51 protein-coding genes are annotated in these 52470 nt (G+C 62.8%); 31 read left to right on the top strand and 20 right to left on the bottom strand.

Annotation, left to right across the window (positions count from 1 at the left end; all coding sequences use genetic code 11):
- The 4 genes from J0M27_RS14385 to J0M27_RS14400 form a co-directional block, all read right to left on the bottom strand.
- Positions 1–641: hypothetical protein (locus J0M27_RS14385; RefSeq protein WP_294992999.1), on the bottom strand; the 641-nt coding region annotated here is incomplete at its 3' end.
- 33 nt (positions 642–674) lie between these two features.
- Positions 675–1355, bottom strand: a complete 681-nt coding sequence (locus tag J0M27_RS14390; protein ID WP_294993002.1) for a Bax inhibitor-1/YccA family protein — start codon at positions 1353–1355, stop codon at positions 675–677.
- A gap of 40 nt (positions 1356–1395) precedes the next feature.
- Positions 1396–2364, bottom strand: a complete 969-nt coding sequence (locus J0M27_RS14395; protein WP_294993005.1) for a DUF533 domain-containing protein — start codon at positions 2362–2364, stop codon at positions 1396–1398.
- A gap of 44 nt (positions 2365–2408) precedes the next feature.
- Positions 2409–2795, bottom strand: coding sequence for an HPF/RaiA family ribosome-associated protein (locus tag J0M27_RS14400; RefSeq protein ID WP_294993008.1), 387 nt, complete (start codon positions 2793–2795; stop codon positions 2409–2411).
- Positions 2796–2935: 140 nt separating this feature from the next.
- Between J0M27_RS14400 and nhaR the strand changes: the two genes are divergently transcribed.
- Positions 2936–3862: a transcriptional activator NhaR gene (gene nhaR / locus J0M27_RS14405; RefSeq protein WP_294993010.1), complete on the top strand. Its 927-nt coding sequence runs from the start codon at positions 2936–2938 to the stop codon at positions 3860–3862.
- A gap of 285 nt (positions 3863–4147) precedes the next feature.
- Here nhaR and J0M27_RS14410 read toward each other — a convergent pair whose 3' ends face one another.
- The 7 genes from J0M27_RS14410 to dnaA form a co-directional block, all read right to left on the bottom strand.
- Positions 4148–4729: a histidine phosphatase family protein gene (locus J0M27_RS14410; RefSeq protein WP_294993013.1), complete on the bottom strand. Its 582-nt coding sequence runs from the start codon at positions 4727–4729 to the stop codon at positions 4148–4150.
- A 130-nt stretch (positions 4730–4859) separates the two neighbouring features.
- Positions 4860–5345 carry a hypothetical protein gene (locus J0M27_RS14415; protein WP_294993015.1) on the bottom strand — a complete coding sequence of 162 codons (486 nt, stop codon included), beginning with the start codon at positions 5343–5345 and terminating at the stop codon, positions 4860–4862.
- Between the two features lie 82 nt (positions 5346–5427).
- Positions 5428–6132 carry a transglycosylase SLT domain-containing protein gene (locus tag J0M27_RS14420; RefSeq protein ID WP_294993018.1) on the bottom strand — a complete coding sequence of 235 codons (705 nt, stop codon included), beginning with the start codon at positions 6130–6132 and terminating at the stop codon, positions 5428–5430.
- Between the two features lie 222 nt (positions 6133–6354).
- On the bottom strand, positions 6355–6900 hold the full coding sequence (locus tag J0M27_RS14425) for a phasin family protein (RefSeq protein ID WP_294993021.1): 546 nt from the start codon (positions 6898–6900) through the stop codon (positions 6355–6357).
- A gap of 346 nt (positions 6901–7246) precedes the next feature.
- Positions 7247–9703, bottom strand: a complete 2457-nt coding sequence (gyrB, locus tag J0M27_RS14430; RefSeq protein WP_294993024.1) for a DNA topoisomerase (ATP-hydrolyzing) subunit B — start codon at positions 9701–9703, stop codon at positions 7247–7249.
- Between the two features lie 22 nt (positions 9704–9725).
- On the bottom strand, positions 9726–10829 hold the full coding sequence (gene dnaN, locus J0M27_RS14435; protein ID WP_294993027.1) for a DNA polymerase III subunit beta: 1104 nt from the start codon (positions 10827–10829) through the stop codon (positions 9726–9728).
- 207 nt (positions 10830–11036) lie between these two features.
- Positions 11037–12401, bottom strand: a complete 1365-nt coding sequence (gene dnaA / locus J0M27_RS14440) for a chromosomal replication initiator protein DnaA (RefSeq protein ID WP_294993029.1) — start codon at positions 12399–12401, stop codon at positions 11037–11039.
- Between the two features lie 207 nt (positions 12402–12608).
- On the opposite strand from dnaA, the gene rpmH reads away from it, so the two are divergent.
- The 26 genes from rpmH to J0M27_RS14565 all read left to right on the top strand — a co-directional run bounded on the left by rpmH (position 12609) and on the right by J0M27_RS14565 (position 39102).
- Complete coding sequence (gene rpmH, locus J0M27_RS14445) at positions 12609–12743, top strand: 50S ribosomal protein L34 (protein ID WP_294993032.1); 135 nt, start codon at positions 12609–12611, stop codon at positions 12741–12743.
- On the top strand, positions 12712–13122 hold the full coding sequence (locus J0M27_RS21395) for a ribonuclease P protein component (RefSeq protein ID WP_365962848.1): 411 nt from the start codon (positions 12712–12714) through the stop codon (positions 13120–13122). The genes rpmH and J0M27_RS21395 overlap by 32 nt, the downstream gene beginning before the upstream one ends.
- Positions 13119–13343, top strand: coding sequence for a membrane protein insertion efficiency factor YidD (gene yidD / locus J0M27_RS14450; RefSeq protein WP_294993035.1), 225 nt, complete (start codon positions 13119–13121; stop codon positions 13341–13343). Before J0M27_RS21395 ends, yidD begins: the two co-directional genes overlap by 4 nt.
- 40 nt (positions 13344–13383) lie before the next feature.
- The gene (gene yidC / locus J0M27_RS14455; protein WP_294993038.1) at positions 13384–15006 is read left to right on the top strand and encodes a membrane protein insertase YidC; all 1623 of its coding nucleotides are present in this window, start codon (positions 13384–13386) and stop codon (positions 15004–15006) included.
- A gap of 65 nt (positions 15007–15071) precedes the next feature.
- A complete protein-coding gene (mnmE, locus tag J0M27_RS14460) occupies positions 15072–16418 on the top strand; it encodes a tRNA uridine-5-carboxymethylaminomethyl(34) synthesis GTPase MnmE (protein ID WP_294993041.1) in 1347 nt (448 codons plus the stop codon).
- Positions 16419–16427: 9 nt separating this feature from the next.
- A complete protein-coding gene (locus J0M27_RS14465; protein ID WP_294993044.1) occupies positions 16428–17192 on the top strand; it encodes a TSUP family transporter in 765 nt (254 codons plus the stop codon).
- Positions 17193–17457: 265 nt separating this feature from the next.
- Positions 17458–18495 carry a branched-chain amino acid ABC transporter permease gene (locus J0M27_RS14470; RefSeq protein WP_294993047.1) on the top strand — a complete coding sequence of 346 codons (1038 nt, stop codon included), beginning with the start codon at positions 17458–17460 and terminating at the stop codon, positions 18493–18495.
- A complete protein-coding gene (locus tag J0M27_RS14475) occupies positions 18495–20282 on the top strand; it encodes a branched-chain amino acid ABC transporter ATP-binding protein/permease (RefSeq protein ID WP_294993050.1) in 1788 nt (595 codons plus the stop codon). Before J0M27_RS14470 ends, J0M27_RS14475 begins: the two co-directional genes overlap by 1 nt.
- A gap of 8 nt (positions 20283–20290) precedes the next feature.
- A complete protein-coding gene (locus J0M27_RS14480; RefSeq protein WP_365962863.1) occupies positions 20291–21022 on the top strand; it encodes an ABC transporter ATP-binding protein in 732 nt (243 codons plus the stop codon).
- A 221-nt stretch (positions 21023–21243) separates the two neighbouring features.
- Positions 21244–23121, top strand: coding sequence for a tRNA uridine-5-carboxymethylaminomethyl(34) synthesis enzyme MnmG (gene mnmG / locus J0M27_RS14485; RefSeq protein WP_294993056.1), 1878 nt, complete (start codon positions 21244–21246; stop codon positions 23119–23121).
- Positions 23118–23753, top strand: coding sequence for a 16S rRNA (guanine(527)-N(7))-methyltransferase RsmG (gene rsmG / locus J0M27_RS14490; protein WP_294993058.1), 636 nt, complete (start codon positions 23118–23120; stop codon positions 23751–23753). Before mnmG ends, rsmG begins: the two co-directional genes overlap by 4 nt.
- A 2-nt stretch (positions 23754–23755) precedes the next feature.
- Complete coding sequence (locus J0M27_RS14495) at positions 23756–24535, top strand: AAA family ATPase (protein WP_294993063.1); 780 nt, start codon at positions 23756–23758, stop codon at positions 24533–24535.
- Positions 24532–25380, top strand: coding sequence for a ParB/RepB/Spo0J family partition protein (locus J0M27_RS14500; protein ID WP_294993066.1), 849 nt, complete (start codon positions 24532–24534; stop codon positions 25378–25380). The genes J0M27_RS14495 and J0M27_RS14500 overlap by 4 nt, the downstream gene beginning before the upstream one ends.
- Before the next feature lie 111 nt (positions 25381–25491).
- Positions 25492–25830 (top strand): ATP synthase subunit I, encoded by a 339-nt coding sequence (locus J0M27_RS14505; protein WP_294993069.1) that lies wholly within the window; start codon positions 25492–25494, stop codon positions 25828–25830.
- Positions 25831–25836: 6 nt separating this feature from the next.
- On the top strand, positions 25837–26685 hold the full coding sequence (atpB, locus tag J0M27_RS14510; RefSeq protein WP_294993071.1) for a F0F1 ATP synthase subunit A: 849 nt from the start codon (positions 25837–25839) through the stop codon (positions 26683–26685).
- A 47-nt stretch (positions 26686–26732) separates the two neighbouring features.
- The gene (gene atpE / locus J0M27_RS14515; RefSeq protein WP_294993074.1) at positions 26733–26981 is read left to right on the top strand and encodes a F0F1 ATP synthase subunit C; all 249 of its coding nucleotides are present in this window, start codon (positions 26733–26735) and stop codon (positions 26979–26981) included.
- 32 nt (positions 26982–27013) lie between these two features.
- Positions 27014–27484: a F0F1 ATP synthase subunit B gene (locus J0M27_RS14520; protein WP_294993076.1), complete on the top strand. Its 471-nt coding sequence runs from the start codon at positions 27014–27016 to the stop codon at positions 27482–27484.
- Positions 27485–27490: 6 nt separating this feature from the next.
- Positions 27491–28039, top strand: a complete 549-nt coding sequence (locus J0M27_RS14525) for a F0F1 ATP synthase subunit delta (protein WP_294993079.1) — start codon at positions 27491–27493, stop codon at positions 28037–28039.
- Between the two features lie 10 nt (positions 28040–28049).
- Positions 28050–29588 (top strand): F0F1 ATP synthase subunit alpha, encoded by a 1539-nt coding sequence (gene atpA, locus J0M27_RS14530; protein WP_294993082.1) that lies wholly within the window; start codon positions 28050–28052, stop codon positions 29586–29588.
- A 26-nt stretch (positions 29589–29614) separates the two neighbouring features.
- Positions 29615–30496 (top strand): F0F1 ATP synthase subunit gamma, encoded by an 882-nt coding sequence (gene atpG, locus J0M27_RS14535; RefSeq protein ID WP_294993085.1) that lies wholly within the window; start codon positions 29615–29617, stop codon positions 30494–30496.
- 101 nt (positions 30497–30597) lie between these two features.
- Positions 30598–31998: a F0F1 ATP synthase subunit beta gene (gene atpD / locus J0M27_RS14540; RefSeq protein ID WP_294993088.1), complete on the top strand. Its 1401-nt coding sequence runs from the start codon at positions 30598–30600 to the stop codon at positions 31996–31998.
- A gap of 28 nt (positions 31999–32026) precedes the next feature.
- Positions 32027–32443: a F0F1 ATP synthase subunit epsilon gene (locus J0M27_RS14545; protein WP_294993134.1), complete on the top strand. Its 417-nt coding sequence runs from the start codon at positions 32027–32029 to the stop codon at positions 32441–32443.
- 122 nt (positions 32444–32565) lie between these two features.
- Positions 32566–33738, top strand: a complete 1173-nt coding sequence (locus tag J0M27_RS14550; protein WP_294993091.1) for an efflux RND transporter periplasmic adaptor subunit — start codon at positions 32566–32568, stop codon at positions 33736–33738.
- Positions 33739–36867, top strand: coding sequence for an efflux RND transporter permease subunit (locus J0M27_RS14555; RefSeq protein ID WP_294993094.1), 3129 nt, complete (start codon positions 33739–33741; stop codon positions 36865–36867).
- Positions 36860–38266 carry an efflux transporter outer membrane subunit gene (locus J0M27_RS14560; RefSeq protein WP_294993097.1) on the top strand — a complete coding sequence of 469 codons (1407 nt, stop codon included), beginning with the start codon at positions 36860–36862 and terminating at the stop codon, positions 38264–38266. The genes J0M27_RS14555 and J0M27_RS14560 overlap by 8 nt, the downstream gene beginning before the upstream one ends.
- A 395-nt stretch (positions 38267–38661) precedes the next feature.
- Positions 38662–39102 carry a hemerythrin family protein gene (locus J0M27_RS14565; RefSeq protein WP_294993100.1) on the top strand — a complete coding sequence of 147 codons (441 nt, stop codon included), beginning with the start codon at positions 38662–38664 and terminating at the stop codon, positions 39100–39102.
- A 39-nt stretch (positions 39103–39141) separates the two neighbouring features.
- On the opposite strand, the gene J0M27_RS14570 is transcribed toward J0M27_RS14565, so the two are convergent.
- The 5 genes from J0M27_RS14570 to J0M27_RS14590 form a co-directional block, all read right to left on the bottom strand.
- Positions 39142–39747: a DUF3365 domain-containing protein gene (locus tag J0M27_RS14570; protein ID WP_294993103.1), complete on the bottom strand. Its 606-nt coding sequence runs from the start codon at positions 39745–39747 to the stop codon at positions 39142–39144.
- An 81-nt stretch (positions 39748–39828) separates the two neighbouring features.
- Complete coding sequence (locus J0M27_RS14575) at positions 39829–40401, bottom strand: hypothetical protein (protein WP_294993106.1); 573 nt, start codon at positions 40399–40401, stop codon at positions 39829–39831.
- 5 nt (positions 40402–40406) lie between these two features.
- Positions 40407–41297, bottom strand: coding sequence for a Tim44-like domain-containing protein (locus J0M27_RS14580; RefSeq protein ID WP_365962858.1), 891 nt, complete (start codon positions 41295–41297; stop codon positions 40407–40409).
- 14 nt (positions 41298–41311) lie between these two features.
- Entirely contained in the window at positions 41312–42055 is a 744-nt protein-coding gene (gene ubiE, locus J0M27_RS14585) for a bifunctional demethylmenaquinone methyltransferase/2-methoxy-6-polyprenyl-1,4-benzoquinol methylase UbiE (RefSeq protein WP_294993109.1), read from the bottom strand.
- Positions 42056–42061: 6 nt separating this feature from the next.
- Entirely contained in the window at positions 42062–42481 is a 420-nt protein-coding gene (locus tag J0M27_RS14590; RefSeq protein WP_294993112.1) for a DUF971 domain-containing protein, read from the bottom strand.
- Between the two features lie 117 nt (positions 42482–42598).
- Here J0M27_RS14590 and phoB point away from each other — a divergent pair, with 117 nt between their 5' ends.
- Entirely contained in the window at positions 42599–43285 is a 687-nt protein-coding gene (phoB, locus tag J0M27_RS14595) for a phosphate regulon transcriptional regulator PhoB (protein WP_294993116.1), read from the top strand.
- Positions 43282–44586, top strand: a complete 1305-nt coding sequence (gene phoR, locus J0M27_RS14600; protein WP_294993118.1) for a phosphate regulon sensor histidine kinase PhoR — start codon at positions 43282–43284, stop codon at positions 44584–44586. The genes phoB and phoR overlap by 4 nt, the downstream gene beginning before the upstream one ends.
- Here the strand turns inward: phoR and J0M27_RS14605 are convergent.
- The 4 genes from J0M27_RS14605 to J0M27_RS14620 are packed head-to-tail and all read right to left on the bottom strand — an operon-like array spanning position 44577 to position 51096.
- Positions 44577–46232: a hypothetical protein gene (locus J0M27_RS14605; RefSeq protein ID WP_294993120.1), complete on the bottom strand. Its 1656-nt coding sequence runs from the start codon at positions 46230–46232 to the stop codon at positions 44577–44579. The two genes, phoR and J0M27_RS14605, sit on opposite strands and share 10 nt — an antisense overlap.
- Complete coding sequence (locus J0M27_RS14610; protein WP_294993122.1) at positions 46229–46672, bottom strand: HIT family protein; 444 nt, start codon at positions 46670–46672, stop codon at positions 46229–46231. Before J0M27_RS14610 ends, J0M27_RS14605 begins: the two co-directional genes overlap by 4 nt.
- A 48-nt stretch (positions 46673–46720) precedes the next feature.
- Positions 46721–47320, bottom strand: coding sequence for a hypothetical protein (locus J0M27_RS14615; protein WP_294993125.1), 600 nt, complete (start codon positions 47318–47320; stop codon positions 46721–46723).
- 5 nt (positions 47321–47325) lie between these two features.
- Positions 47326–51096 carry a DUF3683 domain-containing protein gene (locus J0M27_RS14620; protein ID WP_294993128.1) on the bottom strand — a complete coding sequence of 1257 codons (3771 nt, stop codon included), beginning with the start codon at positions 51094–51096 and terminating at the stop codon, positions 47326–47328.
- Positions 51097–51326: 230 nt separating this feature from the next.
- On the opposite strand from J0M27_RS14620, the gene J0M27_RS14625 reads away from it, so the two are divergent.
- Together J0M27_RS14625 and J0M27_RS14630 are read left to right on the top strand one after the other, a co-directional pair.
- On the top strand, positions 51327–52031 hold the full coding sequence (locus J0M27_RS14625; protein WP_294993131.1) for a LemA family protein: 705 nt from the start codon (positions 51327–51329) through the stop codon (positions 52029–52031).
- Positions 52032–52056: 25 nt separating this feature from the next.
- Positions 52057–52470 (top strand): TPM domain-containing protein (locus J0M27_RS14630; RefSeq protein ID WP_294993140.1); only part of this gene is annotated, 414 nt, incomplete at its 3' end.

Genomic DNA, 52470 nt, shown 5'->3' on the forward strand with positions numbered 1-52470 from the left:
TAAAAACTACGTTGCTCGTCATCTTTTCGCTTGTTAACCCATTTTCGCAAACGATCAAGTTCGGTGGGCTCCAAGAGTGCATAAAGAGGGAGCATTCGGGTAGAACTTTTCGTTTTGAGGCGACGAGATGCCGTCGGGCGAATGAGTAGGAATGCGGGATCGTGCATCAACTGATCGCTAAGTTCGAGCTTTAGCACTTCCATCCGTCGTAGTCCGCAACGATAAGATAACGTCAGGAGTAACCAACCAATTTCAGCCAACTCAGGATCAATTACATCGATAACGCGGGCAACGAATTGATCACGGATTCGAACAAACTCTTCATGGGAGATGATATTGGCATCAACGGGGACGAGTCCATCTGATGTGCCAAACACTTCAGAGGCATTCATTGGGGAGGCGTCGCGTTCTGCTTCCAAGTAACGCTGAAATTCACGCAGAACTCTCAGCATTTTTCTGCGAATACTTGGCGTTTCAGCATCGCTTAGTGTCTCCTCATACAAACCGATCCATTCATCTTCGTCATAGTCCGAGGCGCTCTCGCCCATCAGTCCTCCGAGGCGCTTGGCGGCCTCGGCATCCTGAACCATCAGGCCGACGCCCATGACGACGGCAAAAAGTGCGATTGCTATGCGTTTCATCGTGAATCTCCTTTAGTGGAACCGGGGTGCGTGTCAGTCGCTGCTGTTCATGAAGCCGAGCAGCTGCAACAGGCTGGTGAAGAGGTTGAAGATGGCGACGAACAGCGTGACCGTGGCCATCACGTAGTTGGTTTCACCGCCGTGGATGATGTTCGAGGTCTCGTACAGGATCAGGCCGGACATCAGCAGCACGAAGGCGGCCGAGACGGCCAGCGACAGAGCCGGGATCTCGAAGAAGATCGCCGCGAGGCCGGCGACGAAGGCGACCAGGATGCCGACCATGAGGAAGCCGCCCATGAAGCTGAAGTCCTTGCGCGTGGTCAGCGCGTAGCCGGAGAGGCCGACGAAGATCGCGCCGGTGCCGGCCATCGCGGTCATCACCGTCTGGCCGCCGTTGGGCAGGCCGAGGTAGTGGCTTACGATGGGGCCCAGCGTGTAGCCCATGAAACCGGTGAGGGCGAAGACCGAGACCAGGCCCCAGCCGCTGTTGCGCAGCTTGGTGGTGGCGAACAGCAGGCCGAAGTAGCCGATCAGGGTCACGATCAACCCCGGATGCGGCAAGTTCAAGGCCACGGCCCCGGCGGCCGTGGCGGCGGCGAACAACAGGGTCATCGACAGCAGCAGATAGGTGTTGCGGATCACCCGGTTGGTGGCGAGCACGGATTCCGTGCCGGTGCGGGGCAGGGCGATGGCTTGGGTGTTGGCTTGGCTCATGTGTGTCTCCTTTTGAAAATGGACTGCCTGGGTGGTGACTTCAGTTGCCGCGGACCATGGCCATGACGCGGCCCATGTCGAGCGTTTCGGCCTGCTGCCGGATCTGCGGCAGGTACTGCGCCTGCATCTGTTTGGCGGGTTCCAGCAGGTTCTGGAAGCTGTCGCGCAGCATGGCCGGCGTCATGGTCCGTCCGCCGGCGTAATAGCGCCGGGCGGCCTGCCCCAGCGCGTAGGTGGTGGCGAAGGAAAACGCCATGCCGGTGGCGGCGCCGCCGAGCTTGCCGATCGTTTTGCCGGCGACCTTGCCGAGCAGGCCGCCGAGCAGCTTGCGGCCGAACTGTTCGAGGTACTGCGAGGTGAGCCCGACCCCGGCGGCGGCGATGAATTCCTTGATGTGGCCCTGGTCGAGCTCGACCCCGTGGGCCTTGCCGATGCCATAGACCATCTTGACCTGCAGCGGAATGATGGCCATCGAGGCCCAGGATTGCGGCAGCAGTTCGAGCGCGCCGTTCACCATGGCGTAGTTGAGGATGGATTTGTCCAGCTCGGCGGCGGAAACCGACGGCACGGCAGCGACGACCGGGCCGGCGGTGGCGGTGGCGGCTGTCGCCGGCGGCACCGCCGATTCCATTTCGCCGACCAGGGTGTCGATCTCTTTTTCGACGAACCCGGTGACGGCGCTGTCGAGCTTGAGCAGCGCTTTAAGTTCATCGAGGAAGCGCCGTTCGGCATCGCACAGGCGGCCGTCGGCTTCACAGACGCAAACCGCCATTTCATAGGCGAGCTGGCGCTGGCCGGAGTCGTCCAGCGCGGCGGCCGCGCCGGCGAGACTGGTGCGCTTGAGGAGCACGTCCTGGTACAGGCCGGCGAGGTCGATCCCGCCCCCGGCATCGGCCAGCGATGCGGCGATGCGGCGGACTTCTTCGCGCTCGCGCTCCGCCTTGATGCCGTCGGCAAACGCGGCATACAGGGCGATAACGAGGATGGACTGCTGCTCTTCCGGTTTCATGGTTGCGCTACCTTCGTTTCAACAAGTCGGTGATGTCGGGCCCGTCAATCGGTGCCCATCACCGCGGCGGCATCGCGCTCGGAATAGGCGGCGGATGCTTCCCGGCCGGCAAGCCGGGCATGGGGGAACTCGCGCAAACGTTCCAGGCGGCGCACCACCGCGCGTTCGGCCCGCTCGGCGGCGCGATCGATGGCGACGTAGAGATCGGCCTCGGTATCCTCGATCACCACGTTCCGGGTGCCGGCGAAGGGGACCTGGATGCGGCAGCGCTTGTCGCGGCCGCCGCGCGGCCCGTTGATGTCGGAGAGGCGCACGCTGACGGCGCGGACATCGTGGTTGGCCCAGCCGAGGGCGAACTGCAGGCGCCGCTGGGTGTGCTCGCGCAGCCCTTCGGTCAGGTCGAATCCGCTGGCCTTGATGTCGATACGCATGACGCTTGCTCCTTTCGGGTTGAACACGGAGCGGATGCTAGGGTGCGCTGACAGATCGAACAAGTCGATTATTTGGAGCTGATACATCGATAAGTTCGATGTTATGCTTTGCCTGCGCAGATGCGCGAATCGCGCGGGCCATGGAGGATGACAGGGTGGCGGCACTCAACTTCAAGCACTTGAGATATTTCTGGATGGTGGCCAAGACCGGCAGCATCGCGCGCGCCGCGGAGCAGCTGCACCTGACGCCGCATTCGATCAGCGGGCAGTTGCGCGAATTCGAGGCGAGCCTGGGCGTGGAACTGTTCCGCCGCGTCGGCCGCAACCTGGAAACCACCGATGCCGGACGCAGCATCGTCAGCTACGCGGAGGAGATCTTCACCGTCGCCGACGAGCTACAGGAGGTCTTGCGCGGCCAGCAGACCAGGAAGTCGCTGCCGTTCCGGGTCGGCATCGCCGATTCGGTGTCCAAGTCGGTGGCCTACCGGCTGGTGGATCCGGCGCTCGGGCTGGACGAGCCGGTGCGGCTTATCTGCCGCGAGGGGCGCCTGGCGACGCTGCTGGCCGACCTGGCTATCCACCGGCTGGACCTGATCATCGCCGACCGGCCGATGCCGACCAACCTGAACGTGCGCGGCTACAGCCACCTGCTGGGCGAGAGCGGCCTGACCGTGTTCGGCACCCGCGATCTGGCGAAGAAACTGTCCGGCGGGTTTCCCGCCCTGCTCGACGACGCGCCCTTCCTGCTGCCGGGCGAGGACGTCGCGATCCGGCCGAAATTGCTGCAGTGGCTGGATGCGCAGGGCGTGCGGCCGCGCATCGTCGGCGAGTTCGACGACAGCGCGCTGATGAAATCCTTCGGCCAGGCCGGCGCCGGCCTGTTCGTCGCGCCGACCGCCATCGCCGCCCATGTCTGCGAGCAATACAAGGTCACAGAAATCGGCCGCATCGATTCGGTGGTCGAACACCTCTACGCGATCAGCACCGAGCGCCGGCTCACCCATCCCGCCATCGTGGCGATCAGCAAGGCAGCGCGGCGCGACGTTTTCGGCAGCGTCAGGCGCTGAGTTGCATTTCCGGGGCCAACCGCGGGCTGTGTGCGTGATTCTTCGAGCGGGCGGCGCTGCGGTGGTGGATTGGATTCGCCGTACCGCCATCGCCGACTTTCGAATCCTGACCCAAATCGCCGGGGCCTTGAATGCCTGTTCGTGCCGCGCTCGCAGGTCAGTGCCCACAGCACGGTGGCGACCACGCCGAAAGCCGCGTCGCTCGGTAAATGGACCTGAAGCCGGGTACGCGAGAACGCGACAACGAGCAGGGCGACGATTACCGTCACGACCTGGCGCCGGGGATCATGGATCGGCCAGCGTCCCCAGCCATCGAGGATTACCCGTGCCGTTGAGCTGGAACAGGCTGCCACCGCCGGATGCGGTGGGGCCCGCGGTAAACGCGGTGATGGTGAACTGGTGGGTAACCAGCACGACAGGCAGGCCGTCGGCGGGCAGGCGGGCGAGGAATTCCCTGAGCTTGGCGAGCCGCGCATCTCGGTCTTCCGGGCGCGGGAAAAAGGAGTTCAGCGCCGGCAGCGGTTCGACCGGGCCGAGGCCGAGCAGCCGCGCGGTTTCGAGGCAGCGACACCACTGGCTGGAATACACCCTGGCGCGCACGATGCCGCCGCGCGCCAGGCGCTGCCCCAACTCGGCGGCCTGGCGGCGGCCCTCGGCGTCAAGGTTGCGCTGGGTGGCACAGTCGTCGATACGGAAGCCTGGCGGATCGCCGTTTCCCGGCGCGGTCGCGTGGCGCAGCATCAGCAGCCGTCCCGGTTTGGCCAGTTCGGCGACCGCTTGACCGGCACCGGACGGGAGTGCGAACGACAGCAGGGTAATGGCGGCGAGCAGGGTACGCGGCAACGTGGTCAGGCGAGCAAGGATCACCGTGGCTGTCCTCCGCGATTCCACGCACGGTCCGAACTGACCGTGCATGCATTATGCCCACGGACGAAAGGACTTGCGACTTGCCGGCAACCACCCGGGCGGATGGCGGAAAACTCGACGGTTTGGGCGGTCAGTGATGGGCCAAGACGTTGCCGCGGGTCGCTGGCGGGCCTTCATGCTGGCTTTCCTGCGGCCTCGACACTGGCGCGCGGACGGCGCCCGATAGATGTGAGGTCAGTTCCCGGTCGACCACGATCAGTTGCGCCAGAAGGCGCCCGCGATCGAGCTCACGGGCGCTGTTGCGCAGGGATTCCAGTTGCGCGATCACGGTATCGTGACGCGCGCGATGCCTGGGATCCGCGATCGAGGTCAGGCATTCCATGAGCTCTTCTTCCTGGCGGAAACTGGCGCGGGTGCATTCGATGAGGCGATCCAGCGCGACGACGAAGCGCTCCGGGGGCTGCTTTTCGATGTACATGCGCAGGGTTTCGACCTGCGCATCGACCAGATCATGGCGCAGTCCCTGCCATTCGTCCTTGGCCTGCTTTGGTGTGCCGGACCTGCCGGCCGACGAAGCCTGGGATGAATTCTCGACCTTGCCGCTTTGACTCGACACTTGAAACCTCCCTAGGATGGAACCGGGAAACTAACATTTTGAGTGTAGCCATGATTTTAGTGTGGTCAAACTATTCGGCGGGTCAACTCGCACTGATGCGGTTCGCGCCGACCTTGCGTTGCAGCGCCTGTTCAATGCGCTGTTTTTCCGCAAGCACCCGGTTGGCGTAAGCCTGATCCGGGTCGTCGATGACGCCGCCGTAATATTGCAGGCCTTCCATCAGGCCACCCTGACGACGGACGGCTTCCTGCAGGATTCGGGCGCCTACCTGGACGTTGATGACGGGATCGAGGAAAGCCTGTTTGCCGGCGTCCGCGGGCAGTTTGTCGAGGTGAAAGCGCGGTATCACCTGCATCAGGCCCAGCGCACCCATGGGGCTTTGGGCGTAGGGATTGAATCCGGATTCGATGCCGATGATGGCGATGAGCAGCAGCGGGTCGAGATTCCGGGCGCGGGCGGCGCCCTGGGCTGCCGCAAATATCGGTTGCAGGGCTTCCGGCGACACGCGATAGCGTTGCGCGACGGCTTCGAGAGCGGTGGTCAAGGCCGGTGTCAGCAGGGGCCTGACGGCGGTGCCGGCAGTGTTTGCCGCGGCTGCATCGGCAGTGCTTGTCGCGTCGGTCGCCGGCATTTTCGACAGCGATGGCAAGCTGACTTCGTTCGCCAGTCCCGCGGCGAGCAACAGCACGCCCGCGAACGCAATCACGGCGAGGTCGATATGCAGATAGCTGAAGAAAGTTTCCTTGCCACGGAACAGCGAGATTCGCTGTGAAAGTGTTGCCGTCATGATTCATCCTTTGCTGCGGGAGCGCGGCGGCGGCCTTAACCCGGATGGAGCCAGGATCAACTGCCGGACCCGCGCCCGACCGGGGCTTAAACCATGCGTGGCGCGCCATGTGCCGCCGCAGTCGATCGGGGCTACTCCCTGCTAGATTCGGCCGGCCGAATCACGCGGCACGGTTCGTTTTCAGCGGAAACGGATCGGGTACCGATCCGTCCCTGGAACTTGTCAGCGCGCCCGGGGTGGCGTCTGTGTTGAGCCTGCCAGCATCTTTGCCAGCACGGCGAGGTTGGCCTCCGCGACCTCATTGGCTTGCCGTGCCGCGAGGTTCATGCGGTCAAACGCCGCATTCGCCGCAGTAACGGCGGAGCGCAAGGAGTTCAGGGCGAGGTCGGCGCCGACAGGCGCCTTGTCCGCAGCCCGATCCAGCGCCTGATCCAGCGATTGCCGGAGTTCCGTAACGCCGGATTCGACCAGCTTCGAAACCGTCGCTCCGGTCTGGGAGGCGATTTCGACCACGCGCCTCGAATATTCCGCGGCTTCCCGCGTATCCGTGCGGCTGAGCCGGGTCTGGAGCGTCACCAGGGCTTCCGGGTTCTTCGCCTCCAGCAAGGCCCGACTGGTAGCCGCACCCTGTTCAAGCAGGTTGCGGGCGGTATTCAGATTCAGCGCCGCGAGGCGCTCGGCGCCGGCGAAGGCGATGCCGGCGAAACGCTCGAAAGCCTGGATGCCAGCTTCATTGGCGTTGTGGGACTGTTGGGATGTCTGGTGCATGGGGACCTCCATAAAGATCTGAAACCCTGAGCTCGCGAAACCCGCGATCACACCCGAATGCTGCGCTGCAATATTCGTAACTTACTTGCTAATACATGGCTTGTCAAGCTTGGTTGGTGCGATGCAGCAACACCTGATCGCCGGGCCAGCTACCCGGCGGATTGCTACTGGCAGAACCGGCTGTTGTGGCCGTAGGAGAGCAATGCGAAAAAAACCCGGTACCTAGGTACCGGGTGAATCCAATCCATGCGGATCGGAGGAGGAGTAAGTAAATGCTAATACTCCCTTGGCGCAAAGAGTAGGCGCCTTCCTCTAACCGGCATGGGGACGGCGCCCGCGGTCGCGATCAGACGTCGATATTCCTCGCGTACAGTGCGTTGGACTCGATGAACGCCCGCCGCGGTTCGACGTCGTCGCCCATCAGGGTGGTGAAGATTTCGTCGGCGGCAATGGCGTCGTCGATCTGTACCCGAAGCAGGCGGCGGACCGCCGGGTCCATGGTGGTTTCCCAAAGCTGTTCCGGGTTCATCTCACCGAGGCCTTTGTAGCGCTGTTTGGCCAAGCCTCGCTCGACTTCGTTCAACATCCATTTCATGGCTTCGGCGAAGCTGGTCACGGCAAGGGTCTTTTCGCCGCGACTGATGGAAGCGCCTTCGCCCATGAGCCCGGCGATCATCTGCGCCGTGCGGCGAATCTGCAGGTAATCGCCGGACAGCAGGAAATCCTCGTCGATGCGACCGACACGCAGATTTCCGTGCCGCATGCGGATCACGGCAAGCATCCAGCGCTCGTGCGTGTCGTCGAAGCGCGGTTCGATGCGGACTTCGGACGATAGCCTGGCGCTTATGCGCTCGGCGCTATCGCGGGTGGCGGTCTCGCTCGAGGTATCGATCGAAATGTCGTGGGCCAGCAAGGCGTGAAGCACTTCACCGTCGATGAAATCGGTGACACGCCGGATCACCGCTTCGGACAGCAGATAGGCGCGGGCCAGGGCGCCGAGAGCCTCGCCTTCGACCACGGCGGCAGCGGAGCGCGGCGTGAGTTGCGTGCCCTCCAGGGCCAGGCGCAGCAAATGCTGGTTCAGCTCGTGGTCGTCCTTGATGTAGGTTTCGCTCTTGCCATGCTTGATCTTGTACAGCGGTGGCTGGGCAATGTAGATATAGCCGCGCTCGACCAGCTCCGGCATCTGCCGGTAGAAAAACGTCAGCAGCAGGGTGCGAATGTGGGCACCATCGACGTCGGCATCGGTCATGATGATGATGCGGTGGTAGCGCAGCTTGGCGATGTCGAAATCCTCGGTGCCGATGCCGCAACCCAGCGCTGTTACCAGCGTGACGATCTGTTCGCTGGAAATTAGCTTGTCGTAGCGCGCCTTTTCCACATTGAGCACCTTGCCGCGCAGCGGCAGGATGGCTTGGAACTTCCGGTCGCGTCCCTGCTTGGCCGAACCTCCGGCCGAATCGCCCTCGACGATGTACATCTCGCACAGGGCGGGATCCTTTTCCTGGCAGTCCGCCAGTTTGCCCGGCAGGCCGAGGCCGTCCAGCACACCTTTGCGCCGGGTCATGTCGCGCGCCTTGCGCGCGGCTTCACGAGCACGGGCGGCCTCGACGATCTTTCCGGTAATGATCTTGGCGTCGAGCGGCTTTTCCTGGAGATAGTCGGCCAACCTCTGCGCCACCACTTCCTCGATGGCGGGCCGGGCTTCCGAGGAAACCAGCTTCATCTTGGTCTGCGAGGCGAATTTCGGATCGGGCATCTTCACCGAAAGCACGCAAGCCAAGCCTTCGCGCATGTCATCGCCGGTAATCTCGACCTTCGCCTTCTTGGCGATCTCGTTCTCTTCGATGTATTTGTTGATCACCCGCGTCATTGCGGCACGCAGGCCGGTGAGGTGGGTGCCGCCGTCCGACTGCGGGATATTGTTGGTAAAGCACAGGACCTGTTCCGCGTAGGAGTCGTTCCATTGCATCGCGACTTCAACATCGATGTTGACCCCGTTCTGCACGGAAACCCCTGAGGAGTGGAACACGGAAGGGTGCAGCACGGTCTTGGTGCGATTGATGTACTCGACGAAACCCTTGACGCCGCCGGAGAAGGCGAAGTCTTCTTCCTTCATGTTGCGCTGGTCGATGAGCCGGATCTTGACGCCATTATTCAGAAAGGAAAGTTCGCGCAGGCGCTTGGCCAGGATGTCGTAGTGATACTCGACGTTGCCGAAGATTTCGTCGTCGGCCATGAAATGGACTTCGGTACCGCGCTTTTCGGTGTCGCCAAGGACTCGCAATGGCGATACCTCGACCCCGTTCTGGACTTCAATGACACGATCAACCGCGTGGCCGCGATTGAATTCCATCTGGTACTTCTTGCCGTCGCGCCGGATGATGAGGCGCAACCACTTGGAAAGGGCATTGACGCAGGAAACGCCGACGCCGTGCAGACCGCCGGAGACCTTGTAGGAATTCTGGTTGAACTTGCCGCCGGCGTGCAGGACGCACATGACGATCTCCGCCGCCGAGCGCTTCGGTTCATGTTTATCGTCGAACTTGATCCCGGTCGGGATGCCGCGACCGTTGTCGGTCACCGAGATCGAACTGTCGGTGTGGATCGTGATGACAATGTCGTCGCAGTAACCGGCCAGCGCCTCGTCGATGGCGTTGTCTACGACCTCGAACACCATGTGATGCAGGCCGGTGCCGTCGGAGGTGTCGCCGATGTACATCCCCGGGCGTTTGCGGACTGCCTCGAGGCCTTCTAATTGCTGGATGCTGGATTCGTCGTAAGCGGGTGCGTTCGGGATCATGAAATGGTTCTGGGCTGGTGCATCAAATTCGCATCGGCATTACAACGTATTTGAACGTGTCGTTGCCAGGAAGGATGAAAAGGGCACTGGAATTGGCGTCGGCCAGGTGCAGCTCGATTCCTTCATTGCTGACGTTGTTGAGGACGTCCAGTAAATAGGTGACGTTGAAACCGACGTCGAGCGCGTCCCCGGAATAATCGATTTCGATCTCTTCCTGTGCTTCTTCCTGTTCGGCATTGCTGGAGATGATTTTGAGGCTGCCGGGAGCAAGGACCAGGCGCACGCCGCGAAACTTTTCATTGGTCAGGATCGCCGCGCGCAGCAGGGAGTGCAACAGTGCATTGCGCGAAAGGCGAATGAGCTTGCTGTGATGCTGCGGAATCACGCGCTCGTAATCTGGAAATTTTCCGTCAATCAGTTTCGACACCAGTTCGATGCTGCCGAAACTGAAGCGGGCTTGGGTCGGCGTCAGGCTTATTTCAAGTGGATCGTCGTTGTCCGCAAGTTGGCGCGATAGCTCAAGCACTGTCTTGCGCGGCAGGATGACTTCGATCGGCGACGGTGCTTCCTCGAGGGTTTCAGCAGCATAGGCCAGACGATGGCCATCGGTAGCCACCATGCGCAGTTCCTTGCCTTTTGCCACCAGCAACAATCCATTCAGGTAATACCGGATGTCCTGTTGTGCCATGGCGTACTGGACCAGTCCCAAGAGGCGTTTCATTTGCCGCTGCGTGATGGACAACCGGGAAGCTTGCCCGTCGGCCGTGCTCATGCGCGGAAAATCCTCGGCTGGCAGGGTTTGCAGGTTGAAGCGGCTTTTCCCGGCCTTCAACTGTAGCCTTTTGTCGTCCACGGCAAGGCTGACCTCAGCCGTATCCGGGAGCGAGCGCAGGATATCCTGCAACTTCCGGGCACCGACCGTCATGGTTGCCTTCTCAGGCCCCACTGTCGGGGTTTCAGTCGTGATCTGTATTTCTATATCGGTCGCCAGGAGGGTCAACTTCTCTCCATTCTTTTCCATAAGAACGTTGGAAAGGATGGGGAGTGTATGTCGCTTTTCTACGATGCCGCAGACGGATTGCAGAGGTGAAAGCAATTGATCGCGTGGACCTTTGAATAGGATCATATATAGAACTCTTATGATTAATAAGGGAAGCGCTTGTCTGTGGAAAACCGACTATTTTTCATTAAATACAATAAATTATAACGTGAATAAGCGTGTTGATGATCGTGTGTTCCAAATGTGCGCAAATGTGGATGAAAGCTGATGCGAGATTTGAGGAAGCTACTTATCCACAATTTTCAATAGCGTTTCGGTTAAATTGATCACAGGCTAGCCTTTGATGGTCTGGATCAGAACATGCAGGTCATTGTTGAGTCTTGAATCCTTGCCGCGTAAATCCATGATTGTGCGGCAAGCATGCATCACGGTCGTGTGGTCTCTACCACCAAAGGCTTCGCCTATTTCCGGGAGGCTGTGAGAAGTGAGTTCGCGTGTCAGCCACATTGCCACTTGGCGGGGGCGGGCTATGGCACGTGTGCGCTTCTGGGAATACATGTCGGCGACCTTGATCTTGTAGAAGTCGGAAACGGTCTTTTGTACCAGTTCGAGCGAGATCTGGCGATTGGTGGCGCCAATGATGTCTCGCAGGGCTTCCTTGGCGACATCGAGGTTGATCTCGCGGCCGTGGAAGCGGGCGTAGGCGATGACGCGATTCAAGGCACCTTCAAGCTCCCTGACGTTTGAGCGAAGATTTTTTGCTATCAGGAAGGAAACTTCATCAGAAACGACAATTTTCTCGGCTTCCGCCTTTTTTTTGAGAATCGCGATACGCATTTCGAGTTCAGGCGGCTCGATCGCGACCGTCAAACCCCAGTCGAAACGTGACACCAGGCGTTCTTCCAGACCTTGAACGTCTTTTGGATAGGTATCACACGTAATGATGATCTGTTTCTTCGCTTCAACCAGCGCATTGAAGGCGTAGAAGAATTCTTCCTGGGTCCTGTCCTTCCGGTTGAAAAACTGGATGTCGTCTATCAGGAGCAGGTCCAGGGAACGATAGTAGTGTTTGAACGCTTCGCGCGAATTCTGCTGGAAGGCTCGCACGACGTCGGAGAAGTAGTCTTCCGCATGGACGTAGCGAACTTCCATGCCGGGATTTGCGGTGTAAATCGAATTGCCGATGGCGTGGATCAGGTGCGTCTTGCCGAGGCCAACACCACCGTAAATGAAAAGTGGGTTGTAGGAAACCCCCGGATTCAAAGCGACCTGTTGGGCGGCGGCGCGGGCGAGGTCATTGGCGCGTCCGGTTACGAGGTTGTCGAAGGTGAAATCGGCGTTCAACCGGGTCTTCTCATATCCGGAATCGGTGATCGCGGCTCGAGCGGGCGGTTTGGGAATGCTCGCTTCCGCCTCGGGTTCGACGACTTCGGGTGGTGGTGCCTCGGCAGCTGGTTCAGCGACAGCCAGTTTGATGATTTTCGGCGTTGGGAAATGAACCTGTGCCATGGCCTCGATCTTCGCCAGGTATCGTTCCCTTACCCATTGCATGACGAAGCGATTGGGTGCAAGGAGTTTCAGGTTATCCGGCTCCGCTGGGTCGGCCTCAAGCCTAAGGCCTTTGATCCATGTGTTGAATTGTTGTGTGGGAAGGTCTTGCCCGAAGCGAGTAAGGCAGAGCGACCAAAATTCGTTCATGACGATCTATTCAACTCGGGACTTGTATAACCAGGGCGCGGAAGGCACGGAAGTTCGTTGTTATTTTGCAGGCCGTTTCCGGTCTGGCCAAAGCTCATTCTAGCGGTTTCATGAAAAGTTATCCACAGGCCCGCAGAGCTGTAGCGCTTGACAAAACGACGGCAAAAGGCTGTAATCCGCCGCTTTTCTTGAATAAGGGGTTTTGCCATGAAACGCACCTATCAGCCATCGGTCGTGCGCCGTAAACGCACCCACGGCTTCCTCGTGCGCATGCGTACCCGCGGTGGTCGTGCTGTGATCCGTGCGCGTCGTGCCAAGGGTCGTCATCGTCTCGGAGTCTGAACACAAAACCCCTTTTGGTTTTGCTCAACGTTTGCACCGGCCGGGAGAGTTTTTGGCCGTGATGGAAGCAAGGCGAGTTGTCAGGGGTGAGTGTTTCGACTTGCACTTCGGTCCTGATGCGACGGGAGGAGTAGCTCGACTCGGATGGATCGTACCGAAGAGGCTGGCGCGAAGCGCATCGTTGCGCAATGCGGTAAAGCGGCAGGGACGGGAGGCCTTTCGGCTTCTAGCAAAAGAGCTGGTTGCCCGTGATCTGGTTTTTCGGTTGAAACGAGGGATTAGCCAGGTCCGGGCCGCGGATGCTTTGCAACGCAGGAACTGGCGTTCGGAGATTGAAAGCCTCCTGCGCAAGCTGCCGGTTATTTCGAATTCAAGATGAGTTGGTGGCGACCCGTCCAACCGCTGCTGTGGCTGATACGTGGCTACCAATTGGCGATCAGTCCCATGCTGGGCAATCGCTGCCGTTTTCATCCCAGTTGTTCCGACTACGCCATCGAGGCATTGCGTCGCCATGGCCTCTTCAAGGGCCTGTGGCTCGCCGTGCGCCGCGTCGGGTCCTGCCACCCGTGGCACCCGGGCGGTTATGATCCCGTACCCTGAAAAGCCCGCCTTACTGAATTGAAAGATTGCCGAGACCGTAATGGATAACCGACGATTGATCCTGCTTCTGGTTTTCAGTTTCTCGCTGATCATGCTCTGGGACGCATGGCAGCGACAGAACGCGCCAAAGCCCGCTGTCTCGGCTCCGTCACCGACCGCAACGGCACCTGCGGCCGGTGTGGTACCCACGCCGACGCTACCTGCTGCCATGACGGGAGTCGCTGCAGTGCCGGCTGCGATAGCGGTCCCGCTGGGCGCGGTTACCGCGAAAATTCGGACCGATCTGCTGGTCGTGGATGTTTCTTCACAAGGCGGCGACATTACACGGGTCGAGCTGGTCCGTCATCGGGATTCGGAGGACAAGTCGAAAAACTTTGTCCTGCTCGAAAACGGCGGCAAGCATGTTTATCTGGCTCAGTCCGGGGTGATCGGCGACGGCCTGCCCAACCACAAGATGGAATGGAAGCTGACGCCGGGCGAGCGGGTGCTCAAGGATGGCGAGGACAAGCTCGAACTCCGTCTGGAGGCGACCGCGGCTACTGGTGCGAAAGTTGCCAAGACCTACGTTTTCAGTCGCGGCAGCTATCAGGTCGAGGTTCGGCATGAAGGCGTGGCGCCCGGCGCACATGCTTACTACCAGATCACGCGGGATGGCAAGCCCGCCGGCGAACAAAGCAACGCGATGATGATGGGTGTGGTGACGTTTACCGGCCCCGCCGTTTATACGGACGCCGAAAAATTTCAGAAGGTTGAGTTCGCGGACATCCTCAAGGGCAAGGCGAAGTTCGCGCAGAAGGCCGATAACGGCTGGGTTGCGATGATCCAGCACTATTTTGTTTCGGCATGGTTGCCGCCGGCGGGCACCGCGCGTGAGTTCTTCATGCGCAAGGTTGGCGAGGATCTCTATTCCGCGGGTGTCATCGTGCCTGTTGGCGCGGATGGGAGGAGCTCGGTATCTTTTTACGTCGGTCCGCAGGAGCAGGAGAAGCTGGAAAAGGTGGCTCCCGGGCTTGACTTGGTGGTGGACTACGGTTGGCTGACGGTGATCGCTGCGCCCTTGTTCTGGGTGCTTGCAGCGATTTATAAACTGGTCGGCAATTGGGGTTGGGCGATCATGGGTCTCACGCTGCTGCTCAAACTGGCGTTTTTCCCGCTTTCGGCGGCAAGTTACAAGTCGATGGCGAAGATGCGCGTCCTGACACCCAAGCTGGTGAAGCTAAAGGAGGTGTATGGCGACGACAAGCAGCGCCTCAACCAGGAAATGATGGCCCTCTACAAGAAGGAAAAGGTCAATCCCCTAGGCGGCTGCCTGCCTGTGCTGGTGCAGATCCCGGTCTTCATCGCTCTGTACTGGGTGTTGCTGGGCACCGTGGAGATGCGAAACGCTCCCTGGTTGGGCTGGATCACCGACCTTTCGGTGAAGGATCCCTACTATGTGCTGCCGCTTATCATGGGCGCTACGATGTTCATCCAGACCAAGCTCAATCCGACGCCTCCGGATCCCATCCAGGCAAAGGTCATGTTGTTCATGCCTATCATTTTTACCGTGATGTTCCTCTGGTTCCCGGCTGGCCTGGTGCTCTACTGGACGGTGAACAACATCCTCTCGATCGCGCAACAGTGGCAGATCACCCGCCTGGTCGAGGCCGGCGAAAAGAAGTAGGCGTGATTTCGATCCTGCCTGTCGGGACGTCGGTCTACTCACCGCGCTGACTACGGAAAGGCAGGATGGGTAAGCCGAGCACCGGGACTATCGCTGCCATCGCAACGGCGGCGGGTCGAGGCGGAATCGGGGTGGTTCGGGTTTCCGGTTCCGGGCTGTTACCCTTCGCACAAGCGCTTTGTGGGAAGACTCCCGTACCGCGGTATGCCCAGTTGTGTCGGTTTCTGGGTGCTGACGGGGTGGCCATTGACCAGGGTATCCTGCTCTATTTCCCGGCGCCGCATTCCTTTACGGGCGAGGATGTGCTCGAGTTGCAGGGCCACGGCGGGCCGATGGTGATGCAGCTGCTGCTGGCGCGGTGCGTGGAACTTGGGGCGCGCTTGGCGGAGCCCGGCGAATTTTCGCGGCGCGCGTTTCTCAATGACAGGCTGGACCTGGTTCAGGCCGAAGCCATCGCAGACCTGATCGAAGCGGGTACCGCGGCTGCGGCGCGTTCGGCGTTGCGCTCGCTGTCAGGCGAGTTCTCGCGCGAGGTTCGCGCGCTGGTCGCGCGCCTGGTCGAATTGCGCATGCTGGTGGAAGCGACGTTGGATTTCCCCGAAGAGGAAATCGACATACTGCGCGACACGGATGCCGCCCTGCGTCTGGAGCGGATTAACGCGGACCTGGCCAGCCTTCTCGGGCGCGCGCGGGCCGGGCGATTGTTGCGGTCGGGATTGCACGTGGTGATAGCGGGGTTGCCCAATGTTGGCAAGTCTTCGCTTTTGAATCGGCTGGCTGGTGATGAACGGGCGATCGTCGCCGATGTTGCCGGAACCACTCGTGATGCCGTGCGCGAAACCATCCAGCTTGAAGGCATTCCACTGCATGTCGTGGATACGGCCGGTTTGCGGGATACCGAGGATGTGGTGGAGCGGATGGGCATCGAACGCACCTGGCGCGAAATTGAACGTGCTGACGTGGTGTTGCAACTGGTCGATGCGCGGACCGGCGAGACCGCGGCGGACCGGGAAATTGCGGCTCTGCTTCCGGCGGGGGTTGAGCGCATCGTCGTGGAGAACAAGTGCGACCTTGCGCTGCGGGAGGCTGAACGCCGCGCGGGGGAGGGCGGGGTGAGTATTTGCTTGTCGGCCATGAATGGCGATGGCATCGACCTGCTGCATGATGAACTGCTGCGGGTGGCGGGCTGGAGCGGACATGGGGAAGACGTCGTCCTGGCGCGGGAGCGTCATCTCGAGGCGCTCGGCATCGCCGCCGAAAAGTCGGCGCTGGCGGCACGGCAGCTGGACCGGATCGAACTGTGCGCGGAGGAGCTGCGGCTTGCGCAGGAGGCGCTTTCCCGCATTACTGGCGAATTTACCGCCGACGATTTGCTGGGAGAGATTTTTTCCCGGTTTTGCATCGGCAAGTAGGCGCATTTCTTGTCTGAGATAGACCTGATCCTGTTGTTGGTTGCCGCACTATTCGCCGGGTTCGTCGATGCGGTGGCAGGCGGGGGCGGGCTGATCCAGGTTCCGACGCTGCTCGTCGCGCTGCCGGCCGAGGCTCCGGCGACGGTATTTGGAACCAACAAGCTTTCCAGCATTTTTGGGACCGCCAACGCTGCGCTGCGATACGCGCGGCGGATCGCGTTGCCATGGGGAATCGCCTTGCCGGCCGCGGGCGCGGCTTTCGTTTTTTCTTTCGGGGGAGCGGCGGCGGTAGCTTGGATGCCGAAAGATATCGTGCGCCCGCTGGTGCTGGCCATGCTGGTCCTGGTCCTGATTTATACGGTGGCCCGGCCGGATTTCGGCCACGTTGCCGGCGCGAGGTTGTCCGCTGCCCTGGAGTTGAAATGCGGCATGATTGCCGGCGCGATGCTGGGTTTCTATGATGGCTTTTTCGGTCCCGGGGCGGGCAGTTTCATGATTTTTGCATTCGTGCATTTTTTCAGGCTGGATTTCCTTCATGCGTCAAGTGCGGCGAAGGTGGTCAATTTTGCGACGAATGCCGCTGCGCTGGCCTATTTTGCGCCGACCGGTCACGTGCTGTGGATGGTTGGTCTGGCGATGGCCGTATTCAATATCGTCGGTGCCGTAATGGGGTCGCGCCTTGCGCTGCATCACGGCAGCGGTTTCGTCCGTGGCGTTTTCATTGTTGTGGCGGGGGTCCTCATCGCTCGATTGGGCTACGATACTTTTTCCTGAAAGCCTGCGACTGGGCAGGTTCGTGGCGGTCGAGTCGGCCGCGCGTGCCGGCATCGCCGATATTCTTCAAGACCTTTCGCATCAGGAAAAGGCGAATGCTTGTTTATCTTTGACAATGTCTTGCGAGGGGTTTTCGGTAAATGTATACTGTATACTTAATTGCATCCGGGCAGATTGGCAATCAGTCGGCCGCCAGATGATTAGGCGGCCGAAGTTTGTGCGGGGTTGTCCGGGGCGGCTTCCAGGCTAACGAGAGAGCGGAGTTATGGACCTGCAAATTGCGCTGTTGCTGGGGCAGGATGGAATAACCAATGGCGCGATCTACGCGCTACTGTCCTTTGCTCTTGTCCTGGTTTTTGCCGTTACGCGGGTGATTTATATTCCACAGGGGGAGTTTGTCGCCTATGGCGCGCTGACGCTTGCCAGCTTTCAGGCGGGCAAGACGCCGGGTACCTTGTGGCTGTTGATCGGCGCCGGACTCGTTGTAGCCATGGTCGATCTGAGCCAGGCCTTGCGATCGCGTACGGCGCGAAGAATCCCCAGGATCTTGGCCTGGAATCTGGTGTACCCGGCGGTGGCGGCGGCCATTGTCTTCCTGCTCAAACCCGGCGAGTTGCCATTGCTGGCACAGATCATCCTGGCCCTGGTTCTGGTGGTTCCGCTCGGACCCATGATTTATCGCTTGGCCTACCAGCCTCTCGCCGAAGCCAGCGTCCTTGTGTTGCTGATCGTTTCCGTCGCCGTGCATCTGGCGATGACGGGCCTCGGGCTGCTCTTCTTCGGGGCGGAGGGTTCGCGCACACCGGCATTTTCCGATGCGAGTTTCGACCTTGGAATTCTTACCGTGAGCGGGCAGACAGCGTGGGTTTTGGGTGCCAGCCTGTTCCTGATCGTCGTGCTGTACCTGTTCTTTGAGCGGACGATCTACGGCAAGGCCTTGCGTGCCACCGCGATGAATCGCACGGGGGCGCGATTGATGGGAATTTCCACGGTGATGGCGGGCAAATTGTCCTTTCTGCTCGCCGCATTGATAGGCACGTTTTCGGGGGTCCTGATCGCACCGATAACCACCATTTACTACGACACCGGATTCCTGATCGGCCTCAAGGGGTTTGTCGGTGCCATTGTCGGTGGCCTTGGCAGCTACCCGATGGCGGCAGCAGGTGCGATTCTGGTCGGTTTGCTGGAAGCCTATTCTTCCTTCTGGGCATCGGCGTTCAAGGAGGTCATTGTTTTCACGGTAATCATTCCTGTCCTGATCTGGCTTTCCCTGACGACTCGTCACGTCGAGGAGGAAGAGTGATGGCGCCGCGATTGCTGCCCGGGATTTTTCTGGTTTTGGTGGCCGTCGCACCAAATGTGGTTTCCGAGTTTTACGTCACCCTGCTCAATTACATTGGTCTTTCGGCACTGGTGGCATTGGGTTTGGTGTTGCTGACCGGGGTCGGTGGCCTGACTTCGTTTGGTCAGGCTGCCTTTGTGGGGCTCGGTGCCTATGCAACGGCGTATTTGTCGATTGGCCAGGGACTTCCTGGCTGGCTGGCGTTCCTTGGCGGCTCGCCCTGGTTGGGGTTGTTGGTTGGGTTGTTGCTCACCGCGGTGGTCGCCTATGTTCTCGGCTTGCTGACCCTGGGGCTATCCGGGCATTTCCTGCCCTTGGGGACGCTGGCCTGGGGGCTAAGCCTGTACTTCCTGTTCGGCAACCTGGAGTTTCTCGGCGGACACACGGGGTTGGCGGGGATACCTGTCTTGTCCTTGTTGGGGATACCGTTCAAGGATGGGCGCATTTTTTTCTACTTGATCTGGGCGGTGGTGCTTGGAGCTGTCTGGCTTAGCAAGAATCTGCTGGATTCGCGTGAAGGGCGGGCAATTCGGGCGTTGAAGGGGGGTGTCGTCATGGCGGAGGCCATGGGGGTCGACACCACGCGGTCGAAAACCGTGATCTTTTTGGTCGCCGCCTTGTTCTCCTGTATTTCGGGTTGGCTGTACGCGCATATGCAGCGATTCGTTAACCCGACGCCTTTCAGTCTTCACTTGGGCATCGAGTATCTCTTCATGGCGGTGGTCGGTGGTGCGGGTCATGTCTGGGGTGCGATTGTCGGTGCGGCGGTGATAACGGTGCTCAAGCAGTGGCTTCAGGATATTCTGCCGGGCTTGCTTGGCGCTTCAGGCAATTTCGAGATGATCGTGTTCGGCATCATGATGGTCCTCGTTCTGCAGCGCGCACGAGAAGGGCTGTGGCCGTTGCTGATCCGCTTTGTTCCCCAGGGCCGCCCGGCATGCATTGTCGTCGATGCTCAGGCCATGGCCAGGAAGGCGCTCCCGGAATCGGGGCAGGTTCTGCTCGAAGCGAAAGATATCGTGAAGCGATTTGGCGGGTTGATAGCGAACAACAACCTGAGCCTTAGCGTGAAAGCCGGGGAAGTCATGGCCTTGATCGGGCCCAATGGCGCGGGCAAGTCGACGATGTTCAACTGCATTTCCGGGGTTGATTCCGCAAGCGAAGGTGAGGTTCTGTTTTGTGGTCAGGCGATCACTCGGCTGAATTCAAGGCAGATTGCACGCCTTGGGATGAGTCGTACATTTCAGCATGTCCGCATATTGCCGGCCATGAGTGTTCTGGAGAATGTCGCCATTGGCGGCCACTTGCGCGGAAGCAAGGGTGTCCTTCCCGCAATGCTGCATATGGATCGTGGGGAGGAAAGGCGTTTGTTGGCGGAGGCCGCGCGCCAGGTCGAGCGTGTCGGCCTCAAGGATTCGATGTTTGAACCGGCGGGAAGCCTGGCTCTGGGACAGCAAAGAACCCTCGAGATCGCGCGGGCGCTTTGCGCTGACCCGTGTTTACTGTTGCTTGATGAACCGGCGGCGGGTTTGCGTTATCTTGAAAAGCAGGCGTTGGCCGAGTTGCTGCGCAAACTGCGGGCTGAAGGGATGGGCATCCTGCTGGTGGAGCACGACATGGATTTCGTCATGGGTCTGGCGGATCGTGTGGTCGTCATGGAGTTTGGCGAAAAGATTGCCGAGGGCTTGCCCGATGAGGTGCAACGCAATCCGGCGGTGCTTGAGGCCTATCTCGGGGGCGTAGACTGATGAGTGATGTGCAGCCGGTTCTGGAAGTGGAAGACCTATGTGTTGCCTATGGCAAGGTCGAGGCTTTGCATCACGTTGGGTTGCGGGTGGGTGAGGGGCAGATCGTCACCGTGATTGGGCCCAATGGAGCAGGGAAGACCACGATGCTTTCGGCGATCATGGGTTTACTGCCGCACACCAAGGGCGGGATTCGGTTTCTTGGGCATGATGTTGGGGATAGCGAGGTCGAGCAAATGGTGGCCAGGGGCATTACATTGGTACCTGAGTCGCGCGCTCTATTTGGGGAAATGAGCGTTGAAGACAACCTGCTGCTGGGTGCGTTCATGCGAAGGCGTTTGGGTTTCCATGACCACGAAAACACCATGGCAGAGGTGTTCGCGATTTTTCCTCGCCTCAAGGAGCGTCGAAACCAGTATGCTGGAACCCTCTCCGGTGGCGAAAGGCAGATGCTTGCGGTCGGGCGCGCGTTGATGGCCAAGCCGAAACTGCTGATGCTGGACGAGCCGAGCCTAGGGTTGGCGCCACTGATCGTCAAGGAGATATTCCGGGTTATCGCGAACCTGAAGAGCACCGGTGTTTCGATCTTGCTGGTGGAACAGAATGCCCGGGCGGCGTTGAGGGTGGCTGACTACGGGTATGTTCTTGAGACCGGTGAACTGGCGTTGGAGGGTCCGAGTGGCGTCTTGCTTGATGATCCGAAGGTGGTTGAGTCGTATCTGGGTTTGGGTGGCAAGCACTGATTCTTGCGCGGGCGTAATCGTTTCACGTGAAACAGCTTGTTGTGAGTTTCACGTGAAACCATTGGTCGGGGTGGCAGGCCCTCCCCATTGAATTCCGGTCGGTTCTTGATGGTTTCGATCACTGCGCTTTTCCGATGAGAGGCGTATGATTGCGCCTCTTTTTGGTACCGCCATTTTCTTGATGGGTACCAGTCGGCAACAATCCCTCAGGACCGAGCAGCGTGCGCTTTCCGGAATCGTTCGATGTGATAGTAATTGGCGGGGGGCACGCCGGCACCGAGGCAGCTCTTGCTGCCGCACGTTCGGGCGCGCGAACCTTGCTGCTGACCCACAACATCGAAACCCTGGGCGCAATGTCCTGCAATCCGTCGATCGGCGGCATCGGCAAGGGCCATCTGGTGAAAGAGGTGGATGCGCTGGGCGGTGCAATGGCCTTGGCGGCCGACATTGCTGGCATTCAATTTCGCATCCTGAATGCTTCCAAGGGTCCGGCAGTCCGCGCCACGCGAGCCCAGGCAGATCGTCAGCTCTACAAGAAGGCCATACGGGACCGGCTGGAGAACCAGGCGAACCTCACACTGTTCCAGCAAGCCGCCGATGACCTGATCCTGAAAGGCGAGCGGGTTGCTGGCGTAGTCACCCAGCTGGGTATCCGCTTTGAGGCTCCTGCTGTAGTTTTGACGGCAGGTACCTTTCTCAATGGCCTGGTCCATGTCGGCATGGCCAACTATCGGGCAGGGCGCTTCGGTGACCCGGCGGCAACGTTGCTTGCCGAACGCCTGAAGGAAATCCGTTTGCCGGTGGGGCGCCTGAAAACTGGGACGCCGCCCCGTCTTGATGGTCGCAGCATCGACTTTTTGATCATGCAGGAGCAAGCCGGTGACGACCCCGTTCCGGTGTTCTCCTTCCTGGGTTCACGCAACCAGCACCCGCGTCAGGTGCCCTGCTGGATCACGCATACCAATTCACGAACCCACGACATCATCCGTTCCGGGCTGGATCGTTCTCCCATGTTTACCGGAGTCATCGAAGGTATCGGCCCACGCTACTGCCCGTCGATCGAAGACAAGATCCACCGCTTCTCTGGCAAGGACAGCCACCAGATCTTCCTCGAGCCCGAGGGTCTGGATACCCACGAGTTCTACCCACAAGGTGTATCGACCAGTTTGCCCTTCGACATCCAGCTGTCCCTGATACGGTCCATTCGCGGGCTTGAGAGCGCGCATATCACTCGCCCCGGGTATGCGATCGAGTACGACTATTTTGATCCGCGCAACCTCAAGGACAGCCTTGAAACCAAGTCGATCGGCGGCTTGTTTTTCGCGGGACAGATCAACGGTACCACGGGTTACGAAGAGGCTGCCGCACAGGGATTGCTGGCCGGGATCAACGCAGCGCGCCAGGCACGCCAGCTGCCTTCATGGGCGCCGCGCAGAGACCAGGCTTACCTTGGCGTGCTGGTGGACGACCTGATAACGCGCGGTGTTTCGGAGCCCTACCGTATGTTTACCAGTCGCGCGGAGTATCGCCTTTCCTTGCGCGAAGACAATGCAGACTTGCGCCTTACCGAAGCTGGACGGGAACTTGGCCTGGTGGACGATGTGCGCTGGGGCGCGTTCAATCGAAAGCGCGACGCGGTCGCGCGCGAAGCGGAGCGCCTTAAATCCACCTGGGTCAATCCGCGTCAACTCCCGGAGGCCGACGCGCTGCGCGTCCTTGGACAGCCGATGGAACGCGAATACCGTCTGTTCGACCTGTTGTGCCGCCCGCAAGTCAGCTACGCCAGTTTGCTGACGCTACCCGGAGCAGGCGAGGGCGTTGCGATGCCCGAAGTCATCGAGCAGGTCGAGATCCAGGCCAAGTATCAGGGCTACATCGCGCGGCAGCAGGACGAGATCGACAAGAGCATGGCCCACGAGTCGATGCCGCTCCCTCTGGACCTCGATTACGCTCAGGTGCATGGCCTCTCGTTCGAAGTCCGACAAAGGCTTACCCAGGCACGTCCGCAGACACTCGGCCAGGCATCGCGACTGCAGGGCATTACGCCCGCGGCGATTTCGCTGCTGTTGGTGCACATGAAGCGACGCAAGGCGGCATGAGCCTGTCGCAACAACTGGGCGACGGACTCGCGGCGATGGGACTGGACCTCCCTGTGGCGTCGCAGGCGACGCTGCTCGCCTATGTCGGGCTGCTCAAGAAGTGGAATCGCACTTACAACCTGACTGCAATCCGCGATGAGGCCGAGATGGTCGTGCAGCATCTGCTCGACTCGCTCTCGGTGCTGCCCGCGGTTCAAGAGTCGGCGCTGGCGGGACGGCGTTGGGCGGATATCGGAAGTGGCGCTGGACTTCCTGGAATACCTCTGGCCATCGCGCGCCCGGAGCTCACCATGACCTTGATCGAGGCGATCGACAAAAAGTCGGCTTTCCAGCGTCAGGCAAAGATTGAACTCGGCTTGTCGAATGTAGCCGTGCTGAATCGCCGCGTGGAAGAAATGGACGGTGGAGGTTTTGACGCGGTCGTATCCCGTGCTTTTGCCGAAATTGCCGATTTCGTCCGCCTGGCCGGACATTTGCTCGCTCCGGGCGGCCATCTCTATGCAATGAAGGGTCGCCTTCCGGATGACGAATTGGCTCGATTGCCGTCGGGCTGGACTACCGTCGCATGCGCGCCGCTCAAGGTACCGGGTTTGATTGCCGAGCGTCATTTGATAGTTCTAGGGAAGGCCTGAGGATGCACATATTCGCGATAGCCAATCAAAAGGGCGGGGTGGGCAAGACTACCACCGCAGTGAATCTTGCCGCCGCGCTGGCCGCCAACGGCCAGCGCACCCTGCTGGTGGATCTCGATCCTCAGGGCAATGCCACCATGGGGAGCGGCGTCGACAAGCGCAGCCTCAAGTCGTCGGTCTATCAGGTTCTGTTGCATCTCTCCAGTTTGGCCGACGCCCGCGCAGCATCGCCCTCCGGAAGATACGATGTGTTGCCGGCAAATCGCGATCTGGCCGGCGCGGAAGTCGAGCTGGTCGACCTGGAGGCCCGCGAAATGCGCCTCAAGGCGGCTTTGGCGAAGCATCGCGACGAGTATGACTTCGTCCTGATCGACTGCCCTCCATCGTTGTCGATGCTGACGCTGAACGGCTTGTGCGCCGCCCATGGCGTCATCATACCAATGCAATGTGAATACTATGCGCTGGAAGGCTTGTCCGACCTGGTGAATACCATCAAGAAGGTTCATGCCAACCTGAATCGCGACCTGAAGATCATCGGCCTGCTGCGCGTGATGTTCGATCCGCGCAACACGCTCTCGAACCAGGTGTCGGCGCAGCTTGAAGAACACTTCGGCGACAAGGTGTTCAAGACCCTGGTGCCGCGCAACGTGCGGCTGGCAGAGGCACCAAGCTACGGCGTCCCCGGCGTGCTGTTCGACAAGGCGGCAAAGGGAGCGCAGGCCTACATGGCCTTCGCCGTGGAGATGATAGATCGCGTCAATTCGTGGAAGGAAACCGCGTGAACCCACCAAAACAAAAGGGCCTCGGCCGCGGGCTCGACGCCCTGCTCGCCGCCAATGTGACGTCCGAAACGCAGCGCCAGGAAACCCTTGCCGTGGGTGCGCTGCAGCCCGGCAAATACCAGCCGCGAACCCGCATGGACCCGGGGTCGTTGGAAGAGTTGGCGGCCTCGATCAAGGCCCAGGGACTGATACAGCCTATTTCAGTGCGGCCGGTCGGAGCGGGCCGCTTTGAAATCATTGCCGGCGAGCGCCGCTGGCGCGCGGCGCAAATAGCCGGACTCGGCGAGGTGCCGGTGCTTATCCGCGACATACCCGACGATGCGGCGCTGGCGATGTCCCTGATTGAAAACATCCAGCGCGAAGATCTAAATCCGCTTGAGGAGGCTGCCGGCATACAGCGCCTGATCGACGAATTCCAGATGACCCATCAGCAGGCTGCCGATGCCGTCGGACGCTCGCGTTCCGCGGCGTCCAACTTGCTGCGCCTGTTGCAGTTGGCCAAGCCGGCGCAGGACATGTTGATGGCTGGCGACATCGAAATGGGCCACGCGCGGGCGCTGCTGCCGTTGTCAAAGGGAGAGCAGGGCAGGTTGGCGGCGCTGGTGGTCGACAAGGGCTTCTCTGTGCGGGAAACGGAAAAGCTGGTTGCACGCGAACTCAATCCGCCACAAAAAAAGGAATCCAACAAAAAGCCGGATCGGGACCTGCTTCGCCTTGAGGAGGAGCTCTCGGACCGACTTGGGGCGACAGTGAACATCAGCGCCAATCGCAAGGGAAGCGGCAGCCTGACGATCCGTTTCGGCAGCCTCGACCAGCTGGATGGATTGCTGGCGCGACTAGGCTGAAACCGAGGTAGCAACGGGAATCAATTAAAATGGCGCGCTGCAACATAAATTAATTGACAACCTATGATCAATGCCCTATATTCGCGGGCTTTTGGAAGCGGCCTGGCATAGATGTTCAAGGCTGTTTTTCATCAAAGCCTCGCAACCCTGATCGTCGTCGCCCTCTCGTGGTTCTGGGCAGGACAGCACGGCGCCGCTTCCGCGGCACTGGGCGGAGCGGCAGTCGTGGTGCCGAACCTGTTTTTCGCCCTGAGTCTCTGGGCGGCGGCGAAGAGCGGCAGGCCATCGGTGGCGAGGTTTTTTGTCGGTGAATTGATCAAGGTCGCGGCAACGCTGGCGTTGCTCGTGATAGTGGCGGGGGCGTATCGGGAACTGAATTGGCTGGCTCTGCTGGCCGGACTGTTTCTGGCGCTAAAGGCAAACCTGATAGTGATTTTGATGAAGGCCTGAACGAGCATGGCAGCCCAAGGTCCCAACGCATCCGAATACATCGTCCACCACCTGACCCACCTGAAGAGCGCCAAGCAAACCGCGCTGGTCGATTGGTCGGTATTCCACCTCGATACCCTGTTCTGGTCCGTCTCGCTCGGACTGGTCGCCATTCTCATCCTGGCGCGGGCCGCCTCAAAGGCCACCTCGGGCGTACCCGGGCGCTTCCAGGCGGCGGTCGAAATCCTGGTGGAGATGGTCGAATCGCAATCGAAATCAATCGTCCATGGCGACCGCAGCTTCATCGCTCCGCTGGCGCTGACGGTCTTTGTCTGGATCTTCTTCATGAACGCGATGGACCTGTTGCCGCTGGATCTGGTCCCGAACATCTGGGCCGCGATCTTCGGCGCCGCCGGCCATGATCCCCACCACGCCTACATGCGGGTGGTGCCCACCGCCGACCTTAATGCCACGCTCGGCATGTCGCTCGGCGTACTCATTCTCTGCCTCTATTACAGCGTCAAGATCAAGGGCTTCGGCGGCTGGATGCACGAGTTGTTCACCGCGCCCTTCGGCAGTCATCCGGTGCTCTACCCGATCAACTTCGCCATGCAACTGATCGAGTTCGTTGCCAAGACCGTCTCCCACGGCATGCGACTGTTCGGCAACATGTACGCCGGCGAGCTGATCTTCATGCTGATCGCGTTGATGGGCGCGGCATGGGCCGGAACCGCGGGCAGCGGTTTGCTCTGGATCGGCGGTGTCCTCGCCGGTGCGATCTGGGCCATTTTCCACATTCTGATCATCACGTTGCAGGCTTTTATCTTCATGATGCTGACGCTGGTTTACATCGGCCAGGCACATGAAAGCCACTAGTCTCAATATCTCAACTTAACCTTCACTTTTACACACAAGGAGTCATCATGGAAGGCAACATCGTTGGTTTCGTAGCGCTGGCCGCCGGTTTGATCATCGGTCTGGGTGCCGCGGGCGCTTGTATCGGCATCGGCATCATGGGCAGCCGTTTTCTGGAAGCGTCCGCCCGTCAGCCTGAGCTGATGAACACGCTGCAAACCAAGATGTTCCTGCTGGTTGGTCTGATCGATGCTGCGTTCATTATCGGTACCGGTATCGCCCTGTGGTACACGACTGCCAATCCGTTCATCAAGTAATCGACTCCCCTAACCGCTAAGGAGCGATTACCGTGAATCTGAACGCAACGCTGTTTGCCCAGCTGGTTGTGTTCCTCATCCTGGCGTGGTTCACGATGAAATTCGTGTGGCCGCCCATCATGAAGGCACTCGACGAGCGCGCGGGCAAGATAGCCGACGGGCTTGCGGCCGCGGACAAGGCCAAGACCGACCTGGCGCATGCCGAGAAGAAGGCTGGCGAGGAGCTGCGCAAGGCGCGCGAATCCGCCGCCGAGTTCCGCAGCGGCGCCGAACGCCAAGTGGCCCAATTGATCGAGGAAGCGCGTGTCGAGGGAGCCCGCATTGTTGCCGCCGCTCGCGAAGCAGCAGAAACCGAAGCGGCATCAGCGTCGCAACGCGCCAAGGAGGCCCTGCGCGAGCAGGTCGCTGCGCTGGCCGTGGCCGGTGCCGAGCGGATTCTGCGCAAGGAGATCAATGCCCAGGTCCACGCCGAGCTGCTGACGCAACTCAAGTCGGAGCTCTGATCCGCCATGGCCGAAAACGTCACCCTTGCGCGCCCCTATGCCGAGGCAGCGTTCCAGCTCGCAAAGGGCGGGAATGCGCTGCAGGCGTGGTCCGACGCACTTTCGCGCCTGTCGGCGGTAGCCGCCACCCCGGAGATGGAGGAGTGCATCGGCAACCCGCGCCTCTCCGCTGCCCAGGTGGCGCAACTCTGCCTCGACGTGGCCGCTTCGGGCGGCAAGTCTGACCTGTCGGCCGACCATCAGAACTTCGTCCGCGTCCTCGCCGACAACGACCGCCTGGTCGTGCTGCCTGAGATCAGCGGGCTCTTCGAAGAGCTCAAGCACGCACAGGAAGGGGTCAAGGATGCAGAGATCTCATCCGCCTTCGCGCTCGACGATGCGACGCTGAAGAATCTCGTGGCGGACGTGGAACGCAAGTTCGGCTGCAGGATTCAGGCGACCGTCAAGGTCGATGCAGAACTAATCGGTGGCGTCCGTATTGCCGTCGGCGATGAAGTGATCGATGCCTCGGTCCGCGGCAAACTTGCCGCGATGGCCACCGCGCTAAAGAACTAGGAGCAATTCCATGAATCTCAATCCATCCGAAATCAGCGACCTGATCAAGAGCCGGATCCAGAACATGCAGCTGGCCGCCACGGCCCGCAACGAAGGTACCGTGGTTTCGGTTACCGACGGCATTTGCCGCGTGCATGGCCTGACCGACGTGATGCAGGGCGAAATGCTGGAATTCCCCGGCAACACCTTCGGCCTCGCGCTGAACCTCGAGCGCGACTCCGTCGGCGCCGTGGTCATGGGCGACTACGAGCACATCTCGGAAGGCGATACCGTCAAGTGCACGGGCCGCATCCTGGAAGTCCCGATCGGCCCCGAGCTGCTCGGTCGCGTGGTCAACGCCCTGGGCGAGCCGATCGACGGCAAGGGCCCGATCAACGCCAAGTTGACCGACAAGGTCGAGAAGGTGGCGCCGGGCGTGATCTGGCGCAAATCGGTGTCGCAGCCGGTGCAGTCGGGTCTCAAGGCGATCGACTCGATGGTTCCCGTCGGCCGCGGCCAGCGCGAACTGATCATCGGCGACCGCCAGACCGGCAAGACGGCCGTCGCGGTTGACACCATCATCAACCAGAAGGGTCAGAACATGTTCTGTATCTACGTGGCGGTCGGCCAGAAGGCCTCGACCATCGCCAACGTGGTACGGAAACTCGAAGAGCACGGCGCCATGGGTTACACCATCGTCGTCGCGGCTTCCGCCTCCGACTCCGCCGCGATGCAGTTCCTCGCGCCGTACGGCGGCTGCACCATGGGCGAATACTTCCGCGACCGCGGCATGGACGCCCTGATCATTTATGACGACCTCACCAAGCAGGCCTGGGCCTATCGCCAGATCTCCCTGCTGCTGCGCCGTCCTCCCGGCCGCGAAGCTTACCCGGGCGACGTGTTCTACATTCACTCCCGCCTGCTAGAGCGTGCTGCTCGCGTGTCGGAAGCCTGGGTCGAGAAGCTGACCAACGGCGAAGTCAAGGGCAAGACTGGTTCGCTGACCGCGCTGCCGGTGATCGAAACCCAGGCCGGTGACGTTTCCGCCTTCGTGCCGACCAACGTCATCTCGATTACCGACGGCCAGATCTTCCTGGAGACCGACCTGTTCAACGCCGGCATCCGTCCCGCCATGAACGCCGGCGTCTCGGTGTCCCGCGTCGGCGGCGCCGCCCAGACCAAGGTGATCAAGAAGCTCGGCGGCGGCGTTCGTCTCGCCTTGGCGCAGTACCGCGAACTCGCGGCTTTCGCCCAGTTTGCCTCCGATCTTGACGAAGCCACGCGCAAGCAGCTCGAGCGCGGCCGTCGCGTCACCGAGCTGATGAAACAGTTGCAATACGCGCCACTGTCAGTGGCCGAAATGGCCGTGACGCTCTATGCCTCGAACGAAGGCTTCATGGACGACGTCGATGTTCCGCGCATCCTGGCTTTTGAATCCGACCTGCACCAGTTCGTGAAGCAAAAGTACGCCGCGCTGATGGACAAGATCACCAGCACCAACGATCTCGACAAGGAAGCCGAAGCCCAGCTCAAGGCTGCCTTGACCGAGTTCAAGAAGTCCTGGGCCTGATCATCAACGTCTAACGGGGAGCGATCATGCCTGGCAGTAAAGAGATCCGCACCAAGATCAAGAGCGTCCAGAACACGCGCAAGATCACCAAGGCCATGGAGATGGTGGCCGCGTCCAAGATGCGCAAGGCGCAGGAACGGATGCGTGCCGCACGACCCTACAGCGAAAAGATCCGTCGCCTCGCGGCGAACCTTTCGCAGGCCAACGTGACCGAGTACCGTCACGCCTTCCTCAGCCGGGCCAAGACCGAACAGTTGAAGCGCGTCGGCCTGATCGTCGTGACCACGGACAAGGGCCTGTGCGGCGGCCTCAACACGAACATCCTGCGGCAGTGCCTATCAACCATGCGTGGCTGGGAGTCCAGCGGGGCCAAGGACATCCGCGTCACCTGCATCGGCAACAAGGGTCTGGGCTTCATGCAGCGCCTCGGTGCCAATGTCATTTCCCACGTCACCCACCTGGGCGACACGCCGCACCTGGACAAGCTGATCGGGCCGATGAAGGTCATGATCGACGCCTTTCAGGCCGGTGAGCTGGACGCCGTGTATATCGCCTACACCCGCTTCATCAACACCATGAAGCAGGAGCCGGTGATCGAGCCCCTGCTGCCGCTTTCGGGCGAACGCATGGGCACGCCGGAGCGCAGTTGGGACTATCTCTACGAGCCCGACGCGCAGAGCGTGATCGACGAGCTGCTGGTGCGCTACGTCGAGGCCCTGATCTACCAGGGCGTCGCCGAAAACATGGCCTCCGAGCAGTCGGCGCGGATGGTGGCGATGAAGTCGGCGACCGACAATGCCGGCAACGTCATCAAGGAATTGCAGTTGGTGTACAACAAGGCGCGCCAGGCGGCGATCACCAAGGAAATCTCGGAAATCGTCGGCGGTGCCGCGGCGATTGCCGGATGATTGGGCGAGGCTGACATGAGCAAAGCGAATGTTGTGACGAGACCAAATCAACCAGGCGCGGAAGCGACTGTGGTTAACGGATTTACATTGAGGAAACAACCATGAGCAACGGAAACATCGTTCAGTGCATTGGCGCGGTGGTGGACATCAAGTTCCCCCGTGAGGCGATGCCCAAGGTTTATGAAGCTTTGACCCTCGACGAGGCCGATTCCGGCAACGCCGAACAGGGCCTGACCTTCGAAGTCCAGCAGCAGCTCGGCGACGGGGTCGTGCGCACCATCGCCCTCGGTTCTTCCGACGGCCTGCGTCGCGGCATGGCGGTCAAGGGCACCGGCGCACCCATCTCGGTGCCGGTCGGCACCGGCACGCTGGGCCGCATCATGGACGTGCTTGGCCGTCCGATCGACGAAGCCGGCCCGATTCCGGGTGGTGAGCTGCGCCCGATCCACGCCAAGGCGCCGAAGTTCGACGAGCTGTCGCCCTCGGTCGACCTGCTGCCCACGGGCATCAAGGTTATCGACCTGGTCTGTCCGTTTGCCAAGGGCGGCAAGATCGGCCTGTTCGGCGGCGCCGGCGTCGGCAAGACCGTGAACATGATGGAACTGATCAACAACATCGCCAAGTCTTACGGCGGCTACTCGGTGTTCGCCGGCGTCGGTGAGCGTACCCGTGAAGGCAACGACTTCTATCACGAGATGGAAGAGTCCGGCGTTCTCGACAAGGTGGCCATGGTCTTCGGCCAGATGAACGAGCCTCCCGGCAACCGCCTGCGCGTGGCGCTGACCGGCCTCACCATGGCCGAGAAGTTCCGCGACGAAGGCAAGGACATCCTGCTCTTCATCGACAACATCTATCGCTATACCCTGGCCGGTACCGAAGTCTCCGCGCTGCTGGGCCGCATGCCGTCCGCCGTGGGCTACCAGCCGACCCTGGCCGATGAAATGGGCAAGCTGCAGGAGCGTATCACCTCGACCAAAGTCGGCTCGATCACCTCGATCCAGGCCGTGTATGTGCCAGCGGACGACTTGACCGATCCGTCCCCGGCCACGACCTTCCTCCACCTCGACGCCACCGTCGTTCTGTCGCGCGACATCGCCTCGCTGGGCATCTACCCGGCCGTCGATCCGCTCGACTCCACCTCGCGCCAGCTCGACCCGCTGGTCGTCGGCGAAGAGCACTACAGCGTCGCCCGCCGCGTGCAGTCGAACCTGCAGCGCTATAAGGAACTGCGGGACATCATCGCGATTCTGGGCATGGACGAACTGGCGCCCGAAGACAAGCTGGCCGTGACCCGCGCGCGCAAGATCCAGCGCTTCCTGTCGCAGCCCTTCAACGTTGCCGAAGTATTCACCGGTTCGCCGGGCAAGATCGTGCCGCTGGCCGACACCATCAAGGGCTTCAAGATGATCGTCGACGGCGAGTGCGATACGATCCCCGAGCAGGCCTTCTACATGGTCGGCGCGATCGAGGAAGTCTTCGAGAAGGCCAAGACGCTGCAGTAAGCGCAAATAAAGGGGTACAGTAATGGCCATGACCATTCATGTCGACGTCGTCAGTGCCGAGGAGATGATTTTCTTCGGCCTGGCCCAGTTCGTCGTATTGCCGGGCGAAGCAGGTGAATTGGGCATCATGCCCGGCCACATGCCGCTGATGACCCGCATCAAGCCGGGTGCCGTGCGCGTACAGACGCAGGAAGGCAAGGAAGAACTGATCTTCGTTGCCGGCGGCCTGCTGGAAGTGCAACCGGGTCTGGTGACCGTTCTGGCCGACACCGCGATCCGTGGCGCCGACCTCGATCAAGCCAAGGCCCTCGAAGCCAAGAAGCTGGCCGAGGAAGCCATGGTCAATCGCGGTTCCGAAATGGACTACGCGCGCGCCCAGGTCGAACTCGCCGAGGCCATCGCGCAACTGGCGGCGATCGACAAGCTGCGCAAGCAGCGGCACTGACGGCGCAACATTGGGTTACGCAAAAAAGGCAGCTTCGGCTGCCTTTTTTGTTTGCGCCATGAAATACTTCGGCCTTTGCGGCGCGCCTGCAGAGGGTGCCGGAATCGCAGCCGGAGCATGCAATGAACCGATACCTTGCCTTTGTCATGTTGGCGCTGCTCGCCGCCTGCGGCGAGGGCGACAAGAAGCCGGGCGCCGGCTCGGCCGCCGGACCCGGCGCCGCGCCGCCACCGCCCGAAGTCGAGGTGCTGATCGTCGCCACCGGCGCCGCAACCCTGACCCAGGATCTGCCTGGCCGCCTGATGGCGATCCGTAGCGCCCAGGTCCGCGCCCGAGTCGAGGGCGTGGTTGAAAAGCGCCTTTTCGCCGAAGGCAGCGACATCGCCGCCGGCACGCCGCTGTTCCGCATCGACGCGCGCACCTACCAGGCCAACCTGTCCGCCGCCGAAGCCGACCTGGCCAGCGCCGCCGCCAGCTTCAGCCGCCTCAAGCCGCTACTGGAAATCAAGGCCGTCAGCCAGCAGGAATACGACCAGGCATCGGCGCGCCACAAGCAGGCCGAAGCGGCGCTGGCCCGGGCCAGGCTCGACCTCGAGAACGCCGTACCTCCGGCGCCGATTTCCGGCCGCATCGGCCGCGCCCTGGTGACCGAGGGCGCCCTGGTCGGCAAGGGGGAAGCGACGCATCTGGCTACCATCGAACAGCTTGATCCCATACGCGTCGAGTTCTCGCAAAGCTATTCGGACATGCTGCGGCTGCAGCAGGCCGTCAAGGCCGGCAAGCAGAAGGCGGCCAAGGCGGCACAGGTCCGCTTGCTGCTCGAGGACGGTACGCTCTATCCCGAACCGGGGACCTTGCGCTTCGCCGATCTTGCCGTGGATCCCGGCACGGGATCCGTGCTGTTGCGCGCCGAGTTTCCCAATCCGCGGCGCGAACTGCTGCCCGGCACCTTTGCCCGGGTGCGTTTCCCGCAGGCCGAAGTCGAGGCCGCGATCCGCATTCCTCAGCGCTCGGTAACCGTTTCGCCGCTGGGACAGGGCGTGATGGTGGTCGATACCGAGGGCAAAGTGAATCAGCGCCCGGTCAAGACCGGCGGCATGGCGGCCCAGGACTTCCTCATCGAAAGCGGTCTCAAACCGGGCGATCAGGTCATCATCAATGGCCTGCAGAAAGCCAGACCAGGTGCCATTGTGAAACCGGTTCCGTGGGACCCGGCGAAAAAGCCGGGCCCGCCGCCAGGCGCCGTCCCCCCAGCGCCGACTGCCGAAGCCAAGCCAGCCGACGCCAAGAAATAGATGTTTGCCAAGTTCTTCATCGACCGGCCGATCTTCGCCTGGGTGATCGCCCTGATCATCCTGCTCGCCGGCGGCCTGGCGCTACGCCAACTCCCCGTGGCCAGCTATCCGGCGGTGGCGCCGCCGGCACTGTCGATCACCCTCAACTACCCGGGCGCTTCGGCGCAGGTGGTCGAGGAATCGGTGGTCGCGCTGATCGAGCAGGAGATGAACGGCATCGAACGCCTGCTCTATATGGAGTCGGCCTCGGAGCAAGGCATAGGCACGGTGACGCTGACCTTCGAGGCCGGCACCAACCTCGACCTCGCCTCGGTCGAAGCGCAGAACCGCATCAAGCGCGCCGAGGCGCGCCTGCCCGAGGAAGTCCGGCGCCTCGGCATCACGGTGAACAAGGCGGCGCGCAACTACCTGCTGTTCATCTCGCTGTTCTCGCCCGATAACAGCTCTTCCAACGTCGATCTCGGCAGCTATGCCGCCGCCAACGTGCTGGAAAACATCCGCCGCACGCCGGGCGTGGGCGAGGCCATCCTCTTCGGCACCGAGTACTCGATGCGCCTCTGGCTCAAGCCCGAAAAACTGCATGCCTACGGCCTGACGCCGGCCGACGTGGCCAAAGCGGTGCGCGCGCAGAACACCCAGCTCGCCGCCGGCGAACTTGGCCAGTTGCCGGCAGCCGACGGCCAGCAAATCAACGCCGTTATCGTCACCCGGTCGCGCCTCGCGACGCCCGAGGAGTTCGGCGAGATCATCGTCAAAGCCAACGCGGCGGGCGCCACGGTGCGCGTCAAGGACATTGCCCGCGTCGAGCTTGGCGCCCAGGACTACAGCATCGCCGCGCGCACCGACCAGCAGGCGTCGGCGGCGATCGCCGTGCGCATGGCGCCCGGTGCCAATGCGCTCGACACCGCCAAGGCGGTCAAGGAGCGCATGGCGGAGCTGGCGAAATACTTTCCCAAGGGCATTTCCTGGGTTATCCCCTACGACACCTCGCGCTTCGTAGACATCTCGATCCGCGAGGTGCTGAAGACCCTGGCCGAGGCCATGGCCCTGGTCTTCCTGGTGATGTACGTCTTCCTCGGCAACCTGCGCGCCACCTTCATTCCGGCCATCGTCGTGCCGGTGGCCCTGGTCGGCGGCCTGGTCGGGCTCTACCTCTTCGGCTACTCGGTCAATGTGCTGACCCTGTTCGCCATGGTGCTGGCGATCGGCATCGTGGTCGACGACGCCATTGTGGTCGTCGAAAACGTCGAGCGCATCATGAGCGAGGAGAACCTGCCGCCGCGCGATGCCACGCGCAAGGCCATGGACCAGATCGTCGGCGCCATCATCGCCATCACCCTTGTGCTGTCTGCCGTGTTCGTGCCGATGGCCTTCTTCGGCGGTTCCACCGGCGCCATCTACCGCCAGTTCGCCGTGACCCTGGTGCTGACCATGGGCTTCTCGGCGCTGCTCGCCCTGTCGCTGACGCCGGCCCTGTGCGCCACCCTGCTCAAGCACAAGCCGGGCAGCGACGACCTGGTGCCCACGCGCGGGGTGCTCGGCATGTTCAACCGCGGCTTCGCCGCGACGGTGAAACGCTACCTCGCCGGCACGCGCGCCATGCTTGGCCGTCCCTGGCGCTGGCTGGTCGTCTATCTCGCGATCCTCGGCGCCACCGGCTGGTTGTTCACCAAGTTGCCCGGCAGCTTCCTGCCCGATGAGGACCAGGGCTATTTCATCAGCGTGATCCAGTTGCCCTCGGGCGCGACGCGCGAGCGCACGCTGGAAGTGTTGCAGGAAGCCGAGGCCTACTTTCTCAAGCAGAAGGAAGTGCAGCACGTGATCGGCGTTGCCGGCTTCTCCTTCTTCGGTCGCGGCCAGAACGCGGCGATCACCTTCGTCCGCCTCAAGGACTGGGACGAGCGCCCGGGCAAGGACGCCGAGGCGCCCGCCGTTGTGCGGCGCGCCAATATGGCCTTCTTCCGCATCAAGCAGGCAATGATGTTCGCCGTCAACGTGCCGCCGATTCCCGAACTCGCGGCGATCGGTGGCTTCGATTTCCGCCTCCAGGACCGCGGCGGCCTCGGCCGCGAAAAGCTGCTCGAAGCCCGCAACATGGCGCTCGGCATGGCCGGGCAGAATCCGGTGCTGGTCGGCGTCCGGCCCGAAGGCCAGGAGGCCGGGCCGCAGATCTTCCTCGACGTCGACCGCCTCAAGGCGCGCGCGCTGGGCGTCGACCTCGCCGACCTCAACGAGGTGCTGCAGTCGGCGCTGGGTGTGGCCTACATCAACGACTTCGTGCGCCAGGGCCGCGTGCTGCGGGTGCAGATGCAGGCCGAGCCCGACACCCGGCGCACGCCCGAGGACATCTTGCGCCTGCCGGTGAAGAACGCCCGCGGCGAGATGATTCCGCTGGCCGAGCTGGCGCGCGCCTCCTGGGTCACCGGCGCGCCCAAGCTCGACCGCTTCAACGGCCTGCCCTCGATGAAGGTTTCCGGCAATGCCGCACCTGGGCGCTCCACCGGCGAAGCCATGAAGGCGATGGAAGAGGTCGCCGCCAAGCTGCCGCCCGGCATCGGCTTCGAATGGTCCGGCACCTCGTTCGAAGAACGCCAGTCCGGCAGCCAGGCGCCCTTCCTCTTCGCCGTCTCGCTGGTCGTGGTCTTCCTCTGCCTCGCCGCACTTTACGAAAGCTGGTCGATCCCCTTCGCCGTGATGCTGGTGGTGCCGCTGGGCATCTTCGGCTCGGTGCTCGCCGTGGAACTGCGCGGCCTGACCAACGACGTGTATTTCAAGGTCGGCCTGATCGCCATCATCGGCCTGTCGGCGAAGAACGCGATCCTGATCATCGAGTTCGCCCGCGAGTTGCAGGAGCAGGGCATGGAACTCGTCGAGGCCACACTGGAAGCCTGCCGCCTGCGCATCCGGCCCATCGTCATGACCTCGATCGCCTTCATTTTCGGCGTCATGCCGCTGGCCCTGTCCACCGGCGCCGGCGCCAACAGCCGCCACGCCATCGGCACCGGCGTGATGGGCGGCATGATCACGGCGACGGTGCTCGCTGTGTTCTTCGTCCCGGTGTTCTTCCTTGTCGTGCGCCGCATCTTCCCCGGGCACAGTCGGCATCACGGAGAGGACAAGCATGAGTAAGCACCTGCTCCCCTTGCTTGCCTTGCTGGCTGCAGGCTGCTCGATGGTTCCCGAGTATCAGCGCCCGACCGCGCCGGTGCCGGCGGCCTGGCCGGCCGAGGCAAAAACCGGCGCTGGCGGCACGGCGACTGTCGGCGGCGACTGGCGCCAGCACTTTCCCGATCCGCGCCTGCAGGCCCTGGTCGCCGCCGCGCTGGAGCACAACCGCGACCTGCGCATCGCGCTGGCGCGCGTGGACGAGGCGCGCGCCCAGGCCGGCCTCGCCCGTGCCGACCGCTTGCCCCAGATCGATGCTGCCGCCCAGCGCGCCGCCTCGCTGACCCCGGCCGACCTCGCGGCCAACAACCGCCAGCTTAACGCCCAGCGCTACGACGTGAACCTCGGCATCAGCGCCTTCGAGCTCGACTTCTGGGGCCGCGTCAAGAGCCTCGACGCGGCGGCGCAGGCGAGTTTCCTCGCCAGCGAGCAGGCGCAGAAGAGCTTCCGCCTCGGCCTCATCGCCGACGTGGCGAGCGCCTACTTCAGCCAGATCGAGCTGCAGGAGCGTGTCGCGCTGGCAGCAGCGACGCTGGCCAACCGCGGCGAAAGCCGCCGCCTGATCGTCGCCCGGCGCGATGTTGGTCTCGCCGGTGACCTCGACGTGCTGGCCGCCGACAGCGCGATGCAGGCCACCCGCGCCGAGCTGGCCAATCTGATGCGCCAGCTCGCCGCCGCCGAGAATGCGCTGCGCCTGCTGGTCGGCGCCACGCCCGCGCTGCCGGCCGGGCGCCGGCTGGCCGAGCAGGAACTGGTGGCCGAAGTGCCGGTCGGCCTGCCTTCCGAAGTGCTGCTGGCCCGCCCCGACGTGCTGGCCGCCGAGCAGCGCCTGCTGGCCGCCAATGCCAACATCGGCGCCGCGCGCGCTGCCTTCCTGCCGCGCATCCTGCTCACCGCCGCGCTGGGCACTGCCAGCCGCTCGCTGGCCGGCCTGTTCGACGCCGGCAGCGGCGCCTGGAGCTTCAACCCGGTGCTGCGCTATCCGCTGTTTGATGCCGGGCGCAGCCAGGGCAGCGTGGACCTGGCCGAGGCGCGCAAGACCATCGCCGTCGCCGACTATGAAAAAGTGCTGCAGCAGGCCTTCCGCGAAATCGCCGACCTGCTCGCCGCGCGCGAGCAATACGCCGAGCAGCTGGCGGCGCAGGAAGCGGCGACCAGGGCGCAGGGCGAACGCCAGCGCATGGTCGAGGCGCGGCACAACGCAGGGCTGTCAAGCTATCTCGAACTGCTCGATGCCCAGCGCGAGCACTTCGCGGCGCAACAGTCGGCGCTGGCGACACGGCGGCAACTCCTGGCGACGGACGCGAGCTTCTACAAGGCGTTGGGTGGCAGTGCGGCTTCCAGCCTTGCCGAAATCAGATGATCGGGTCGGAGTGCCAGGAATGTATAAGACCATCCGGTTCGGCAATGATGGTTGCGGTCGCTATGCTTAACGCCAGTTGGGCTGGCGTTAGCCTTCCTGAAACCGCTTTTTTTCGCCGGAAGACTGCAACCGGCATGCTGCAAGGCTGCGTCTCGACGGTGCTGGAGATGCCCCTGTGCTACCGAGCACCGATTTCGACAGGCGGACGGGGTTCACTGTTCATGTGGTAGCGGCAATGTCTGACCCGGCGAGCGGAAGTTTATGCAATTTCCGCTTGGAGCCAAATAATGCGATGGATAGGCGACAACCAAGTTTCACCCAGCCTCCCAGCCGGATGCGCGCCGTGATTGGTTCCAGATAAAATAGGCACTATTTGTGGCAGAACGGACACTGGAATGTATTCGGACTCTGGTCAATCGGCGAGCGGGCAGACCCGGAATCAGTATCCGCTGTTGGGTTTGCCCGAGATCGATTCCCAACATCTTGCCTTGTTCGCGCAGTTCGATCGCCTGATCGGCAAACCCCATTCACATCCCGTGGCCGAGCCTTTTTCGGAAATCCTGAGCCAGTTGGGTCGCCAGATCGCCGCCCATTTCGATAGTGAGGAGTCCCTTCTCAAGGCCTGCGGCATGCCGCGCGAGGAGCTTGCGGAACACCTGGCGGCGCACGAGAAAATCCTTGAGGAGTACTCCCAACTGAACCTGGACCTGATGGCAGGAAAGGCGATCGGACAGCAGGGCATCCTGGAAATGGTCAGGCGCTGGATCGTTGACCATATTCATCAGTACGATTTCCGGATCAGGGACTATCTTTCCGTGTCCCCGGATCAAGGCTGATCGCGGACCCGGCGCGCCGGGTCCGCGAGCGGCGAGACCTCAGAGTTTCTTGCGCACGCTGATGACGCCGCGGATCTGACCTTCGGAATAACCAGTGGCGCGATCGTTGGGGTAGTGCTGACCGAGCGCAGCCTTTATTCCGGGACTGAGGGTTTCGCTCGGGCCATGGCAGCTAAGGCAGAGTGGTTGCACCGGCAGCGCCTTGACGTAGCGATATTCGTCGCCGACCTTCTCGCCCTTTTCCAGTTTCATCGGAGGCTCGCCTGCGGCGGCGCGTTTGTCGAAATCCTCCAGTGCGGCCTTCTCCCATGCATCGGGTATGGCGCGGGCCTCATTGCGCACCTTGAGGCTGACACGCTTGATCTTCCAGCCTGTCTGCTGGGAGATTTCGCCGGCCATCTTCGGCGCCATGTCCTTGCACACGGGGATCGCCGCTTCAGCACTGGACTTCTTGATCTCGTCCTGGAGGGCGACGATCAACTTTGGCGGCAAGGTGGTCGCGACCTTGCGCGCTTCGGCCAGGATGGCGTCGTCGTTGGCAAAGGCCGGTGGCGCGACGAAGGGCACGACCACCGCCGCGACTGCGAACAGGCTTTTTGCCCGGCGATCTATCCCAGAAAACGCAAGTATCAACTCCGCATTCATATGCTTCCTCCGAGTGTTCAAGCGGATCGATTTGAGCACAAGCCGACGACGGACCGCCAATAGAAAAAACTCAGCCGGCTATCAAGCCAGTCGCTGCAGTCGCTTGTCCAGTCTGGCCACGTCGTCGCGCAGCCGGTCGATCTCGGCCGAGAACGAAGTTATGTCCGCCTGGCGGGCGATCAGGGGCTGCTCTTCGGTAAAGTACTCGGCGAGGTTGGCGGCAAAATTCTGCGTTGCCTGCCGTTGCCGCGCCGCCAGTTCCTGGCCGCCCTTGATGAGGCGGTGGGCGGCGATGTCGCCGATCAAGTTAGACAAATCCTCCTCCGCATCCCAGCGAAGGTTGCGGATAACGAAGCCGAGGGCTTCGGCGAACTCCGCCGAGCCTTCGATGCGCGCCGCGCGCATGACCGCGTCCTTGCCTTGCAGCGCGAGCAGCGGGGTGGTAGCAGGCAGCGAAATGCTGACTTCGAGTTCCGCGTCGGCTGCCGGCGCGGCGATGCTGCCGTCCGGCGCAATCAAAAAAGCCGCCTCGAAAGGCGGCAATTTGATTTGGGCAGAATGCCCGGCGAAAGGCATGAGCTTTTCGCGCGCCCAGGCCGCCTGACCCAGAACGTGGTTGATAGCGGCCTGGATCGGCGCGGGCAGCGGCAGCATGCGAATTACTGGACCTGCTGGATGCCGGCGATGGCCCAGCCGCGGCTGCCGTCAGTGGGCTTGGTCAGATGCCAGACTTCGGCAAAGGCTTCGGGCGCGGCATCGTCCTCGCGCAGGGTGCCGTGGAAGCGCACGCTGGCGATATGGTTGCCGCCCTCGCTGACGACCTCCAGCACTTCGGCGTCGAGCTGCTGCACGTCGGTCTCCTGCGCCTTGCTGCCGCGCTCGCGGTACTGCATTTCGATCTCGGCATAGAGCTCGGGCGCGGTGAATTGGCGGATGTCGTCCATGTCGCCGCGGTCGTTGGCGGCCTGCAGGCGGATGAAGTTGAGCTTGGCCTGACGCAGGAAGCCGGGGACGTCGAAATCGGCCGGGATGCTGCCGGCAGCGGCGGCGCTCGCCGTGCCGCCAGCGCCGACCCCTGACGGACCGGCTTCGAACTGCGATGCCACCGGGGTGAAGTTCGTGGGCGCGCTTGCGCCGGGTGCGGCGCCGGCATACTGCATCGCCGGCTGCGGCTCGCGCTTGCGCATCAGCAGGCGCACGACGAAGATCGCCGCGAATACCAGCAGCGCAATCATCAGGAAGCTGGCCATGCCTTCGCCGAGGCCGAAGTGCGAGAGCAGGGCGGCGATGCCCAGACCGGCGGCCAGCCCGGCCAGCGGTCCGAGGAAACGGCTCATGCCCTGCTTGGGCGGCGTCGCCGCGGCGGCGGGGGCAGCGGCAGGTGCCGCCGGCTTGGCGGCTTGCGTCGGCGCCGCGGCGGGGGCGGCCGGGCTGGCCTGGCGCTGCATGCCGAAGGACTTGCCGCTGCCGAGGCGCTTGGCTTCCGCGTCCTGCGGTGTCATGCCGAGGCCGACGACGATGGCGAATGCTGCAATGGCGAGTTTCATCATGGTGGTGCTCCTCCTTAGAATTTGTAGCCCCGATGCAGCGCGACGACGCCGGCCGTCATGTTGAACACTTCGACACGCTCCAGGCCGGCTTGTTCCATCATCGCCTTGAGCGCGGCCTGGTCCGGATGCATGCGGATCGATTCCGCCAGGTAGCGGTAGGATTCGGCATCCCCGGCGATCTTTTGACCCAACCACGGCAGCAGCTTGAAGGAATACGCATCGTAGACCTTTCCCAGCGGTTTCCACACCTTGGAAAACTCCAGCACCAGCAATCGACCGCCGGGGCGCAACACGCGCCGCATCTCCTCGAGCGCCTTGTCCTTGTGCGTCATGTTGCGCAGGCCGAAGGCTACCGTGACGATGTCGAAATGGTTTTCCGGAAAGGGCAGTTTTTCGGCATCGCACTGGGCAATCGGCGCCAGAACGCCCTCGTCAAGCAGCCGATCGCGGCCGACCGTGAGCATGGCGTTGTTGATGTCGGTGAGCCAGACCTGGCCGCCGGTCTGCTCGAACGGGCCGACGCGACGAGCGAAGGCCGACGACAGGTCGGCGGTACCGCCGGCGACATCGAGCACGCGCTCGCCCGGGCGCGGTGCGGCGATTTCGATCGCGAACTTCTTCCACAGGCGATGCAGGCCGACCGACATGAGGTCGTTCATCAAGTCGTATTTCTGCGCGACGGACGAGAAGACGCCGGCGACACGCTGCGCCTTTTCCTTCTCGTCTACGGTTTCGAAACCGAAATGGGTCTCGCTCATTCTTGTCTAGTGGCTGCCGCAGCCGCCTGACTTTGGCGGCAGGGTGGTCGAGTCGATATCGCGGCTGGCGCCAGCCGTTTCAAGTCGTTCCAGATACTCGGCCCACAGCGCGTCGTGGTCGGCGCCGAGGTGGTGGAGCCAGTCCCAGGAGTAGATGCCGGTGTTGTGCCCGTCGGAAAAGGTCGGTTGTACCGCATAGTTGCCGACGGGATCAAGCGCGGTGATCTCGACATTGCGCTTTCCGGTTTGCAGGGTTTCCTGTCCGGGGCCGTGCCCGCGTACTTCCGCTGACGGGCTGTACACCCGCAGGAATTCCGCTGTCATCGTATAGCGGCTGCCATCGTCGAAGCCGACTTCCAGCGTGCGCGATTTTTTGTGCAGCGTGATCTCGGTGGGAATAGGGGTCTTGCGATCGAGACCGGCCATGGTTGCTGCTCCGTGATTGGGGCCGCTATCATAGCGCACACGGCGGTCGGCGACGATGTCACGGAATCGTCATCAAGCTGCAATAGACTGGCCTTTATCCCCTTCAAGAGCAGGCCCATGTCCGCAACGATACTGGTGGTGGAAGACGAACCGACGATCCAGTCGCTGATCGAAGTGAACCTGCGTCGCGCCGGGCATGTCGTGCAGCTCGCCTCCGACGCGGAAAGCGCGCGCCGCATGGTGCAGGAAGCCCTGCCCGATCTGGTTCTGCTCGACTGGATGCTGCCGGGCATGAGCGGCATCGACTTCGCCCGCCAGCTGCGAGGCGACGCGCGCACCCGGAGTCTGCCCATCATCATGCTGACGGCGCGGGCAGAGGAGCGCGACAAGGTCGATGGCCTCGAGGTCGGGGCCGACGACTATGTCACCAAACCCTTCAGCCCGCGCGAACTGATGGCGCGCATCAAGGCCGTGCTGCGGCGCCACGCACCGCAGGCCACCGATGATGCAGTCGAACTCGGTGGTCTGAGCCTCGACCCGGCAACACACCGGGTTACGGCAGGCGGCATGGAGATCGGCCTCGGCCCCACCGAATTTCGCCTGCTGCATTACCTGATGACCCATCCGGAGCGTGTGCACGGCCGCTCGCAACTGCTTGACCAGGTGTGGGGCGACCACGTATTCGTCGAGGAGCGCACCGTGGATGTGCACATCCGCCGCCTGCGCGCCGCCCTGGAGCCGAGCGGGCTTGATGGCCTGGTCCAGACAGTGCGGGGCAGCGGCTACCGGATGTCGGCCGGGTGAACGCGGTCCTGCGCGAATTGCTGACAGCGCTTGCGCTGGCGGCGCTGGCGGCATTGGGCGGCTGGTTCGCGGCGGGGGAGCGGGGAGCCGCGATCATGGCATTGGCCGCGGTCGGCATCTTTTTCCTGCGCCAGCTCTGGCTGGTAGTGCGTCTGATCCACTGGGCTCGCTGCCCTCTCGGCACGCCGACGCCGAGCGCCAGTGGCGCCTGGGGTGCGGCCTTTGAAGCCTTGCACCAGCGCGGACGCCTGGCCAGCGCCGAGCGCGAGCAGGCAACCCAGGAGCTGGACCGCTTCCGCCGTGCCGCCGAAGCGCTGCCCGATGGTGTGATGATCCTCGACGGCCATCGTGCCATCGAATGGATGAACCTGCATGCGGAAGCCTGCCTGGGGCTCAAGAGTTCCGTCGATACCGGCAGCCGCATCACCCATCTGCTGCGTGAGCCTGAATTCCTTGCCTATCTCGACAGCCCCGACCACCGCGGCGCGCCGCTGGAGTTGCACACGCAACGCAATCCCGGGCGCAGTCTGCAGGTGCAGGCGGCACCCTTTGCCGCGGGGCGAACACTGCTGCTGGTGCGCGACGTGACGCAGTTGCAGAAGCTCGCGACCATGCGCCGCGATTTCGTCGCCAACGTGTCGCATGAACTCAAGACGCCGCTGACCGTGACGCTCGGTTTCGTCGAAACTGCGCAGGACGCCTTGCACGACGCCCCGCCACCCGAAATAGCGCGTTATCTGCAGACCGCCGCCGACCAGGCGCGGCGCATGCAGCAGCTGATTGACGACCTGCTGACACTGTCCGCGCTGGAAACGGATGCACCGCCCCCGCTGGAAGACCGCATCGAGGTGGCGGCATTGCTGGAGGACGTTCGGCAGGAGATAAGCACCCTGTCCGGCGGACGACATCGCATCGCGCTGGAAAGCGCCGGTCCGGCCTGGCTGCTGGGCAGCGCCCGGGAATTGCGCTCGGCCTTCGCCAATCTGGCCGGCAACGCCGTGCGCTACACGCCGCAGGGCGGCGCCGTCACGCTGCAGTGGAGCGTGGACGGAACGTCGGGCGCGCGCTTCGCGGTTCAGGACAACGGCATCGGTATCGCGCGCGAACACCTGCCGCGACTCACCGAGCGTTTCTACCGGGTGGATCGCGGCCGTTCGCGCGAAGCGGGGGGCACGGGCCTCGGCCTCGCCATCGTCAAGCATGTGCTGGAGCGGCATCAGGCCGTGCTGCAAATCAACAGCGAACCGGGGCGGGGTTCCGTGTTCAGCGCGGTGTTCCCACCGCACCGGGTTCAGTCGTAATAGTTGCAGCGCTCGAACTCGATGCTGCGATCGAGGACGCGGAACAGCTTGAGGGTTTGCTGCTCCTGATCGACCAGGATCTCTATGCTGCGGTCGAGCATGAACGTACCGGCCGGCACGATGACGCTGGCCGACTCGTGGATGGCGGGAATCGCGGGCAGGAGGAATCCCGGGCGCCATCCATCGCGGGTTCCGTCGGCATGGACCACCCGCACCGTCGCGCTGCGCGCTTCGCCGGGGAACAACTGGATGCCGGCGACCAGCGCACTGTCGCCTTCGCGCAAGGCCCAGCGTACGTTGCCCAGCACGAAGTACTGGCCGTCGGCGGTTTTGACGGCTACCATTTGGCCGGCGCCGACCCGTGCGCCTTCTTTCAGCAGCCGGGTGATGCGCAGCCCTGCCGTTGACTGGTCGAGTACGCGCCAGTTCTCGATGTGGGATTCATCCTTGGTGGCCGTCCCATTGGCGCGCTGGCTGTGGGCGCCGAAGGTTTCAAATTCCTCGCGCTCGCGGCGCAGGGTGGAAACGCTGCGCGTCGGCGCGCGGAACGCCTGGCGTCCCGAAAGCTCGAAATGCACCGACTCGAGGCCGGGCACGACGCGGCAGTCGGCTATGGCCGGATGCCGTTCCTGGCGCCGTGCCACTCCGCCCTTGCACCAACGCTGCAGGGCGCGTTGCAACAACAGGGTGGCGGCGGGTTGGGTGACGTCGTCACCCAGTTGCAGGTCGGCCGGCGAGCGCCCCTGCTCCAGCAGGGCGATGCGCGCCACGATGCTTTTCCGCAGTTCGGTGGTTTCCAGCCAGCGCCCCCCGTCGGCGGATTCGGGGGTGTAGCCGGGGGCGCGATCGGAGCCCAGGTCGACCCACAGCGGCACGGCGCGGTTGCGGATGTCCTCCGGCGGCGCCGTGAGCAGCGTCAGTTTCACGCCCCAGCGCCGGGCCCAGCGCGCCACCCAGGCCAGGTGGCGCGCCGGGAGTTCATAGATATTGGCGGTGCTCAGCAGGCAACATTCGGAAAAGGCGGCCAGCGCGCTGGTATTGGCCTTTCCATGCCGAACCGGATCGGGTATTGCCCGTGCCGCAACGCCGAGAGCTTCGCCGGCGGCGAAGGTCTGGTTCAACTGTTGCCAGTAGCCGCCTGCGGGCGATTGCCCCGCGCGATACAGGTCGATTTGCCAATCGGCAAAGGTGGCGAGCACCCGCTCGACCAGCACCGCCGCTCGCGTTGCCTGTTCGGGATTGGCCACGCATTGGGTATGGAGCACCGACAGTCCGGCCGGCGAGGACATGCCGCCGCAAAAATCGTCGAAACAGCGCAGGTAGCCGAGCGCCAGTTCGTACCAGATGTTCAACGTGATATCCACCGCGGCCTGTTCGTGCGGGGCCAGCGGCAGCGGCTTCCCGGCGAACTTCTTCGAGGCATCTTCCTGCACGTTGCCCAGCGGTCCGCGCAGGGTTTCCAGCAGTGCGAAGCGCTCGGCGGCCGGCAACGTGAAGCGATGCAGCAGGCTCAGCTGGCGCAGGATCGACGACTGCGCCGCCACCGCGTTGGCAATCGGTACCGTCGACAGCCAGTCCTGGCAGCCTTTCGGATCGACGAATGCGGGTGTCTGTTCGGTTCCGGTGGGGGGCAGGTCAAAGTTCATGGCGTCTCATTCAGAGTCGAGAGTTCGTCTTCAAGTGCGCGCTTCAGGCTGGAGCGGGTCGGAGCGGCACGCACTGCGCCATCGCGTAGCTCGGCGGCCCAGATCGGCGCCGGGAAATGGCTGTCATCGTGCCAGCGCGGTATGACATGCCAATGAAGATGGGGCACCATGTTGCCGAGGCTGGCGAGGTTGATCTTGTCCGCTTCCGTGGTCCGGCGCAGGGCGCGTTCGGTGGCGAACACCACCTCCATCACGCGGTGGGCGGCATCCGGCGACAGGTCGGTCATCTCGGCGACATGGCGCTGCACCACGATGCGGCAGTACCCGGGGAAAGCGTCGCCCGCGGCATCGGCGACCCGCACCACGCGACACAGATCATCCTCCCACAGCAAATCGCCGCCGGGATGGGCGCAAAGTTCGCATTCGTCGTTGATTGCCACGCGGCAAGCATAGCGCCATTCCGCGGCTGTGTGCGCCTTGCGCCAGGGTCAGCGTGACGGAATTGGCAGGCCCATGCGCCAGCCCCATTCGCGCGGATGAGAAAGGCCCAGCGCGGGCGGCAGGCGCTTGCTGCGCCCGACGCCACCGGGGACCGCCGTCAGCGGCTTGACGGTGGATGGTTCCGGCAGCGGCGTATCGAGGGCGCGCGGCGCGTAGCAGTCGTCCATGCGGCCCTTGTCATCGCGTCGCAATCGAGGCCAGACCGCGTCGGCGCAAAATGAATGGATGCTCATGCAGCGGCCGCCATCCTCCGCGCAGAGGTACAGCTCCCAGCGCTCGTTGGTCTGCACCACCACCCTGGATCCGGCCTGCGGGACGTACTTCGCCCCGGTGAGGAAGTAGAGGCCCTTCTCGGTCTGCACCACGACCCAGGCGACGCGCCGCTCGTCCTGCACTTCCACGGGCGTCGCGGTCTGCGGCGGCGACACCAGCGTGACGGGCCGGAAGCGCTGCCAGACCGTGGTGTTGTGCAGCCTTTGCTCACCCGCGAACCGGAAGGCGAGCACGCCGACGACCATGCAGGCCAAGATGCCCAGCATCCAGAAAAAGGGGCGCTTGTCGATCGGGTGCGCTGCCTGCTGGTCCACGGCAATCACAACAGTACCCGTTCGATGCCGCCGCCATTGGCCGCACGCAGGTAGTCTTGCAGCCAGTCAGGTCCGAGGATGGTCCTGGCCATCTCCACCACGATGTAGTCGGCCGTAATGTCGGCATCGTTGTCATAGCGCGACAGGCCCTGCAGGCAGGAGGGGCACGAGGTCAGTATCTTCACCGTATCACCGGCGCCGACTTTTCTGAGTTCCGCCGCGCCGGCCTCGATCTCCTGCTGTTTGCGAAAGCGGATCTGGGTGGACACGTCCGGCCGCGATACCGCCAGGGTACCGGATTCGCCGCAGCAGCGATCGTTGAGCTCGACGCGGCTGCCCATCAGTGTGTTCGCCACCTTGATGCCCGAGTGGTGCTTCATCGGCGTGTGGCAGGGCTCGTGGTACATGTACTTCGTTCCACGCACGCCATCGAGCTTGATGCCCTTCTCGTAGAGCCACTCATGGATATCCACCAGCCGGCAGCCTGGGAATATCTTGCCGAATTCGTATTTCAGCAACTGGTCCATGCAGGTGCCGCAGGACACCACCACAGTCTTGATGTCGAGGTAGTTGAGCGTGTTGGCGACGCGGTGGAACAGCACGCGGTTGGCGGTGGTGATGGCCTGGCCCTTGTCCTCGTCGCCGCTGGCGGTCTGCGGGTAGCCGCAGCACAGGTAGCCCGGTGGCAGCACGGTGGTGGCGCCGGCGTGCCAGAGCATGGCCTGGGTAGCGAGGCCGACTTGCGAGAACAGGCGCTCCGAGCCGCAGCCGGGAAAGTAGAACACGGCTTCCGAGTCCTCGGCCATCCGCTGCGGATCGCGGATCACCGGGATCAGGCTGTCGTCGTCGATGTCGAGCAGGCCGCGCGAGGTGCGATTGGGCACGTTCTTCGGCATCGGCTTGTTGAGGAAGTGGATCACCTGCGCCTTGATCTCGGGGCGTCCCAGCGTGGCAGGTGGGTGCTTCACGCTGTCCTGGATCAGGCCGAAGGACTTGGCCAGCCTGTGGCCCAGGCGTTGCGCCTTGTAGCCGAGCTGGATCATGCCGGCGCGCACCAGCTTGATCGTCGCCGGGTCGGTGGCGCTGAGGAAGGCCATCGCCGCCGCCGATCCGGGATTGAACTTCTTCTTGCCCTGGCGGCGCAGGAAGTTGCGCATCGCCACCGAGACGTCACCGAAGTCGATATCGACCGGGCAGGGCGTCACGCACTTGTGGCAGACCGTGCAATGGTCGGCGACGTCGGAGAACTCGTCGAAATGCTGCAGGCTGATGCCGCGCCGCGTCTGCTCTTCGTAGAGGAAGGCCTCGATCAGCAGCGAGGTGCCGAGGATCTTGTTGCGCGGGCTGTAGAGCAGGTTGGCGCGCGGCACGTGGGTCGAGCAGACCGGCTTGCACTTGCCGCAGCGCAGGCAGTTCTTGATCGAATCGGAAATCCTGCCGATGTCGGACTGCTCCATGATCAGCGATTCGACGCCGAGCAGCGCGAATGACGGTGTGTAGGCGTTGGCGAGATCGCTGCCCTGCATCAGCTTGCCGCGATTGAAGCGGCCCTCGGGGTCGATCTTCCGCTTGTAGTCGCGGAAGGGGCGGATCTCGTCGTCGCCGAGGAATTCCAGCTTGGTGATGCCGATGCCATGTTCGCCGGAGACTACGCCGCCGAGGCTCTTCGCCAGCGCCATGATGCGCTCCACCGCTTTGTAGGCGGTCTGCAACATGGCATAGTGGTCCGAGTTCACCGGGATGTTGGTATGCACGTTGCCGTCGCCGGCGTGCATGTGCAGCGCGACGAAAACGCGGCCGCGCAGCACCTCGTTGTGGATCGCCTCGATGCCGGCCAGCACCGGGCGGAAGGCATTGCCTTCGAACAGGGATTCCAGCGGCGCCTTGAGTTCGGCCTTCCACGACACCCGCAGGCGGTAATCCTGCAGCTCGCGGAAATGCAGGTCGAGATTGTCGAGCAGCGACTGCCAGCTGGCGCGCACGCCGGCGACAAGCTCCAGCGCCTGCTCGCGCTTGTCGCCCAGCAGCAGTTCCGGATCGAGGTTGGCATCGCCCGCGTGCAGCGGCAGTTCGCCCCGCAGGAATTCCGTCAGCGCGTCGGCCAGTTCGATCTTGTTGGCCAGCGACAGTTCGATGTTGATGCGTTCGATGCCGTCGCAGTAGTCGCCCATGCGCGGCAGCGGGATGACGACGTCCTCGTTGACCTTGAAGGCGTTGGTGTGCTTGGAGATCGCGGCGGTGCGCGCGCGGTCGAGCCAGAACTTCTTGCGCGTCTCGGGCGAGACGGCGATGAAGCCTTCGGCGCCGCGTGCGTTGGCCAGCTTCACTACTTGCGAAGCGGCGGCCATCACCGCCGTGTCGTCAGCGCCGACTATGTCGCCGATCAGCACCATCTTGGGCCGGCCGTGGCGTTTTGCCTTGGTCGCGTAGCCGACGGCACGCACATAGCGCTCGTCGAGGTGCTCCAGTCCGGCAAGTTGCACGCCGGCGGCGAGGCCCGCACCGCCCGGCTTGAAGTAATCGGTGATCTCGACGATCGACGGCACGGCGTCGGTGACGCGGCCGAAGAATTCGAGGCAGACCGTGCGCGTCACCGGCGGCATCCTGTGCAGCACCCACACCGCCGAAGTAATCAGGCCGTCGGTGCCTTCCTTCTGCACGCCGGGGATGCCGGCGAGGAACTTGTCGGTGACGTCCTTGCCCAGGCCCTCCTTGCGGAACAGCCGGCCGGGCACGTCGAGTTGCTCCTCGCCCAGCTTCTTCTTGCCGCTCGCGTCCCAGCGCGTCAGGCGGAAGCTGACCAGTTCCTGCTCGTGGATCTTGCCGAAGTTGTGGTTCAGGCGTTCGACGTCGAGCCAGTTGCCGTCGGGCGTCACCATGCGCCACGAGGCCAGGTTGTCCAGCGCCGTGCCCCACAGCACGGCCTTCTTGCCGCCCGCGTTCATGGCGATGTTGCCACCGATGCAGGAGGCATCGGCCGAGGTCGGGTCGCAGGCGAAGACCAGCTCGGCCTTCTCCGCCGCTTCCATGACGCGGCGCGTGACGACGCCGGCGCCGGTGCGCACCGTCGCGTAGTCCGTGTCGGTGCCGGGAAGGCGCTTCATCTCGACCGCACCCAGGTCGATCAGTTTCTCGGTATTGATCACCACCGACAGCGCGTCGAGCGGCACCGCTCCGCCGGTGTAGCCGGTGCCGCCGCCGCGCGGGATGATGGTCAGGCCCAATTCGATGCAGGCGGCGACCAGCGGCGCCATTTCCTCTTCGGTATCGGGCGCCAGCACCACGAAGGGGTACTCGACGCGCCAGTCGGTGGCGTCGGTGACGTGCGAGACACGGGCCAGGCCGTCGAAGCAGATGTTGTCCTTGCGGGTGTGCTTCGCCAGCGCCTTGAAGGCCTTCTTGCGCAGGCTGCGCGTGGCTTCGAACCATTGCTCGAAATCCTGCACCGCGGCCTGTGCGGCAGCCAGCAGCGAGGCCACGCGTTCATTGCCCTCGCGCCGCTTGTCGATCTCGCGCAGCCGGTGGCGCAGCGCCTCGACCAGGGCCTCGCGCCGTTCGCGATTGCCAAGCAGGTCGTCTTCGAGGTAGGGATTGCGCCGCACCACCCAGATGTCGCCCAACACCTCGTAGAGCATGCGCGCTGAACGGCCGGTGACGCGCTCCGCGCGGAGCTCGGTCAGCGTTGCCCAGGCCTCGGCCCCGAGCAGGCGAATGACGATCTCGCGGTCGGAAAACGAGGTGTAGTTATAGGGGATTTCGCGCAGGCGGGCGGTCATGCCGGGATTCGGTGAAGCCAAAGGCCTCTATTGTAGGCGATGGGGCTGCGGCGGCGACGTGGCCGGGCAGTCGCAAAGACCTTGAGAGCGGAGGGATTTTGACGTGGTTGCCGTACCACCGGCGCCGACTTTTGCTCCGGCTGCGTCCGTTGCTGGCAGAGCCGCCCCTTGCAATCGCAAGCCATCGCCGCCATATTCCCCCTGTTTCCCCCAACCTGATGGAGAACTCCATGCGCCTGCGCCTGCTCGCCGTCCTCGCCTTTGCCGCGACCCTGCTGTCCGGCTGCGGCTACAACCAGATCCAGATCAATGACGAGTCGGTGACGGCCGCGTGGTCGGAGGTGCTCAACCAGTACAAGCGCCGCGCCGACCTGATACCGAACCTGGTGTCGGTGGTGCAGGGCTATGCCAGCCACGAGAAGGAAGTGCTGACGCGCGTCACCGAGGCGCGCGCCAACGTCGCGGGGATCAAGGCCACGCCCGAGCTGATCAACGATCCGGAAGCGTTCGCCAGGTTCCAGAAGGCGCAGGGCGACCTCGGCGGCGCGCTGTCGCGGCTGTTGGTGGTGGCGGAGAATTATCCGCAACTCAAGGCCGACGCCAATTTCCGCGACCTGCAGGCGCAGGTGGAAGGCACCGAGAACCGCATTACCGTGGCACGCAACCGCTATATCAAGAGCGTGCAGGAGTACAACGTTTCGGTGCGCACCTTCCCCAACAACCTGACCGCGATGGTCATGGGCTGGAAGATCAAGGCCAATTTCACGGTCGAGGACGAAAAGGCCATCTCGACGCCGCCGGCCATCAAGTTCGACGCGCCGGCGGCTGCTCCCGCTGCCACGCCGGCGCCAAGCGCCGTTCCGCCTGCGACCGCAGGAAGTCCCGGTGGGGCGCCGACTTCTGCGCCGGCAGCAGCGCCCGCCACGGCCAAGTAGTGCCGTGAAGCTGTCCTGGCCGGCGCTGCTGGCCGTGTTCTGCCTGCTCCTGCCCTTCGCCGGCAGGGCGGTCGAGCCGGTGCCGCTGCCGGCGCTGGGTTCCCGCGTCACGGACCTCACCGGCACGCTCGACGCCACGCAGCGCGGCCGGCTTGAAGCGCGGCTGGCCGCGATCGACCGCAGCGGACGCGCGCAGGTCGCCGTGCTGCTGCTGCCGACGACGCAGCCCGAGGCCATCGAGCAATTCGGCATCCGCCTCGCCGAAGCGTGGAAGATCGGGCGCAAGGGTGCCGACGATGGCGTCATCGTCATCGTCGCCAAGGATGACCGCAAGATGCGCATCGAGGTCGGCTACGGGCTCGAAGGATCGATTCCCGATGCCATCGCCCGCCGCATCATCGCCGAGCGTATGGCGCCGGCTTTCAAGCAGGGCGATTTC

Source organism: Sulfuritalea sp. (genome assembly GCF_017302275.1).
Classification (GTDB): domain Bacteria; phylum Pseudomonadota; class Gammaproteobacteria; order Burkholderiales; family Rhodocyclaceae; genus Sulfuritalea.

Excerpts from the sequence above, each read along its gene's own strand:
- J0M27_RS14390 (WP_294993002.1), bottom strand. The coding sequence starts at position 1,355 with ATGAGCCAAGCCAACACCCAAGCCATCGCCCTGCCCCGCACCGGCACG.
- J0M27_RS14395 (WP_294993005.1), bottom strand. The coding sequence starts at position 2,364 with ATGAAACCGGAAGAGCAGCAGTCCATCCTCGTTATCGCCCTGTATGCC.
- J0M27_RS14400 (WP_294993008.1), bottom strand. The coding sequence starts at position 2,795 with ATGCGTATCGACATCAAGGCCAGCGGATTCGACCTGACCGAAGGGCTG.
- nhaR (WP_294993010.1), top strand. The coding sequence starts at position 2,936 with ATGGAGGATGACAGGGTGGCGGCACTCAACTTCAAGCACTTGAGATAT.
- J0M27_RS14420 (WP_294993018.1), bottom strand. The coding sequence starts at position 6,132 with ATGACGGCAACACTTTCACAGCGAATCTCGCTGTTCCGTGGCAAGGAA.
- J0M27_RS14425 (WP_294993021.1), bottom strand. The coding sequence starts at position 6,900 with ATGCACCAGACATCCCAACAGTCCCACAACGCCAATGAAGCTGGCATC.
- gyrB (WP_294993024.1), bottom strand. The coding sequence starts at position 9,703 with ATGATCCCGAACGCACCCGCTTACGACGAATCCAGCATCCAGCAATTA.
- dnaN (WP_294993027.1), bottom strand. The coding sequence starts at position 10,829 with ATGATCCTATTCAAAGGTCCACGCGATCAATTGCTTTCACCTCTGCAA.
- dnaA (WP_294993029.1), bottom strand. The coding sequence starts at position 12,401 with ATGAACGAATTTTGGTCGCTCTGCCTTACTCGCTTCGGGCAAGACCTT.
- rpmH (WP_294993032.1), top strand. The coding sequence starts at position 12,609 with ATGAAACGCACCTATCAGCCATCGGTCGTGCGCCGTAAACGCACCCAC.
- yidD (WP_294993035.1), top strand. The coding sequence starts at position 13,119 with ATGAGTTGGTGGCGACCCGTCCAACCGCTGCTGTGGCTGATACGTGGC.
- yidC (WP_294993038.1), top strand. The coding sequence starts at position 13,384 with ATGGATAACCGACGATTGATCCTGCTTCTGGTTTTCAGTTTCTCGCTG.
- mnmE (WP_294993041.1), top strand. The coding sequence starts at position 15,072 with ATGGGTAAGCCGAGCACCGGGACTATCGCTGCCATCGCAACGGCGGCG.
- J0M27_RS14470 (WP_294993047.1), top strand. The coding sequence starts at position 17,458 with ATGGACCTGCAAATTGCGCTGTTGCTGGGGCAGGATGGAATAACCAAT.
- J0M27_RS14475 (WP_294993050.1), top strand. The coding sequence starts at position 18,495 with ATGGCGCCGCGATTGCTGCCCGGGATTTTTCTGGTTTTGGTGGCCGTC.
- rsmG (WP_294993058.1), top strand. The coding sequence starts at position 23,118 with ATGAGCCTGTCGCAACAACTGGGCGACGGACTCGCGGCGATGGGACTG.
- J0M27_RS14495 (WP_294993063.1), top strand. The coding sequence starts at position 23,756 with ATGCACATATTCGCGATAGCCAATCAAAAGGGCGGGGTGGGCAAGACT.
- J0M27_RS14505 (WP_294993069.1), top strand. The coding sequence starts at position 25,492 with ATGTTCAAGGCTGTTTTTCATCAAAGCCTCGCAACCCTGATCGTCGTC.
- atpB (WP_294993071.1), top strand. The coding sequence starts at position 25,837 with ATGGCAGCCCAAGGTCCCAACGCATCCGAATACATCGTCCACCACCTG.
- atpE (WP_294993074.1), top strand. The coding sequence starts at position 26,733 with ATGGAAGGCAACATCGTTGGTTTCGTAGCGCTGGCCGCCGGTTTGATC.
- J0M27_RS14525 (WP_294993079.1), top strand. The coding sequence starts at position 27,491 with ATGGCCGAAAACGTCACCCTTGCGCGCCCCTATGCCGAGGCAGCGTTC.
- atpA (WP_294993082.1), top strand. The coding sequence starts at position 28,050 with ATGAATCTCAATCCATCCGAAATCAGCGACCTGATCAAGAGCCGGATC.
- atpG (WP_294993085.1), top strand. The coding sequence starts at position 29,615 with ATGCCTGGCAGTAAAGAGATCCGCACCAAGATCAAGAGCGTCCAGAAC.
- atpD (WP_294993088.1), top strand. The coding sequence starts at position 30,598 with ATGAGCAACGGAAACATCGTTCAGTGCATTGGCGCGGTGGTGGACATC.
- J0M27_RS14545 (WP_294993134.1), top strand. The coding sequence starts at position 32,027 with ATGACCATTCATGTCGACGTCGTCAGTGCCGAGGAGATGATTTTCTTC.
- J0M27_RS14550 (WP_294993091.1), top strand. The coding sequence starts at position 32,566 with ATGAACCGATACCTTGCCTTTGTCATGTTGGCGCTGCTCGCCGCCTGC.
- J0M27_RS14555 (WP_294993094.1), top strand. The coding sequence starts at position 33,739 with ATGTTTGCCAAGTTCTTCATCGACCGGCCGATCTTCGCCTGGGTGATC.
- J0M27_RS14560 (WP_294993097.1), top strand. The coding sequence starts at position 36,860 with ATGAGTAAGCACCTGCTCCCCTTGCTTGCCTTGCTGGCTGCAGGCTGC.
- J0M27_RS14565 (WP_294993100.1), top strand. The coding sequence starts at position 38,662 with ATGTATTCGGACTCTGGTCAATCGGCGAGCGGGCAGACCCGGAATCAG.
- J0M27_RS14570 (WP_294993103.1), bottom strand. The coding sequence starts at position 39,747 with ATGAATGCGGAGTTGATACTTGCGTTTTCTGGGATAGATCGCCGGGCA.
- J0M27_RS14575 (WP_294993106.1), bottom strand. The coding sequence starts at position 40,401 with ATGCTGCCGCTGCCCGCGCCGATCCAGGCCGCTATCAACCACGTTCTG.
- J0M27_RS14580 (WP_365962858.1), bottom strand. The coding sequence starts at position 41,297 with ATGATGAAACTCGCCATTGCAGCATTCGCCATCGTCGTCGGCCTCGGC.
- ubiE (WP_294993109.1), bottom strand. The coding sequence starts at position 42,055 with ATGAGCGAGACCCATTTCGGTTTCGAAACCGTAGACGAGAAGGAAAAG.
- J0M27_RS14590 (WP_294993112.1), bottom strand. The coding sequence starts at position 42,481 with ATGGCCGGTCTCGATCGCAAGACCCCTATTCCCACCGAGATCACGCTG.
- phoB (WP_294993116.1), top strand. The coding sequence starts at position 42,599 with ATGTCCGCAACGATACTGGTGGTGGAAGACGAACCGACGATCCAGTCG.
- J0M27_RS14605 (WP_294993120.1), bottom strand. The coding sequence starts at position 46,232 with ATGAACTTTGACCTGCCCCCCACCGGAACCGAACAGACACCCGCATTC.
- J0M27_RS14620 (WP_294993128.1), bottom strand. The coding sequence starts at position 51,096 with ATGACCGCCCGCCTGCGCGAAATCCCCTATAACTACACCTCGTTTTCC.
- J0M27_RS14625 (WP_294993131.1), top strand. The coding sequence starts at position 51,327 with ATGCGCCTGCGCCTGCTCGCCGTCCTCGCCTTTGCCGCGACCCTGCTG.